The 57671-nt window shown below is 30.5% G+C and carries 55 protein-coding genes, 8 tRNA genes and 2 pseudogenes (1 of these 65 running past the window's edge); 49 read left to right on the plus strand and 16 right to left on the minus strand.

Translation table 11 applies throughout. The annotated features are described in order from the left end of the window. The 7 genes and pseudogenes from KAR67_RS09865 to KAR67_RS01335 all read left to right on the plus strand — a co-directional run. Positions 1 to 90: pseudogene (locus KAR67_RS09865) on the plus strand (tRNA 2-selenouridine synthase); the annotation flags it as partial. Between the two features lie 506 nt (positions 91 to 596). Beyond that, the gene (locus tag KAR67_RS09540; RefSeq protein WP_225982069.1) at positions 597 to 782 is read left to right on the plus strand and encodes a hypothetical protein; all 186 of its coding nucleotides are present in this window, start codon (positions 597 to 599) and stop codon (positions 780 to 782) included. A 177-nt stretch (positions 783 to 959) separates the two neighbouring features. Then, positions 960 to 1124, plus strand: a complete 165-nt coding sequence (locus tag KAR67_RS09545; protein WP_223212464.1) for a hypothetical protein — start codon at positions 960 to 962, stop codon at positions 1122 to 1124. 357 nt (positions 1125 to 1481) lie between these two features. Then, entirely contained in the window at positions 1482 to 2414 is a 933-nt protein-coding gene (locus tag KAR67_RS01320; protein WP_131235521.1) for a hypothetical protein, read from the plus strand. Between the two features lie 11 nt (positions 2415 to 2425). Beyond that, entirely contained in the window at positions 2426 to 3223 is a 798-nt protein-coding gene (locus tag KAR67_RS01325) for a hypothetical protein (RefSeq protein ID WP_131235502.1), read from the plus strand. Then, positions 3213 to 3950: a hypothetical protein gene (locus tag KAR67_RS01330; RefSeq protein WP_002803398.1), complete on the plus strand. Its 738-nt coding sequence runs from the start codon at positions 3213 to 3215 to the stop codon at positions 3948 to 3950. Before KAR67_RS01325 ends, KAR67_RS01330 begins: the two co-directional genes overlap by 11 nt. 41 nt (positions 3951 to 3991) lie before the next feature. Then, a pseudogene (locus KAR67_RS01335) lies at positions 3992 to 5282 on the plus strand (hypothetical protein). Between the two features lie 4 nt (positions 5283 to 5286). Here the strand turns inward: KAR67_RS01335 and KAR67_RS09805 are convergent. Beyond that, positions 5287 to 5409 (minus strand): hypothetical protein, encoded by a 123-nt coding sequence (locus tag KAR67_RS09805; protein ID WP_002776829.1) that lies wholly within the window; start codon positions 5407 to 5409, stop codon positions 5287 to 5289. A gap of 148 nt (positions 5410 to 5557) precedes the next feature. Here KAR67_RS09805 and KAR67_RS01340 point away from each other — a divergent pair, with 148 nt between their 5' ends. Then, positions 5558 to 5932 (plus strand): YbgC/FadM family acyl-CoA thioesterase, encoded by a 375-nt coding sequence (locus tag KAR67_RS01340; protein ID WP_002776830.1) that lies wholly within the window; start codon positions 5558 to 5560, stop codon positions 5930 to 5932. Here the strand turns inward: KAR67_RS01340 and KAR67_RS01345 are convergent. From KAR67_RS01345 to KAR67_RS01355, 3 genes are read right to left on the minus strand one after another with little or no spacing between them, the layout of a single operon-like run. Beyond that, the gene (locus KAR67_RS01345) at positions 5924 to 7120 is read right to left on the minus strand and encodes a hypothetical protein (RefSeq protein ID WP_002776831.1); all 1197 of its coding nucleotides are present in this window, start codon (positions 7118 to 7120) and stop codon (positions 5924 to 5926) included. The genes KAR67_RS01340 and KAR67_RS01345 overlap by 9 nt on opposite strands. Beyond that, on the minus strand, positions 7117 to 7725 hold the full coding sequence (locus KAR67_RS01350) for a uracil-DNA glycosylase family protein (RefSeq protein WP_002776832.1): 609 nt from the start codon (positions 7723 to 7725) through the stop codon (positions 7117 to 7119). Before KAR67_RS01350 ends, KAR67_RS01345 begins: the two co-directional genes overlap by 4 nt. Further along, on the minus strand, positions 7722 to 8201 hold the full coding sequence (locus tag KAR67_RS01355) for a GNAT family N-acetyltransferase (RefSeq protein ID WP_002809968.1): 480 nt from the start codon (positions 8199 to 8201) through the stop codon (positions 7722 to 7724). Before KAR67_RS01355 ends, KAR67_RS01350 begins: the two co-directional genes overlap by 4 nt. A 138-nt stretch (positions 8202 to 8339) precedes the next feature. On the opposite strand from KAR67_RS01355, the gene rpmH reads away from it, so the two are divergent. The 14 genes from rpmH (at position 8340) to KAR67_RS01425 (ending at position 22480) form a co-directional block, all read left to right on the plus strand. Further along, positions 8340 to 8474 carry a 50S ribosomal protein L34 gene (gene rpmH / locus KAR67_RS01360; RefSeq protein ID WP_002776864.1) on the plus strand — a complete coding sequence of 45 codons (135 nt, stop codon included), beginning with the start codon at positions 8340 to 8342 and terminating at the stop codon, positions 8472 to 8474. Beyond that, complete coding sequence (gene rnpA / locus KAR67_RS01365; RefSeq protein ID WP_002776865.1) at positions 8471 to 8797, plus strand: ribonuclease P protein component; 327 nt, start codon at positions 8471 to 8473, stop codon at positions 8795 to 8797. Before rpmH ends, rnpA begins: the two co-directional genes overlap by 4 nt. Further along, complete coding sequence (gene yidD / locus KAR67_RS01370; RefSeq protein WP_072212086.1) at positions 8794 to 9138, plus strand: membrane protein insertion efficiency factor YidD; 345 nt, start codon at positions 8794 to 8796, stop codon at positions 9136 to 9138. Before rnpA ends, yidD begins: the two co-directional genes overlap by 4 nt. Further along, positions 9135 to 10730, plus strand: a complete 1596-nt coding sequence (gene yidC, locus KAR67_RS01375) for a membrane protein insertase YidC (RefSeq protein ID WP_002776868.1) — start codon at positions 9135 to 9137, stop codon at positions 10728 to 10730. The genes yidD and yidC overlap by 4 nt, the downstream gene beginning before the upstream one ends. Before the next feature lie 4 nt (positions 10731 to 10734). Continuing rightward, positions 10735 to 11586 (plus strand): Jag N-terminal domain-containing protein, encoded by an 852-nt coding sequence (locus KAR67_RS01380; protein ID WP_002788570.1) that lies wholly within the window; start codon positions 10735 to 10737, stop codon positions 11584 to 11586. After that, a complete protein-coding gene (mnmE, locus tag KAR67_RS01385) occupies positions 11579 to 12907 on the plus strand; it encodes a tRNA uridine-5-carboxymethylaminomethyl(34) synthesis GTPase MnmE (RefSeq protein ID WP_052778954.1) in 1329 nt (442 codons plus the stop codon). The genes KAR67_RS01380 and mnmE overlap by 8 nt, the downstream gene beginning before the upstream one ends. 10 nt (positions 12908 to 12917) lie before the next feature. Then, positions 12918 to 15104, plus strand: coding sequence for a phosphoribosylformylglycinamidine synthase subunit PurL (purL, locus tag KAR67_RS01390; protein ID WP_002788572.1), 2187 nt, complete (start codon positions 12918 to 12920; stop codon positions 15102 to 15104). Next, on the plus strand, positions 15101 to 15871 hold the full coding sequence (locus tag KAR67_RS01395) for a DnaJ family molecular chaperone (RefSeq protein ID WP_131235501.1): 771 nt from the start codon (positions 15101 to 15103) through the stop codon (positions 15869 to 15871). Before purL ends, KAR67_RS01395 begins: the two co-directional genes overlap by 4 nt. A gap of 115 nt (positions 15872 to 15986) precedes the next feature. After that, positions 15987 to 17519, plus strand: a complete 1533-nt coding sequence (gene purH, locus KAR67_RS01400) for a bifunctional phosphoribosylaminoimidazolecarboxamide formyltransferase/IMP cyclohydrolase (protein ID WP_002805852.1) — start codon at positions 15987 to 15989, stop codon at positions 17517 to 17519. Between the two features lie 94 nt (positions 17520 to 17613). Beyond that, positions 17614 to 19206 carry a methyl-accepting chemotaxis protein gene (locus KAR67_RS01405; protein WP_002793730.1) on the plus strand — a complete coding sequence of 531 codons (1593 nt, stop codon included), beginning with the start codon at positions 17614 to 17616 and terminating at the stop codon, positions 19204 to 19206. Between the two features lie 9 nt (positions 19207 to 19215). Further along, positions 19216 to 19653 (plus strand): META domain-containing protein, encoded by a 438-nt coding sequence (locus KAR67_RS01410; RefSeq protein WP_002776884.1) that lies wholly within the window; start codon positions 19216 to 19218, stop codon positions 19651 to 19653. A 96-nt stretch (positions 19654 to 19749) separates the two neighbouring features. Then, positions 19750 to 20727 (plus strand): agmatine deiminase family protein, encoded by a 978-nt coding sequence (locus KAR67_RS01415; protein ID WP_002776887.1) that lies wholly within the window; start codon positions 19750 to 19752, stop codon positions 20725 to 20727. Then, on the plus strand, positions 20724 to 21611 hold the full coding sequence (locus KAR67_RS01420; RefSeq protein ID WP_052780865.1) for a cation diffusion facilitator family transporter: 888 nt from the start codon (positions 20724 to 20726) through the stop codon (positions 21609 to 21611). Before KAR67_RS01415 ends, KAR67_RS01420 begins: the two co-directional genes overlap by 4 nt. Next, complete coding sequence (locus tag KAR67_RS01425; protein ID WP_002782288.1) at positions 21608 to 22480, plus strand: N-carbamoylputrescine amidohydrolase; 873 nt, start codon at positions 21608 to 21610, stop codon at positions 22478 to 22480. The genes KAR67_RS01420 and KAR67_RS01425 overlap by 4 nt, the downstream gene beginning before the upstream one ends. A gap of 36 nt (positions 22481 to 22516) precedes the next feature. Here the strand turns inward: KAR67_RS01425 and KAR67_RS01430 are convergent, their stop codons facing one another. After that, on the minus strand, positions 22517 to 23881 hold the full coding sequence (locus tag KAR67_RS01430) for an SH3 domain-containing C40 family peptidase (protein WP_038846029.1): 1365 nt from the start codon (positions 23879 to 23881) through the stop codon (positions 22517 to 22519). 48 nt (positions 23882 to 23929) lie between these two features. Here KAR67_RS01430 and KAR67_RS01435 point away from each other — a divergent pair, with 48 nt between their 5' ends. Both KAR67_RS01435 and KAR67_RS01440 read left to right on the plus strand, forming a co-directional pair. Continuing rightward, on the plus strand, positions 23930 to 25273 hold the full coding sequence (locus KAR67_RS01435; RefSeq protein WP_002786184.1) for a DEAD/DEAH box helicase: 1344 nt from the start codon (positions 23930 to 23932) through the stop codon (positions 25271 to 25273). 10 nt (positions 25274 to 25283) lie between these two features. Continuing rightward, positions 25284 to 25982, plus strand: a complete 699-nt coding sequence (locus KAR67_RS01440) for a flagellar basal body-associated FliL family protein (RefSeq protein ID WP_002842851.1) — start codon at positions 25284 to 25286, stop codon at positions 25980 to 25982. Positions 25983 to 25984: 2 nt separating this feature from the next. Here KAR67_RS01440 and lolA read toward each other — a convergent pair whose 3' ends face one another. Beyond that, positions 25985 to 26494, minus strand: coding sequence for a LolA-like outer membrane lipoprotein chaperone (lolA, locus tag KAR67_RS01445; RefSeq protein WP_002799757.1), 510 nt, complete (start codon positions 26492 to 26494; stop codon positions 25985 to 25987). Positions 26495 to 26602: 108 nt separating this feature from the next. Between lolA and secA the strand changes: the two genes are divergently transcribed. The 3 genes from secA to KAR67_RS01460 are packed head-to-tail and all read left to right on the plus strand — an operon-like array spanning position 26603 to position 31521. Next, on the plus strand, positions 26603 to 29191 hold the full coding sequence (gene secA / locus KAR67_RS01450; protein WP_162284538.1) for a preprotein translocase subunit SecA: 2589 nt from the start codon (positions 26603 to 26605) through the stop codon (positions 29189 to 29191). Next, positions 29188 to 30393, plus strand: coding sequence for an ABC transporter permease (locus KAR67_RS01455; protein WP_002823121.1), 1206 nt, complete (start codon positions 29188 to 29190; stop codon positions 30391 to 30393). Before secA ends, KAR67_RS01455 begins: the two co-directional genes overlap by 4 nt. 9 nt (positions 30394 to 30402) lie before the next feature. Further along, positions 30403 to 31521 (plus strand): inner membrane CreD family protein, encoded by a 1119-nt coding sequence (locus KAR67_RS01460; RefSeq protein WP_002776912.1) that lies wholly within the window; start codon positions 30403 to 30405, stop codon positions 31519 to 31521. 8 nt (positions 31522 to 31529) lie between these two features. Here the strand turns inward: KAR67_RS01460 and KAR67_RS01465 are convergent, their stop codons facing one another. Then, positions 31530 to 31907, minus strand: coding sequence for a hypothetical protein (locus tag KAR67_RS01465; protein WP_002776914.1), 378 nt, complete (start codon positions 31905 to 31907; stop codon positions 31530 to 31532). A gap of 123 nt (positions 31908 to 32030) precedes the next feature. Here KAR67_RS01465 and KAR67_RS01470 point away from each other — a divergent pair, with 123 nt between their 5' ends. The 8 genes from KAR67_RS01470 to KAR67_RS01505 all read left to right on the plus strand — a co-directional run bounded on the left by KAR67_RS01470 (position 32031) and on the right by KAR67_RS01505 (position 33489). After that, positions 32031 to 32816: an amino acid ABC transporter permease gene (locus KAR67_RS01470; RefSeq protein ID WP_002776916.1), complete on the plus strand. Its 786-nt coding sequence runs from the start codon at positions 32031 to 32033 to the stop codon at positions 32814 to 32816. 61 nt (positions 32817 to 32877) lie between these two features. Further along, positions 32878 to 32953, plus strand: a tRNA-Lys gene (locus KAR67_RS01475). Between the two features lie 12 nt (positions 32954 to 32965). Next, a tRNA-Val gene (locus KAR67_RS01480) sits at positions 32966 to 33041 on the plus strand. 21 nt (positions 33042 to 33062) lie between these two features. After that, a tRNA-Asp gene (locus KAR67_RS01485) sits at positions 33063 to 33139 on the plus strand. 3 nt (positions 33140 to 33142) lie between these two features. Continuing rightward, positions 33143 to 33218, plus strand: a tRNA-Lys gene (locus KAR67_RS01490). 13 nt (positions 33219 to 33231) lie between these two features. Next, positions 33232 to 33307, plus strand: a tRNA-Arg gene (locus KAR67_RS01495). Positions 33308 to 33315: 8 nt separating this feature from the next. Beyond that, positions 33316 to 33391: transfer RNA gene (locus KAR67_RS01500), tRNA-Val, on the plus strand. Between the two features lie 21 nt (positions 33392 to 33412). Beyond that, positions 33413 to 33489, plus strand: a tRNA-Asp gene (locus KAR67_RS01505). 3 nt (positions 33490 to 33492) lie between these two features. Here the strand turns inward: KAR67_RS01505 and KAR67_RS01510 are convergent. Beyond that, on the minus strand, positions 33493 to 34767 hold the full coding sequence (locus tag KAR67_RS01510) for an aminotransferase class V-fold PLP-dependent enzyme (RefSeq protein ID WP_072222716.1): 1275 nt from the start codon (positions 34765 to 34767) through the stop codon (positions 33493 to 33495). 34 nt (positions 34768 to 34801) lie between these two features. Between KAR67_RS01510 and KAR67_RS01515 the strand changes: the two genes are divergently transcribed. After that, complete coding sequence (locus tag KAR67_RS01515) at positions 34802 to 35686, plus strand: DUF234 domain-containing protein (RefSeq protein WP_025443318.1); 885 nt, start codon at positions 34802 to 34804, stop codon at positions 35684 to 35686. After that, a complete protein-coding gene (locus tag KAR67_RS01520) occupies positions 35683 to 36702 on the plus strand; it encodes a HAMP domain-containing sensor histidine kinase (RefSeq protein WP_002784756.1) in 1020 nt (339 codons plus the stop codon). Before KAR67_RS01515 ends, KAR67_RS01520 begins: the two co-directional genes overlap by 4 nt. A 136-nt stretch (positions 36703 to 36838) precedes the next feature. On the opposite strand, the gene KAR67_RS09550 is transcribed toward KAR67_RS01520, so the two are convergent. From KAR67_RS09550 to KAR67_RS01535, 3 genes are all read right to left on the minus strand, one after another. Next, positions 36839 to 37279 (minus strand): hypothetical protein, encoded by a 441-nt coding sequence (locus KAR67_RS09550; protein ID WP_032685540.1) that lies wholly within the window; start codon positions 37277 to 37279, stop codon positions 36839 to 36841. An 8-nt stretch (positions 37280 to 37287) separates the two neighbouring features. Beyond that, entirely contained in the window at positions 37288 to 37698 is a 411-nt protein-coding gene (locus KAR67_RS01530; RefSeq protein WP_223208471.1) for a hypothetical protein, read from the minus strand. Positions 37699 to 38204: 506 nt separating this feature from the next. Beyond that, a tRNA-Leu gene (locus KAR67_RS01535) sits at positions 38205 to 38291 on the minus strand. A gap of 249 nt (positions 38292 to 38540) precedes the next feature. Here KAR67_RS01535 and flgL point away from each other — a divergent pair. After that, positions 38541 to 40793: a flagellar hook-associated protein FlgL gene (flgL, locus tag KAR67_RS01540; RefSeq protein ID WP_162284537.1), complete on the plus strand. Its 2253-nt coding sequence runs from the start codon at positions 38541 to 38543 to the stop codon at positions 40791 to 40793. 110 nt (positions 40794 to 40903) lie between these two features. Continuing rightward, the gene (locus KAR67_RS01545) at positions 40904 to 43873 is read left to right on the plus strand and encodes a DNA translocase FtsK (protein ID WP_002781369.1); all 2970 of its coding nucleotides are present in this window, start codon (positions 40904 to 40906) and stop codon (positions 43871 to 43873) included. 70 nt (positions 43874 to 43943) lie between these two features. Here KAR67_RS01545 and rpsO read toward each other — a convergent pair whose 3' ends face one another. Beyond that, positions 43944 to 44216 carry a 30S ribosomal protein S15 gene (gene rpsO / locus KAR67_RS01550; RefSeq protein WP_002781371.1) on the minus strand — a complete coding sequence of 91 codons (273 nt, stop codon included), beginning with the start codon at positions 44214 to 44216 and terminating at the stop codon, positions 43944 to 43946. Between the two features lie 165 nt (positions 44217 to 44381). On the opposite strand from rpsO, the gene KAR67_RS01555 reads away from it, so the two are divergent. From KAR67_RS01555 to KAR67_RS01575, 5 genes are read left to right on the plus strand one after another with little or no spacing between them, the layout of a single operon-like run. Further along, positions 44382 to 44792 (plus strand): RrF2 family transcriptional regulator, encoded by a 411-nt coding sequence (locus KAR67_RS01555; RefSeq protein WP_131235499.1) that lies wholly within the window; start codon positions 44382 to 44384, stop codon positions 44790 to 44792. Continuing rightward, positions 44779 to 46956 carry a flagellar biosynthesis protein FlhA gene (flhA, locus tag KAR67_RS01560; RefSeq protein WP_002792410.1) on the plus strand — a complete coding sequence of 726 codons (2178 nt, stop codon included), beginning with the start codon at positions 44779 to 44781 and terminating at the stop codon, positions 46954 to 46956. Before KAR67_RS01555 ends, flhA begins: the two co-directional genes overlap by 14 nt. A gap of 8 nt (positions 46957 to 46964) precedes the next feature. After that, positions 46965 to 48017 carry a DHH family phosphoesterase gene (locus tag KAR67_RS01565; RefSeq protein ID WP_002776928.1) on the plus strand — a complete coding sequence of 351 codons (1053 nt, stop codon included), beginning with the start codon at positions 46965 to 46967 and terminating at the stop codon, positions 48015 to 48017. Next, complete coding sequence (locus tag KAR67_RS01570) at positions 47998 to 48240, plus strand: hypothetical protein (protein WP_002776930.1); 243 nt, start codon at positions 47998 to 48000, stop codon at positions 48238 to 48240. Before KAR67_RS01565 ends, KAR67_RS01570 begins: the two co-directional genes overlap by 20 nt. Continuing rightward, the gene (locus KAR67_RS01575; RefSeq protein ID WP_002776932.1) at positions 48237 to 48869 is read left to right on the plus strand and encodes a hypothetical protein; all 633 of its coding nucleotides are present in this window, start codon (positions 48237 to 48239) and stop codon (positions 48867 to 48869) included. Before KAR67_RS01570 ends, KAR67_RS01575 begins: the two co-directional genes overlap by 4 nt. Here KAR67_RS01575 and KAR67_RS01580 read toward each other — a convergent pair. From KAR67_RS01580 to dsbI, 3 genes are all read right to left on the minus strand, one after another. Continuing rightward, positions 48857 to 48997, minus strand: coding sequence for a hypothetical protein (locus KAR67_RS01580; protein ID WP_002781373.1), 141 nt, complete (start codon positions 48995 to 48997; stop codon positions 48857 to 48859). The two genes, KAR67_RS01575 and KAR67_RS01580, sit on opposite strands and share 13 nt — an antisense overlap. 124 nt (positions 48998 to 49121) lie before the next feature. Beyond that, complete coding sequence (locus KAR67_RS01585; RefSeq protein ID WP_002781375.1) at positions 49122 to 49760, minus strand: thiol:disulfide interchange protein DsbA/DsbL; 639 nt, start codon at positions 49758 to 49760, stop codon at positions 49122 to 49124. Positions 49761 to 49848: 88 nt separating this feature from the next. Then, positions 49849 to 50544: a protein-disulfide oxidoreductase DsbI gene (dsbI, locus tag KAR67_RS01590; RefSeq protein ID WP_002784738.1), complete on the minus strand. Its 696-nt coding sequence runs from the start codon at positions 50542 to 50544 to the stop codon at positions 49849 to 49851. Positions 50545 to 51169: 625 nt separating this feature from the next. Here dsbI and KAR67_RS01595 point away from each other — a divergent pair. The 3 genes from KAR67_RS01595 to KAR67_RS01605 are packed head-to-tail and all read left to right on the plus strand — an operon-like array spanning position 51170 to position 54577. Then, positions 51170 to 52234, plus strand: coding sequence for a tyrosine-type recombinase/integrase (locus KAR67_RS01595; protein WP_002776952.1), 1065 nt, complete (start codon positions 51170 to 51172; stop codon positions 52232 to 52234). Then, entirely contained in the window at positions 52224 to 54002 is a 1779-nt protein-coding gene (locus tag KAR67_RS01600) for a bifunctional anthranilate synthase component I family protein/aminotransferase class IV (protein ID WP_002784736.1), read from the plus strand. The genes KAR67_RS01595 and KAR67_RS01600 overlap by 11 nt, the downstream gene beginning before the upstream one ends. Continuing rightward, a complete protein-coding gene (locus KAR67_RS01605) occupies positions 53999 to 54577 on the plus strand; it encodes an aminodeoxychorismate/anthranilate synthase component II (protein ID WP_002776954.1) in 579 nt (192 codons plus the stop codon). The genes KAR67_RS01600 and KAR67_RS01605 overlap by 4 nt, the downstream gene beginning before the upstream one ends. Here the strand turns inward: KAR67_RS01605 and KAR67_RS01610 are convergent. Further along, entirely contained in the window at positions 54574 to 55434 is an 861-nt protein-coding gene (locus KAR67_RS01610; RefSeq protein ID WP_192801049.1) for a DMT family transporter, read from the minus strand. The genes KAR67_RS01605 and KAR67_RS01610 overlap by 4 nt on opposite strands. Positions 55435 to 55628: 194 nt before the next feature. Between KAR67_RS01610 and murA the strand changes: the two genes are divergently transcribed. Beyond that, entirely contained in the window at positions 55629 to 56885 is a 1257-nt protein-coding gene (gene murA, locus KAR67_RS01615; RefSeq protein ID WP_002776956.1) for a UDP-N-acetylglucosamine 1-carboxyvinyltransferase, read from the plus strand. Next, positions 56882 to 57671, plus strand: the 5' portion of a protein-coding gene (locus KAR67_RS01620; protein ID WP_002776957.1) for a molybdopterin molybdotransferase MoeA. The gene runs 377 nt beyond the window's last position; the window shows 790 of its 1167 coding nt (coding positions 1-790); the start codon lies at positions 56882 to 56884; the stop codon falls past the right edge of the window. The genes murA and KAR67_RS01620 overlap by 4 nt, the downstream gene beginning before the upstream one ends.

A 57671-nucleotide genomic window follows, 5' to 3' on the forward strand; every position in this document is an offset into this window, starting at 1 on the left:
CGTAAAAGTGCAGGCGGAGGATCTTTTCATTATTTTACCAATGGTAAATTTATAAAAAGTGATGAAAAATATACAGGACAAAGTTACTGATGAATCCTAAAGAACTTATCTCTCAAATCAAAGACTAAAAATATAAACTATAAAGGATAAAAATATATGAAAAAACAAGCTCTATTATTTTAATGATAAAGAAAAAGTTATACTGCTGAATATAACTTATAAACTATATCTTAATTTTAATAAAATAGAGAGTCTAAGGAGATAACCCATGACATACATATTACTTCTTATTATAATTTCTACTATTCTTTCTTATCTTATATTAAAATTTATTTATAAAATCATCTTTAAATCTACAAAAAGCGTTTCAAGGTTTTTAGTCTTTCTTGGAAGCATAGGCTTAATTATAATGCCTTAGGTATATATACAGGAAAAAACGATCGCTCCATAAAACCTCTTGTTAATACTCTCTATTTTTATTCTTATCTTTTAGAATTAGATGCTAACTATAACAAAGTTAAAGATAAAAGCCTTAGTGAGTGTATAGAGTATCTTAATCATTTTATGAAAAATATTAAATTTATACAGAAACTTTTGTGTTAAAAAATAATGCTACTAATAAAAATAGCTCTTTTGGGTTCAATAAAAACCATCCAGAAAAGATTAACCACTTTGAGTATTCTCTTTCATTAATAGTCACTATAATGCAAGAAACCAATGGTATTTTAGAAGAGCTTGGAGATAGTTATTATACAAGTTATAAAGTTCCTATTATTAGTTAAACAGAAATTATAGATTTTATTTTAAAGGTGTAAGAAAAAGAAAAATATATTTTAATTCTTGATAAAAATGATTTTAATAAATACAGAAAAGATTGTTCCTTTATTAACAATCAAGAAAATTTAGCCCATAAAATTGCCATTGGGGAATTTAGAATTTTCATTGCAGTTTATAAAGATATGAAATGTCTTGAAAATATTAACAATATAACAAAAATATATGGATATAATTCAAAAGTTTATAGGCTAAAAGATCAAATTTGGGATGAGCGGTATTTAGGTGGAGTTTGTAAAATATCGCAAGCTTTATATTTTAGTGGAAAAGCCAAAATAGGTATTATTTAGGAAAATTATGATAGGTAGAGACTTTTTATATTCTATTCATAAAGATAAAAAAGTATTTATTTATTTTGTGAAAATAAAAGCATCATTGATTGTCAAAGCATTTATGAAGAACTTTATAAATTAGAAGCAACGACAGATTTTACTTTTGAAGAACTCCAAAGCTATCAAGCTTATATCTTCCTAAACTCCACCCTCCTTACAGGCTCCACCGAACTTCCTAATAATCCTTTTTACTTTGGAGAATTAGATCAAGATAATCTTATAAAACAAGATATACCCGGTTATTATTTTTCTCCTAAAGATGAAGGCAGTGGTTTAGGAAGACTTAGTATCTTTTATAAAAATGATGAACTTTGCTTGCTTAATTATTCTATTGTAGAAAATTCTTTAAATATCAAATTAGAATGCTTAAGCAAACAAAGCTTAGAATACAAAGATTTAATTTCAAACACTCTAAAAGAACAAAAAACCACACAAGTAGATAAAAAACAAAGCATAGCCAAACTTCACGCTCTTTTAGAAAATCAAAACCTAGAATGTATCCATGGAGGCAAAGTCATACTTAAATCAAACAAAGGAAAATCCTTTAAAAGTGATGGTATCCCTATAATGCTAGAAAGTGATTTATTAAACTCTAGTATAGTAGCTTGTCCTCACACTATAGCTAATGTAAGTTATCCTTGTACTAAGGTAGTGGATATTAAAGGCTCCTTATCTCAAAAGAAAGTAAATGGAGAATACGCTATATTACAAGAACTCATCTCAGCTTGTAAAACAGATAAAGGCTTTGCTTTAAAAGTAAGCTTTACCCCTACTAAGTTTAAATTTGATCACAGCTTTGATCCTGAGGAGGGCTTAGGAGAACAAAGCAAAAATCAAATAGAGTTAAAAGAAGCTAGATTAAGAATGTATTATAAAGAGCACAAATATCAAAAAGACAATCTTTTCACTAATTTATATCTAAACGATACCCTATATCAAAACGAACAAGGTTTAGATAAATTAGAATTATCTAAAAATGATTTATTCAATCTAAATGATATTAATGTACTAAATACTCTTAAACAAGACTTTAGTAAAGATTATGAATTTAAAGAGTGTGAGATTAGACTTGGTATGCATTTGTTAAAATTAATCTTTGTTATCCCCAAAAACATTGCCAAAGTTTATAAAAGTGCTTATAAAGAATTTAAAAACAAAGATCTAGGAGTAGGGTATTTTACACAGCTACATGAATATGATAAAGATTATAGAGAAAATGAAAACATCATCCATCATAGAGTTTTTTAGCTCCTGCTAAAATGCAAAAGATTGGTTTTGAAATTGCAAAAGGTTTAGATGAGTGGCTTGATAATGAAAATGTGTGTCGCTTTAATGTTTATACTAAGGATTATTTTAACGCAAATGATAAAGATATGCTTATAAGTGATAATATAAAAGATGATACAAATACCACACAAGCTCACACCAATGAAAACTATAACAATACTCAAGAAATCATCCCTGATAATGTTATAAGAATACAAACACAAGATGGTAGTGGAGAGTTTATTGAGATAATATTTGATGAATTTAAAGAATGGGAAAAATCATCAAGCGGAGCTATAAAGCCTTTATTTACCCCATTAGAAGGTATAGTGGAAGATATTTCAAATTCACTTGAAAATGTCAGCATTATCGGTGATGCCTTAGCAATGCTTGGTGCAGTGAAAAATCCTAAAAATGCAAAAAATATTATTAAGAAAAAATCCAAATATGCCACTAAACAAGAAGTGATAGAGGTGTTAAAAAATAAATACAATCTTAAGACTTCTAAAGAATTAGGACTTGGTAGAAGCAAGAATATTTTCTGGGTTAAGGATAATAAACAAATAAAAGAAATTTGGGAAGAGATTACAGATGGGGCAGACATATTAAAAGATATAAATCAAGATAAACTTGGAGGTACTATAAAAATGAGAAAATTAGATGATCAAACTATTATACAATATAAAAAAGCTTCTAAAAGTGGAGGTGAGACCATAGAGGTAATTTCTAATAAACCAAGAGGAAATCTTAGAACAATACATATAGAAAATGGGGTGAAAAATGAAGTATAATTATATCAAATGGAATAAAGAAGAAAAATGTGCTATATTTTTTCCTGATATAGATTATAGCTTATGGAAGAAAACACAATTAAAAGAAAATGCCTACAATAATCCCTCTTTAATTATATCTTCTTGCCTGATAACAAAAATGGATATTTTAGAGTTATTTGAGTATTATATTTTATTTATTTGTGGAAAAAGCATGGGCGTATCAAGATGGGAATGTAATAATTTAATTTTATTGGGTACTTGTAACATTGACAATCTTAGCAACCCTTTCTCTTTAAATACACCCAAACCTACCTATATAAGTGAATATATAAACATCTTAGGACAACTATTCTTAGCAGGATATATAGACTTTGGTTCTTATTGCGATGAAGAAGATAGAAATAAAATAGACTATCCCTCAAACTTATCTTATTATAAAGAAGATAAATACCAAGCTTGGATATATTTTAGAGATAATTTCTTTTATCAAGACAAATTTATTAGAGATTTGGACGATCCTGAAACATTAGACGAGGGTGGATATAGTCTTATTTTAAATGATGTTTCTTGGGATACACCACAATATTGGTCACAATACAATATCTGGGTAGCAACAACCCCCAAAGGCACAAAATACTTTAATGAAATTTTAGCTCCTAAATTTTACAACAAATACAAAGATTTAGAAGTAGAGATTGATGATAAGGGTAATATTATAAGATGGATAGGAAAAATTAATAGATGAGTTTATTTGGATTTTACATTGGATTTTACGAAGGATAAATAATGAGCGAAACTTATGAGATTTATACACCCGATGGATTAACATTAGATGTGGAAAAAGATACCAATAAAATACTATTTAAAGAAAATATTAAACCCACAGGCAATTATACCGAAGAATATTCCAAAGCGGTTTTTAAATCTTATTATATTATGAAAAACTCCCCCTACAAAGACTATCAACCCAAGTATCTAGATCCTAACTTTTATACAGGTAAAGCTTCTACTTTACTTGAATTTACAGAATGGCAAAGCATATATTTAAAAGATCCTATCAAAGGAAGCATAGCTCCTTGGACTAAAGCAGAAAAAGCTTATTATAAATCTTTAAAAACTAAAAGAGAAAGATATAAATATCTAATTATAAGAAGTGGTATAAGAAGTACAGTTATAGATATACCCTATGATGCTTATGCTAATGTAGATGAAAAAGGATATTTAATCAATGAAGAATACGCCTATATTTATGATGAAGTTAACAATAATAAAGAAACCTTAAAATCTTCTCTTTTTAGACAAGAATGGGGTATAGCAGCAGGAATACTAGGAAAACCTGAATATTTTGTGCGTTCTAAAAATCATGGCTTTAATGCCAGAATGATACAATGTTTTATTTTATATATTCAACTCACAGGTGGAGGATATGAAGAATTAGGTATAAAAAGAGGAATTTATAATTATGCTGATAATCTTTTAGAAATAGGTATAGGTATGGCAGGGATACATAAAAAAAAATCCTTTAAGGGCTAAATTGGTAAAAGAATTAGCTAAAACTATACAGCCTAATGAATTTGGTATGCTACCTTTTATAGATGAGATTATGGGAGCAGATTGGGTGATTGATTTAAATAAATATGATTTTGCCTATGATGAAGAAGGCAGAATCATTTGGGCTTTATATAATGATATTGAAAAAGGTAAATTAAAAGATCCAAGAGATGTGGATTCTACTCCTGAAAGTAGAAATGAATTTGATGATGCTATGGATGGATATAGAAATGGGATGAAAACTAATTTTGATGTAGATATTAGAAACGAAAGAGATGAAAGATCTGCTAAACTGACTATGGATACCCTAATATTAAGTGCCAAACTCGCAGCCCTCACTCCTCCTCAAGGCTATCCTAATGCCCCTTATTATTTTACGCCTGAAAGATTGGAATGGATTTATAAAAGAGGATATTTAGACAAACTCCTTGATCCAAGAATCCCTGCTATTTATAGATATAATTTCCCAAAGGAGCTTAGAGCTAAGATACTAAAATTTGGTGAAGAAAATGGCATTAAAGATTAAAAAATCACTCAAAATCTTTAATATACTTTTCCAATGCTTTTAGGGTAAGATTCTCAAAAAGAATCTTATCTTCTTTAATATTGTTTTGTATGGCAGCTTCAAGATATCTTAAAAAGTAAAACTGCATTTTAATTTTAATTTTTATAATAATGTAAAGCTTGATTACTTTTTAAATATGGATAAAATTTCATTTAGATATGTTTAAAATTAGAAAAATTTAACATATTTTTTGATACATTAGTTTTTGATTGAATTTTTGACAAAAGGATTCTAAAATGAAAATACGCATATATTATGAAGATACAGATGCTGGAGGAGTAGTGTATCATAGTAATTATTTAAAATTTTGTGAAAGAGCAAGAAGTGAAATTTTTTTTGCTAAAAATGCACCGATTTTTGATGCTAATAAGGGACATTTTTTATTAACAAAAGCAAATTGTTTTTTTATAAAGTCAGCTAAACTTGGTGATATTATAGAGGTTAAAACAAAGCTTTTAAAAATAAAAAATGCTTCAGTTGATATTGCGCAAGAGATTTATAGAGATGAGATTTTGCTTTTTAAGGTTGAACTTACCCTTGCGTATATTCAAAATGAGAAGCCTGCTAAGATAGATGCGGGAATTAAAAAGCTTTTTGAAGAATTATTTTAATTCTTCAAAACTAGCTTTAGATCCTTTCATGAGGCGAACTTTATATAAAATTTGAGAATTTTGAATTTTTTCATCAAAAAGGCTATCGCTTTTGGTATTTAAAAATTGAGTGTAAAAATAATCTGTTCCTATGCTCGTAGCATATGCTATCCAGTTGTAATCTATGCTTTGATTAAAAATTTCGTTTAGATATGATAGATTATCATCGTGATTATCAATAGAATTTGCAAGAATAAAATTTTTACGGTCCCCTTCTTGAGTAAGACTTAGAAATGTAGAATTATAATTGATTTGAGTTGATAAGAGCACAAAAGGTTGGATGTTATATACGCGTAATTGAGAGCTTATAAGTGCTGTTTTGATTAAAGGAGTGTTGAGAAATATTGAAGCATTATTTAAACTGCCTTGCGAGCGTAAGAGTCTATAAAAATCAAGTTTTTCTCCCTCAACACGATAAAATCTTGTATTTGCATTTTGTTCAAGTACGCGAGAATTTAAATTACTCGAAAGCATAGATCCATCGCTAAAGGCTGCTATATCGGAATTTGCCTTGTTTAAAAGTGCTAACACTTGAGCATCATAATCTATGCTTCCAAAGATTATATTTTTGTTTAAATTTGAAAAAGAAACATTATTTTTATGAAGAGTAGGGATGAAAATTTTCATATCTCCTGAATAATCTTTTAATTGATTCACGCCTTTAAGTGTTAGTGCAGCAATAGCGTATTGATAGCCTTGAGCTTGAACTTGCTCGAGTGTTGAACGAATTTTATCATTGTCTTCTGTGCCGGTTAAAAAAACTTTAACTTTAATTTCGGCCCTTTGGCTTAAAAGATAGGCAATGCTTGAGTTGATTATGGTATTAGAATAACTTTTTATAGTTTTTTCAGGTATGATGATGGCAAGCTTTACAGAAGTGATTTTTTGTAAATTTTTGTCAAAATCCGTAATAGAATTTAAAAGTTTGGCATAAATATTTGATAAAAATTGATCATGTTGATCAACAAATTCGCTCAAAAAACTAAGATAAAGCCTTGCTTCTAAAAGTTCTAGTAGGCAGTTTGAGTCACATTCTTGTGTGCTTATTTTTGGATAAAAATTTTCAGCAGGTTTAACATCGACTAATTTTTGCTCCTTGGCAAAAACAAAGCCAAAGCATAAACATAAGATTAAAAATATTTTCTTCATAAAAATCCTTTAATTTTTTTTAGATCTTGTATAAAAATTTTTTCACAGCTTGGATTTTTTTCTATAAATTCAAGCTCAAAACTTGCCATTATAAAGAAATTTTTATAAGCAAAGATTTCTCCTCTAAGAGCGTTAAAGTCTGAAAAACCCAAGCTTTTAAAAGGATACTCACCTAAACAAAGAATCATTTTAGGCTGGACAAGTTCTAACTCATTCCAAAAAAATGGCAAGCAAGATTGTAGCGAAAAATCATCAAATTTTCCATTAGAAAAACATTTAAAAAGATAAGAAAAATAAAATTCTTTCTCGCAAAGTCCTAAAATTTCTTTGAGATAAAATTTTAATCTTTCTCCTTTTTTTGAATTTAACAAAACTCCTTTTTCATTTTCATTTTTATGCGCTAGTGTATCAACGATCATAAGAGAGGCATTTTTTATCTCGTTTTCCATAAGCGTAAAGCAGCGTGATTTGGAAAAATGACACAGAGTACATTCTTGAATGTTTTTTCTTAAATCTTTAAAATTTTCTATTTTTGAATGGAGTTTTAAATTTTCATCCGTAAAATCATAACCCATGGCCTTTAGATAATGTAAAGTTCTTATCATAGCTCACAAAGTTTTTCTAAATTTTCTCCACTTAAACGATAGTTACGCCATTGTTTTAAATGCTGCGCTTTCAAACCCTCATAAAAATTTATACCTAAAATATTTTCATTTAAACACACCCAATCAAGTCTTTTTAAATTCTCTTTTTTGCATATTTGTCCCAAAAATTTAAAAACTGCTCGCCCATAGCCTTTCTTGCGAAAAATTTTTCTTATGTAAATATCTTCTAAATAAATTCCACCATTTCCCAAAAAGGATGAAAAAGTATAAAAATAAATCATATATCCTATGATATTTTCATCTTCTTTAAGTAAAAATGCTCGGGCAAATTGATTATCAAATAAAGAAGTTTCAAGTTTTTCTTTTGAACATTGTAAAGAATCTTCCATCTCTTCGTATTGCGCAAATTCTTTAATCATTTCAAGCAAAATATCCAATTCTTCACGCTTGAGTGTTGTAATTTCAAATTTTGGCATTTTTTAAATATTCCTTTGTTGATTTGATTTTGCAAATTTATCAAAATAAAATAAAAAATACTCTTAATTAAAAGCAATTTATAAGTAAGATTAAGATAAAATACAAGCTTATTTTATATTTTTTTAAGGAAAATTGAAATGAAAAGAACTTATCAGCCACATGGTACCCCAAGAAAACGCACTCATGGTTTTCGCGTTCGTATGAAGACTAAAAATGGTCGCAAGGTGATCAACGCAAGACGCGCTAAAGGTAGAAAAAGACTCGCTGTGTGAAAACTTTTGGTAAATTCAGCGAAAACGAAGAATTTTCAGCCGTATATAAAACAGGTAAAAAGTGGTATTGCGATGGCATTATCATCTTTTATCTTAAAAATGATGAGCAAAAAATGGCAGTTGTTGCTAGTAAAAAAGTTGGAAAAGCAGTGATTAGAAATCGCTCAAAACGTATTTTAAGAGCTTTATTTACTCAATTTGAAAACAAACTTCAAAATGGAAAATATATTTTTGTTGCCAAAAGTGAAATCACTCAATTTCCTTTTTCTAGATTAGAAAAAAATCTAAAATGGGGATTAAAAAAACTAGAATGTTTAAAATAGTATGTTTAAAAACTCTTCGCTTTTATCAAAAATTTTTAAGCCCTTTAAAACCCCCTGTTTGTAGATATTATCCCACATGTTCAGAATACGCCTTTTGGCAATTTCAAAAAAGAAATTGTATTCTTGCATTTTTTTCAAGTTTTTTTAGAATTTTAAAATGCAATCCTTTTTTTAAAGGGGGATTTGACTATCCAAAAATTACTAAAAATATTACTTCTTGTAATCTATGTTTTAAGCCTATTTTTTTGGCGCAAAAACAGCTTTATTTTTTATATATACCCCACCATCAGGATAAAAGTTTTTATCTTGTTAAAATTATCTTTCAAAGGACAAATAAGTGAATAATTCGAATAATATTTTTCAGCAAAAACGCATTCTTTTAGCTGTAGTTATTTCTTTTTTATTTTTTGTTGTGTATGATTATTTTTTTATACCTAAGCAACAAATAAAATTAGAGCAAAACATTACTACTACACAAGCTGATTCTCAAAACGCAACCAATATCAATGCTCCACAACAAAATCCACAAGCGAATTTAAATGTAGCTGCAACTAGCAATACAATACCTCAAGATAAAATCATTGCCGATATTAAAAGCGAGCATTTTGAAGCGCAGATTGACTCTTTAGGCAGAATTGTAAATTTTTATCTTCAAGATAAAAAATACCAAAATGAAAAAGGCGAAGCTATCAATCTTATAAGCAAAGGAAATTTGCCTTATCCTTTAGAGATGCGTTTTAGCGATCCTGCTATCAATACGCAAGCCTTTAGCGTGCCTTATGCTGCGGATATGAGTGAAGTTTTTATCGATGAAAATGGCAGTAAGACACTAAAACTTACCCAACAGCTTTCAGATTTAATTGTTGAAAAGAAAATCACTTTTTATTCTAAGGGTAATTACGATATTGAAGTTAAATTAAGTAAAAATATAAATTATTTCATAAGTCCAGGTTATCGTCCAAGCATAGCAGTAGATAGCTATACAGTTCATGGAGCTTTGGTTATGGATGATCAAGAAACCATCCATACTTATGAAGATGGCGATATGGACAAGGATGAGAATATTAAAAATGCTTGGATGACTTCGGCTTTTGATAGATATTATGCTGCCTTCTTTTATAATTTTGAAAAACCTTTAAATGTAACTATCAGTAAAGATGCTCAAAATAATCCTTTGGTATTTGCGATGAGTGATAATGAATTTAAAGCCGGTGGTTATATGGGCCCTAAAGAACATGTGATTTTAAGATCTATAGATCCGCGTCTTGAAGCTGTTGTAGAGTATGGTTGGTTTACTTTTATAGCTAAGCCTATGTTTGAATTTTTAAATTTTTTACATAATCATATAGGAAATTGGGGTTGGGCTATTGTTATAATGGTTTTAATTATTCGTATAATTTTATTCCCATTAACCTATAAATCTATGATTTCCATGAATAAACTTAAAGACTTAGCACCTAAAATGAAAGAATTAAGAGAGCGCTATAAAGGCGATCCTCAAAAAATGAATATGCATATGATGGAGCTTTATAAAAAACATGGTGCAAATCCTATGAGCGGATGTTTGCCTATACTTTTACAAATTCCTATTTTCTTTGCTATTTATCGCGTATTACTCAATGCTATAGAGCTAAAAGCTGCCCCTTGGGCGTTTTGGATACACGACTTATCAGTAATGGATCCTTATTTTATTTTACCTATTTTAATGGGTGTAACAATGTTTATACAGCAATTAATCACCCCTATGACCATACAAGATCCTATGCAAGCAAAAATTATGAAATTCTTGCCTATCATTTTTACCTTTTTCTTTATTACTTTTCCAGCGGGTCTTACTCTTTATTGGTTTGTTAATAATCTTTGTTCTTTGGTACAACAATGGGTAATCAATAAAATGTTTGCAAAAGAACATCATAAAAAACAAGCGGAGTGAAAAAATGAGAGTTGAAGCAAAAGATCTTCAAAGTGCATTAACAGAAGCTTCAAAAAGCCTTGAATGCTCGGTTATAGATTTAGAATATGAAATCATTCAGTATTCCAAAAATGGATTTTTAGGCTTTTGGCGCAAAAATGCTATCATCGAAGCTAGAGCTAAAAAACAGCCTTATAGTAAAAAAAATTCTAGAAAAGATTTTAATGCGTCCAAAAATGATGTTCATAGAAATTATGAAAAACCTTACCGCAAATTCGATGATAGAAGTAAAATAGACAATAAAAAAGAATTTGAAGTAGAGGCTAGAGAAGTTAAACCTAAAGAGAAATATGTTGTCAAAAGCGATGGAATTTTTGATAGCTTTCACAAAGAAAGCGGAGGAACTCGCAATAAGGAAGATATTTTAGATGAAATTCGCATACAGCTAGAGAATTTATTAAAAGCAACTTGTTTTAATATCTCTTTAGTGGAGTTAAGAATGTATGATGAAGAAAGCGTTTTTATCCGTTTAGATGGTGATGATGCAGCCTTGCTAATTGGTAAAGAGGCTCATCGTTACAAGGCTATTTCTTATCTTTTGCATAATTGGATCAACCTCAAATACAATCTTTTAGTTCGTCTTGAAATTGCACAATTTTTAGAAAATCAAATTCAAGGAATGCAAATTTATCTTCAAGGTGTAATTGAAAAAGTTAAAATCAATGGAAGAGGTCAGACAAAACCTTTAGACGGAGTTTTGATTAAAATTGCTTTAGAAAAATTAAGGGCTGAATTTCCAAATAAATATGTAGGTATCAAACAAAACAACGATCAAAGATATGTTGTAATTAACGATTTTTTTAAAAAAGATGAATGATACTATAGTAGCTATTGCAACTGCCCATGGAGTGGGTTCTATCTCGATTATAAGATTAAGCGGGGAAAGAGCGCTTGAAATTGCTTTAAAATTAAGCAAAAAAAATGAACTTTGCCCCCGCTATGCAACTTTTACAAAGCTTTTTAATCAAAAAAATGAATTCCTTGATGAAGCCATAGTGATCTATTTTAAAGCCCCTTTTAGTTTTACAGGTGAAGATATAGTTGAATTTCAAGTGCATGGTGGTTTTAGTGTAAGTGAAATTTTGCTTGAAGAGTTGATAAGCTTAGGAGCAAGACTAGCAGAACCTGGAGAATTCAGTAAAAGAGCTTGTTTAAGGGGTAAAATGAGTCCCTTAAAGGCTTTAAATATACAGGATTTAATCTTAGCAAAATCTGCAAATGCAGCAAAGATTATCGCAAGAAATATGCAAGGAAGCTTGGGAGAACTTCTTGATAAAATTCGCACAGATTTGGTAAAAACTTTAGCTTTTGTGGAAACGAGTATTGATTATGCTGATGATGATTTGCCTTCTGATTTACTAGAACAAATTAGCACAATGTGTGAAGAAAATTCTAAAATTCTAAAAGAAATTTATACACTTTCAGAAAGTAAAAAAGGATTGATAGAGGGTTTTAAAATCGCTATTGTGGGTAAGCCTAATGTTGGAAAATCTTCTCTTTTAAATGCCTTGCTTTCTTATAAAAGAGCTATTGTTTCTGATATAGCTGGAACGACTCGTGATACCATAGAAGAGAGTTTTAAACTAGGTACGCATCTATTGCGTATTATTGATACTGCAGGAATTCGAGAAAGTAAAGATGAGATTGAGCAAATCGGTATAGAGCTTAGTAAAAAGAGCATTGAAGATGCAGATATTATCTTAGCTATTTTTGATAATTCAAGAAAAAAAGATGAAGAGGATGAAAATATTTTTAAGCTTTTAAGTCAAAACGATAAAAAGATTTTTTATCTTTTAAATAAAAGTGATTTAAAAACTCAATTTGATAAACCTTGTGATATTGATTTTATAGAACTTAGTGTTCAAAACGATATTCAAATTTTAAAAGAAAAGCTTGAAAAATATTTAAATTCGCTAGATAGTGATGGATTTTTAGTTAGTTCTATCGCTCTTATTAATGCTTGTAAAATTTCAAGCGAAGCGATTTTAAGGGCTAAAGAATTACTCAGTGAAAATTCTTTAGAGTTGTTTGCCTTTGAGTTAAATTTAGCCATTGGCGAACTTGCAAAATTTACTAAAGATTTCGATAGAAATGAAATTTTAGATGAAATGTTTGGTAATTTTTGTTTAGGAAAATGAAAGGATACAAATGGACAAAGAAACAATAAAAGCACATAAAATCAGCGATGAGGAATATGAACAAATATTAGAAATTTTAGGGCGTGAGCCAAATTTACTTGAACTAGGTGTCATTTCTGCGATGTGGAGCGAGCATTGTTCTTATAAATCCAGTAAAAAATATCTCAATGGTTTTCCAACCAAAGCTCCTTGGGTGATTCAAGGGCCAGGTGAAAATGCAGGGGTTATCGATATAGGTCAAGGCATGGCAGCCGTTTTTAAAGTAGAAAGTCACAATCATCCTAGTTTTATAGAGCCTTTTGCGGGTGCGGCTACAGGAGTAGGGGGAATTTTGCGTGATGTTTTCACCATGGGTGCAAGAGTGGTTGCAGGGCTGAATTCTTTAAAATTTGGCGATATCCATGATGGGAAATGTGGCAAACATCAAAAATACCTTGTTAAAGGGGTTGTAAGTGGAATTTCTCATTATGGAAATTGCATGGGAGTGCCAACTATAGGTGGAGAATGTGCTTTTGATGAGTGTTTTAATGGAAATATTTTAGTCAATGCTTTTGCTTTGGGTATTTGTAAAAGTGAAGATATCTTCTATGCTAAGGCCGAAGGCATAGGAAATCCTGTGATTTATGTAGGCTCTAAAACGGGCCGAGATGGGTTAGGTGGAGCTGTAATGGCAAGTGATAGCTTCAATGAAGAAAGTAAAAGTTTAAGACCTACTGTTCAAATTGGCGATCCTTTCAGTGAAAAACTTTTAATGGAAGCTTGCTTGGAGCTTTTTAAAACAGATTATATTGTAGGTATTCAAGATATGGGTGCAGCAGGACTTACTTCAAGCTCTTTTGAAATGGCAGGAAGAAGTGGTAGCGGTATGAAGCTTTATCTTGATCAAACTCCTATGCGAGAAAGCGGTATGACGCCTTATGAATTAATGCTGAGTGAGTCTCAAGAAAGAATGTTAATTTGTGCTAAAAAAGGCTATGAAGATAAGGTTATAGAAATCTTTAAAAAATGGAATTTGGATGCTGTGGTTATGGGCGAAGTAACTGATACTGGAAAAATGGAGCTTTTTTGGCATGATGAGCTTGTAGGGCTTATACCTATTGATCCTTTGAGTGAAAAAGCGCCGATTTTGGATCGTCCTGTGAGTGAACCAAAGTATTTAAATGAAATTAAAGATTATAACTTCACGCTTAAAATGTCTCAACAAGAGCTTTTTGAAAAAATGCTAAAAAATGAAAACATTAACAACAAAGCCTTTATTTATGATCAGTTTGATTCTAGTGTGCAAACAAATACTATAAAAGCAGATGGAGCTTTAGGTGCGAGTGTGATACGCATCAAAGAAAATGGTGCAAGTGTAGCAATGGCTATAGAGTGTAATTCGCGTTTAAATTATGTAAATCCTAAAACTGGAGCCGCTTTAGCAGTAGCTTCAGCAGGAAGAAAAGTTGCTTGCACGGGGGCTAAGCCTTTGGCAATAAGTGATTGTTTAAATTATGGAAATCCGCAAAATCCTGAAGTGATGTGGCAATTTGCACAGGGTTGCGAAGGCATTAAAGAAGCTTGTAAAGAGTTAAATACCCCAGTAGTAAGCGGCAATGTTTCACTTTATAATGAAACTGAAGGTGTTAGCATATTTCCAAGTCCAACTATAGTTAATGTGGGCGTTTTAGAAGATGCAAATAAAACCCTAAAAGCAAATTTTGAAAAAGAAAATACTATCGTTTATCTTTTAGGTGAAAGTTTTGGAGAATTTGCGGCTTCAATGGCTATGAAAATACAGGATAAAAAGGTAGCAGGTAGTCTCAAAGAGCTTGATTATAAGGCTGAACTTGCACTTTGGAATTTGCTTTATAAAGCCAATCAAAATTCTTTACTTGAGTGTGCCAATAGCGTAGGAATAGGGGGTATTGCTATGACTTTAGCAAAAATGTTTGCTATTTCTAGTATGGGTGCAAATTTAAATAGTGGCTTTAGTGATGAAAAAATGATTTTTGATGAAAGTGCTAGTCGTGCTATCGTAGGCCTTGATAAAGAAAATGAAGAAGCATTTTTAAAACTAGCACATGAATTGGGTGTAAAAGCTACAAAACTAGGTTTTAGCACTAAAGAGCAAAGTTTTAAACTTGATAGTATAAATTTAAGCAAAGACGAACTTAATAAACTTTATTTTGATAGCTTTAAAGAGCAAATTCAATGATATTTGTTTTAATTATTTTAACTATCTTAGTGTTTTATTGGTATTATAAAACTTGGGGAAAGCAAGATTTTTTAAATTCAGCCACGCGAGGAGCCAAAGGTTTTGCTAAAGGCTTTGCTCGCGGAGTTATGGAAGAGAGGATAGATGAATTTAAAAGGTGTATAAATTACTATGTCATCGCACTTTTGGCAAAGATAGCAAAAAGTGATGGTAGGGTAAGCGAAAATGAAGCAGAAATGATCAGTCAAATTTTAGATGCAAACGCCAAAGACGAAAGAGAAAGGGCTTTTTTAAAAGCAAGCTTTAATGAGCATAAAGAAAATATCCACGATGCTTTTTATGTGGCAAAGGATTTTTTAAAAGAAGTTCCTTTACCGAAAAATGAACGCTTTAATGTGCTTCGCGTACTTGTGTTTATGGCCTTGGTTGATGCAGATTTTAGTGCAAAAAAGCGTGAAATTTTAGAGCAGATTGCAAAAGCTTTTGATATTGCAAAAAGTGAGCTTGATAATTTTATTGCGAGTATTTCAAATTTAAAAAGTACTAAAAAAGAACTAAGCCTTGATGAGGCTTATCGTATTTTAGAGCTTTCAAATAATGCGGATTTAAACGCGGTAAAAAAACAATATAGAGCTTTAGCTAAAAAATATCACCCTGATATTTTAAATGCAAACAATGTCAGCGAAGAAGAGCTTAAAAAAGGTGTAGAAAAATTTCAAAAAATCAACGAAGCTTATGAAAAAATTAAAAAGCATTTAGAAAAATGATTTTAAAAGAAAAATATTTTCCTTTAAGAATCTTATCTAAGAATGAGTGGACTTTATCTAGTATAAATTAAATTTATAAAAATATTTCAAACGAAATTTAAAAAAAGGAGTGAATATGAGAGCGTTATTAAGTGTGAGCGATAAAGAAGGTATAGTAGAATTTGGAAAAGAACTTGAAAATCTAGGTTTTGAGCTACTTTCAACGGGCGGTACTTTTAAGCTTTTAAAAGAAAATGGAGTAAAGGTTGTAGAAGTAAGTGAATTTACAAAAAGTCCTGAGCTTTTTGAAGGGCGCGTAAAAACTTTGCATCCAAAAATTCACGGCGGAATTTTACATAAAAGAAGCAATGAAAGTCATATCAAGCAAGCAAAAGAAAATGGAATTTTAGGCATTGATTTAGTTTGTGTAAATTTATATCCTTTTAAAAAAACCACTATAATGAGCGATGATTTTGATGAAATTATAGAAAATATCGATATAGGCGGCCCTGCGATGATAAGAAGTGCGGCTAAAAATTATAAAGATGTGATGGTGCTTTGCGATCCGCTTGATTATGAAAAGACGATTGAAGCTTTAAAAAAGGGTGAAAATGATGAGAAATTTCGCCTAAATTTGATGATAAAAGCTTATGAGCATACGGCAAATTATGATGCTTATATTGCAAATTATATGAATGAAAGATTTAATAGGGGGTTTGGAGCGAGTAAATTCATAATAGGTCAAAAAGTTTTTGATACAAAATATGGCGAAAATCCACATCAAAAAGGAGCTTTGTATGAATTTGATGCCTTTTTTAGTACCAATTTTAAGGCTCTAAAAGGCGAGGCAAGTTTTAACAATCTTACTGATATTAATGCAGCTTTAAATTTAGCAAGTAGTTTTGATAAGGCTCCTGCTATTGCTATCGTAAAACATGGCAATCCTTGCGGTTTTGCGATAAAAGAAAATTTAGTACAAAGCTATATACATGCTTTAAAATGCGATAGTATAAGTGCTTATGGAGGAGTGGTTGCTGTAAATGGAACCCTTGATGAGGCTTTAGCAAATAAGATCAATGAAATTTATGTAGAAGTGATTATCGCAGCAAATGTAGATGAAAAAGCTTTGGCTGTATTTGAGGGTAAAAAGCGTATTAAAATCTTTACTCAAGAAAGTCCTTATTTGATTAGAAGTTTTGATAGCTATGATTTTAAACATATTGATGGGGGCTTTGTATATCAAAATAGCGATGAAGTGGGTGAAGACGAGCTTAAAAATGCCAAGCTTGTAAGCCAAAGAGAAGCAAGTCAAGTAGAAATTCAAGATCTTGAGATTGCTATGAAAGTTGCAGCTCTTACAAAATCAAACAATGTTGTTTATGTAAAAAATGGCGCTATGGTAGCCATAGGAATGGGTATGACAAGTAGAATCGATGCAGCAAAGGCAGCGATCGCTAAAGCTAAAGAAATGGGGCTTGATTTGCAAGGTTGCGTTTTAGCTAGTGAAGCCTTTTTTCCTTTCAGAGATAGCATAGACGAAGCAAGTAAAGTAGGGGTTAAAGCCATAGTAGAACCAGGTGGAAGCATAAGAGATGATGAAGTGATACAAGCAGCAAATGAGTATGGTATAGCGCTTTATTTTACAGGAGTGAGACATTTTTTACATTAATTGAGTGTGTTAAAATAAGATATAATTTATATTATTTAAATAATTTTAAACAAAAATAAAGTAAAATAAAATAAATTTTTAAAGAAAGAAAAAAATGTTTAGAACTATAGGTTTTAAAGTTTCTGCGGCGATTTTTGTTGTTTTGGTGTTGAGTTTTATTGCTATGCAATTGATTTTAAATTTAGACTTTAAAAATACCGCAGATAAGATGAGTAAATCTAATTTAAATACCGTTAGTTCTTCTGTCTTTCAAACCATGAGAATGGCTATGAATTTAGGTGATCCTGAAAAAATTCAAGAAGCTATTGAAGATGCTAAAACGATAGAAGGTATTAGTGATATTAAAATTTACCCTTCGAAAGAAACCATAGAACTTTTTGAGATTAAAAACCCTAAAATTTCACAAGAAAAGCTCATTATAGATCAATTTACACAGCCTAATTTAATTTCTTTAGAGCAAAAGCTTGATAATATTAATCACCTAAGGCTTATTCGTCCTTTGATCGCAGATGAGAGTTGTATAGCTTGTCATGCCAATGCAAATTTGGGTAGTGTTTTGGGTGTTATGGATGTATATCATTCTTTAGAAAACATAGAAAAAGATATTGCAAAAACGAGTAGATCTTATATAGTGATTTTTACTATAGCTTTAATTTTTACGCTTGTAGTGGTACTTTTTGTGCTTAAAATGGTTGTAGGAAATCCTATTATGGAACTTTTAAGCCATGCCAAAGAATTAGCACAAGGAAGTGGGAATTTAAGAGCTAGGATAAGGGTTAAAGGGCGTGATGAAATCGCTAAAGCATGCGAGTATATTAACCAATTTATAGAGAAAACTCAAAAAACAGTAAGCAGTGCAAGTCTTAACTCCAAAAATGTAGAAAAACAAAGCATACTTTTAAATTCTAATGCTATAGAGCTTAATGAAATTTCAACTTCTAGTCATCAAAAGATAGATTCTAGTTTTAAGCTAGGCGTTGATATAGGGGCGGATTTGGATGAAATATCTAATCTTTCTAGCGATGCAAATAAAGCAAATGATAAATCTTATCAGCTCTTAGATCAGATGATACACTCACTTCTTGAAATTGATAAAAAAGTAAGTGATTTAGTGCAAAATGAAAACAACTTGGCACTAAAAATTGAAAATATGGTCAAATATGCACAAAATATACAAAAAGCTACACAAATGATGGGCGAAATAGCAGACAAAACCAATCTTTTATCTTTAAATGCAGGTATAGAATCTGCTAGAGCGGGTAGTTATGGTAAAGGTTTTTCTGTCATTGCTGAAGATATTAGAGCTTTGGCTAATAATAGTGAGGAATTTTTACACAATGTAGAGCTTATAATCAAAGAACTCCTAGAGAGCATACAAGAGGTTACTAAGGAACTTAAGGAAAATTCTCATAGTATTTTTTCACTCAATGAAAATACCCATTTGCTTGCAAGTAGTGCAAACGAAGTAAAACTTTGCAATCAAAATTCTAAAAATCTTGTGACCCAATGCACTCAGAGGATTAAAATTTCGCAAGAAAATATTCAAAATTTACTTATACATATGCGAGAAAATGTTGAAGCAAGCGGTAAAAATGAGGAAATCTCTAAAATTCTACTTCAAGTGGCAGATGAGTTAAAAATAGTGTGTCATAATTTAGAAAGTGAATTGAGTCAATTTCAAATTTAAAGGAAAAATATGAAAAAAACTTTGCAAATTGTTTTAGCTGCAGCTTTTTTTGCTGGTTGTGCTAGCACTTCTGTAAATTCAAAGTCAACTTCTAAAATCAGCAATGAATTTATGCAAAATCAGCTTTTTGAAATAGATAAAATCGTAGTTAATGGTAAAACCTTTGATCCTAAAAATGCTGAAGAAAACCCAAATATCAGTTTTGAAAATAATAAATTTTATGGTTATGCAGGATGTAATCGTTTCTTTGGTTCTTATCAAAGTAATGAAAATACTTTAGAAATTCAAGGAGATCGTGTCGCTTCAACTCAAATGCTTTGCCATCCTTTGGATGTTATGGAATTTGAAAATGCTTTTCTTTCAAATTTTAAAGGAAGTTTTACAATTTCAAATAAAAATGGCAAATTAATCCTTAACAATGGCGAGATGGAAATATTCTTTAAATAACATGCCACACTCCTTAGTTAGGAGTGTTTTTCTTCGACTTGACAAAAAACTAAAAAATGATACAATTATAATTTTATTATCAAAAAAGGTAGTTAAATGATAAAATCAATTCCCGAATGGAGTGAGCAAGAATATTTAATGCTTTCTTTACCTCATGAAAAGAGCGATTGGAAGCCTTATTTAGGAGAGATTATACAGGCTTATAAGGATTTTGTTAAAGCAGCAAGTGAATTTCAAAAGGTTTTACTTATCGCTCCTAGTAAAAGCGACTTTGCTCCATTTGAAAATATAGCAAATGTAGAATTTTTTGTATGTGATACTAATGATACATGGATACGCGATTTTGGTGCTATTGATATTTTAGAAGACAATCGTTTAAAAGCTCTTGATTTTACTTTTAATGCTTGGGGAAATAAATTTCAAAGCGAACTAGATAATGAAGTAAATTCTAAACTTTTTAAAGAAAAATTTAATGAAAAGCTTACAAAAATCGATTTTATTTTAGAGGGTGGAAGTATTGATTTTAATGGCGAAGGCGTAATGCTTACAAGCTCCAATTGTCTTTTAAATGAAAACAGAAATTCTCATTTAGACAAAAGCCAAATTGAAGCAAAATTAAAAGAAATTTTTGGCTTAAAACAAATTATTTGGCTAGAAAATGGTTTTATAAAAGGTGATGATACAGATCATCATATCGATACTTTAGCAAGATTTATCGATAAAAATACTATAGCGCATTCTATTTGCGAAGATGAAAAAGATGAGCATTATATACCCTTGCAAAAGATGAAAAAAGAACTTGAAGCCACAGGGTTTAATTTAGTAGAGCTACCCTTGCCAAAGCCTTTGTATTATGAAGAAAGAAGACTTGGAGCCACTTATGCAAATTTTGTTTTTGTAAATGATGCCTTGATTATGCCTTTTTATAAGGATGAAAATGATGAAATCATAAGGCAAAGATTGGCTAAGGCTTTACCTAAACGCAAGATTATAGGCGTAGATGCAAGAGTGTTTTTACGCCAAAATGGCTCTTTACACTGCTCTTGTCAAAACCGCTTCAAGGGTCTAAGATGAATTTACAAAAAAAGGCAACGCTTATAGCAAGTTTATGCGCTATAGTATTGGCTTTGATTAAATTTGTAGTGGGTATAATAAGCGGTTCAGTAGCTGTACTTTCAAGTGCGATTGATTCTTTGATGGACTTTGCAATATCGGCTTTTAACTTTTTAGCCTTAAAAAAAAGTTCTCAAAAAGCAAACGAAAATTATAATTTTGGTTTTTCTAAAATCGAAGCTTTAATGGGACTTTTAGAAGGTGTTTTCATCGTATCAGTAGGGATTTTTATTTTTTATGAAAGTATTTTAAAAATTTATTATAAAGAAGAAATTATTAATTTAAATGCAAGTATTTATGTAATGATTTTTGCTTTAATACTTACTTTTCTACTTGTACTTTTTTTAAATCATGTAGTTAAAAAAACTAAAAGCTTAATTATAGAAAGTGATGCTTTACATTATAAAACAGATTGCTTGACTAATGCTTTTACTTTAGCAGCTTTAGTTTTGATTTATTTTACAAATTTGCATATTATTGATGCGATTTTTGGCATAGTCGTGAGTCTTTATACTGCATTTTCTGCTTTTAAAATTATTAAAAAAGCTTTAGCTTTTTTAATGGATGAGGCTTTGCCTAAGGAGCAGGTTAATCAAATTTGCGCTTTAATATCTAGTAATCCTGAAGTGATTTCTTATCATGAGTTAAAAACGCGTAAAACTCCAAATTGCAATTATTTAAGCGTTCATTTGGTGTTTTGTCCTATAATTTCGCTTTTAAGCGCACATAAAGTTTCAGATGAGATAGAAAATGGTGTGCGTGAAATGTTTAATGGGGAAAAATGGGATATACAAATTCACCTAGATCCTTATGATGATGAAGAACAAGAAAGGCAAAGACAATGAAAATTGCACTAATTCAACAAAAATTTCATTTTACTAAAGAAAAAACCATAGAAAAAACTTGCGAATTTATCGAACAAGCCGCCAAGCAAGGAGCCGAGCTTGTTTGCTTAGGAGAGCTTCATCAAAGCGAGTATTTTTGCCAAAGTGAAAATGTAGATTTTTTTGATTTGGCAAATGATTATGAAAAAGATGTGCAGTTTTGGTCGAGTATAGCAAAGAAGCACGGTGTAGTTTTACTTACTTCACTTTTTGAAAAAAGAAGCGCGGGGCTTTATCATAATACTGCTGTAGTTTTTGAAAAAGACGGAAGTATAGCAGGAAAATATCGCAAGATGCATATACCTGATGATCCTTGTTTTTATGAAAAATTCTATTTTACCCCAGGTGATTTGGGTTTTGAGCCTATAAATACAAGTTTAGGAAAGCTTGGAGTGCTTGTTTGTTGGGATCAGTGGTATCCTGAAGCAGCTAGACTTATGGCTTTAAAAGGAGCTCAAATTCTGATTTATCCTACTGCTATTGGTTGGTTTGACAAGGATGAAAAAGAAGAAAAACAAAGGCAACTTGGCGCTTGGCTAGGGGTTCAAAAAGGACATGCTATTGCTAATGGTTTATATACTATAGCAGTCAATAGAGTGGGTTTTGAAGAGGATAAAAGTGGTGTAGAAGAGGGGATAAGATTTTGGGGAAATTCTTTTGTTTTTGGACCACAAGGTGAAGAAATTTGTATTTTAGATAGTGAAAATGAATGCATAAAGCTTGTCGATATTGACTTACAAAGAAGTGAAAATGTGCGTCGTTGGTGGCCTTTTTTACGCGATAGACGCATAGAGTATTTTGGTGATTTATCGAAAAGATTTATTGATTAAAAATTTAAAAAGCTCTTTAATAAGGGCTTTTTAAAATTAGTCCGTTTTGTTTTTTAGCTTTTCTAAATAATTTGTAATTTGTTCTTTTTCTTCTTTACTCAAATAAATAAAACTTACCTCTTTAAGTCTTGAAAGCAATAAATTTTCTTTTGAAATTTCATCTTTTCCAATTTCTAAGCTAGTAATAACGCTCGAGCTTATAAGCAGTCTTTGGGTTTCGTCTTTTCTTAATCCCCATATATTGTGCACAGCGACATTTTTATCTGAAATTTTTCCTGCATAAAGCATTATGTGACCAGGCAAATAGAGTAAATTTAAATAAGCTTTTCCAAAACGATCTAAGAAATCTTTTTTTTGAGAATTATCAAGAGTGTTTATATCAAAATGCGTAAAAGAATTTTTTTGCGCAGCTGAATTTCTTGGCAAATAAAGCCCAAAAGCTGAAAAGACATCACGAGTAAGTAAAGAGCAATCTCTTTCAAAATTATAACCACCCCAGCCATAAGGCAAATTTAAAACTTCAGAAATTTGATTTTTTAAATTTTCATCATTGAAGCTTAGAGGAAAATTACTTGCATTATCTTTAGATATCTTGTATTTTTTAGGGCCTATTTTTCCGTAAAAATAATTCTTATCTTCCTTATAATAAGGATAAAGCGCTCCGATTCTGCTTTCAAAGAAAAAATTTCCATCCTCATCTAAAATAGCTAGTTTTTCTTTTAGGGGTGTAAGAAAGTTAAGCTTTTCATAAATTTGCGCTCTATTGTTAGAGAAAAATTCCAAATCTTTGCTTTCTATAAAACCCACCCCTGCTTCGCTTAATACAAAAGCATAACGCTTATCCTTGCTAAAATGCGAAACTAAAATAGGAGTACCCGCATTTAAAATACTATCGCTTGCATAATCAAAAGGAATTCCTTCATTTTCAAGAAAAGGATTTTTTAAAATCGCTCTTTGCGTAGGGATATTTTTAATAAGGGTGTTTTGTATTACTAAAGCTTTTTTATCAAACTTGCCTAGCTCTTTAGTGTTTGCATTATCTATAGTTTTTTCAAACCATGATAAAGGAATTACTTGCTTGTTAAAGAAATAATAAGTATTTTTAGGATTTGTATATAAAGAAAATGACCAAAAAAGATTTTGATTTTTTAAAGTTTTAAAAGAGCTGTGCCATGGGCTAAAAAAAAGTTGTTTGTATTTTTGAGAATCAAAATTTATATTTTGATTCATTTTGGATAAAATGCTGATATTTTGATCAAATTCGAGTTTTGCATAGTGTGAGTCTTGCTGATCTTTAAAATTTAAAATAGTTTGAGATGGGGTTGGACTTAATTTTGTTTCTTTTATAGAACAAGCGGTAAAAAATAGTGCTGTAAGACAAGGATATAGCCAAATTTTCATAATCAACCTTTTACAAAAAGTAGTTATAATTAAAGCCAAGGAAATATAATGCTTGATAAACTAGAGAAATTTTTAGTCTATGATAATGTTTTTTTAAGTGGTGGCGCAGGCGTTGGGAAAAGTTTTTTAACCAATGAACTCATACGCTCTTACAAAAGACAAGGCAAGGTCGTTATAGCTCTTGGTTCTAGCGCACTTTCAGCATTTAATATAGCAGGGGCAACCTTGCATAGTTTTTTTTGTTTGGGTTATTGTCAAGATATGGATACGCTTAGCGTTTTTGATCGCAATCAAAAACAAAGAGAGAAGATTTTAAAGTTAAAAGAAAATCTTAAAAAAATTGATTTAATCATCATCGATGAAATTTCTATGGTAAGTGCTGATATTTTTGAGATGATAGGTTTTAGATTGAAAAATTCGCAATTTGATGGTAAAATTTTAGTTGTGGGTGATTTTTTTCAATTACCGCCCGTGATTAAAGAGAAAAAAGAAAATCTTTTTTTAAATTCTACCTATGCTTTTTCTTCCTTTTTTTGGAAAGAATTAAAATTTAAAAATATCAAATTAACTCAACCAAAAAGAACGCATAATTTAGAATTTTATGGAAATTTATCCTTGATTAGGCAAGGATTTTTAGATGATAAAATTTTAAATTTTTTTGAAAATTTATGTATCAATACAAAAGAATTAGAAGAATTAGATGATGATTATACCTTGCTTTGTAGTATAAATAAAAAGGTAAATGCTGTCAATGATGATAGATTAAGCAAGCTTGAAAGTCCGCTTGTTTGTTTTAAGGCTGAAATTTGCAAAGAATCTAAAGATATAGATGAGCACAAAATTCAAACTTGGATAAAAAGTTTAAATATTTTAGACGAGCTTAAACTCAAAATAGGCGCACGCGTTATTTTTTGTGTGAATAATTGGGATAAGGGATATTATAATGGCGAGCAAGGCATCATCGAAAGTATCACTTATGAAGAGGATAAGACTTATATTGGTATCATGAAAAACAATGGTATTAAAATTATGCTTGAACCCTATGTATTTTTTATGGAAGAGCTTGAGCAAAATAATAATGAAATGTTTATCAATGTACTTGCAAGCGTAAGTCAATTTCCTATTAAACTAGCTTATGCTATTACCATACATAAATCACAGGGTATGAGTATAGAAAAATTAGTATGCGATATTGATCATATTTTTGAAAACGGACAACTTTATGTGGCTTTATCGCGTGCTATAAATCCTGCTACTCTTAAAATTTATTTTACAAAAAGAATAAATTTTAAAGCCTATTTTGCTAGTATTTTAAAATTTGATATAAGTGTGAGAGAATTTTATCAAAATAATGATTTTTTAGATCTTGAATTGGAAAATAATATCATTTAAAAGGATGAGAATGAAAAAAATATTTTTACTTGCTTTTTTATCTTTAAGCCTTAATGCACAAAGTTTAGAGCTTGATAAAATAAGAACAGATTTATACTCAAAAAGCGGAGCAAATGTACTTAAAAAAATTGAAATTTCTTTAGAATTTGAAGGCGAGAAAATAAAAGAAAATGAAAACAAGCTTACAGATGCGGTAAATACCGTGATTTCTGGATTTTTTTATGAAGATATTTTTACAGAGCTTGGAAAAAATAATTTTAAAAAAACTTTAGAAAAATTTATAGATAAAAAATACAAAATTAAAATCAACGAGATTTATATCTTATCTCTAAGCGGAGTAGAAAAATTTGATTTAGAAGAATTTAAGCGTTTCTTGGCAAGTACTGAAGCTAAGGAAAAAAATGTAGGTAGCGAAGTTAAAAAAGCTCTTGATAATTTAGAACTTCCTCAAACTCCCACGGTTCCAAATATTTCCAATATAGAAACTCCACAAATAGATCAACTTTTTCAAGATGATAATACACAAAATCAATATGACAATGGAGAAATCGATATCAATACTCTTAATATCCCTAAAATGACTTCAGATATAGAAGAGAAGATAAAGCGAGATTTGATTGCAAATCCACCGCAAATTTTTAAAGAAAATAATAGCTCTGAAGAAAAAGGCTTTGAGTTGAATTTGGATACAAATTCAACAATGCCTTAATCTTAGCGAACCATATCGTAATAATTAGGAAATTTGGGTTTAAAAACTTCAGGATTGATAGTAGGATTTTTGATTTGATGGTTTAGAGTGATTAAAATATCGTTTTCAAATTCATCCTTATAAGCAATACTTTGAATTTCATTATCTTTGAGCGTGATAGTATAATTTATATTTTCATATTTTGCGATCAGTTGATTGTCATTTAAATGCTTTGCTTTTTTAAAAATTTCATTAAGGTTAGGGATGTTATCAAGATGTGAAAAAACAACTTGTTCTAAATCATGTTCTACTAAGATGATTTGATTTTTATTGATATATATTTCTTTTTTGCTTGGAGTGTCATAGCTCCAATAAGCTTGTTCTTGACTTAAGATAAAATGTCCTGAGTATGAAAGGGTTGAATCTTTTGATTTTACTGATTGCGTGAAATTGCTAGAATAGGTGTTAAAATTAAGATCAATAGCTAAAATATGACTTAAAAAAAAGAAAAATAAACAAAATATTTTTTTCATATACTTACCTTCTAAATTTATTTTGGAATTTTTACAACATTCTAGCTAATTTTAATTAAATAATCGTTATAATCATAGCTTGAAAAAAATATCAAAAGAGGTTTAAAAATGTTTTTAAATACCTTAAAAGCCGTATTTGGGACAAAAAATGATCGTGAGGTAAAAAAATATCTTAAACGAGTAGCACAAATAAATACTCTTGAGAGTAAATATCAAAATTTAAGTGATGATGAATTAAAGGCTGAATTTGGAAAATTTAAAGAGCAAATTCTAAGCGGAGAAAAAAAAGAAAGTGATATTTTAAATGATGTTTTTGCCATAGTTAGAGAAGTGGGAAAAAGAACTTTAAATATGCGCCATTTTGATGTGCAATTAATCGGCGGTATGGTTTTGCACGATGGAAAAATCGCAGAAATGAAAACAGGGGAGGGTAAAACTCTTGTAGCAACTCTACCTGTTGTGCTAAATGCCATGAGTGGAAAAGGCGTGCATGTGGTTACAGTCAATGATTATTTGGCTAAAAGAGATGCGGAACAAATGAGTGCGATTTATAATTTTTTAGGCTTTAGCGTAGGCGTGATTCTTTCATCTCAAAATAGTGATTTAGAACATAAAAAAGCCTATGATTGTGATATTACTTATGGGACAAATAATGAATTTGGTTTTGATTATTTGCGTGATAATATGAAATTTTCAAAGGCCGAAAAGGTACAAAGAGAACATCATTTTGTTATTGTGGATGAAGTAGATAGTATTTTAATCGATGAAGCAAGAACCCCGCTTATCATCAGTGGCCCTACAAATCGTACTTTAGACGGTTATATCAAGGCAAATGAAGTAGCCAAGCAAATGCAAAGAGGTGAGGCGGTTTTACCTCCTGCTAAACCTGAGGGTGATTTTATAGTGGATGAAAAAAATCGTAATATCTTAATCACAGAAGCAGGAATTGCCAAAGCTGAAAAATTATTTGGTGTGGAAAATTTATACAGTCTTGATAATGCTATCTTGGCTCATCAGCTTGATCAAGCTTTAAAGGCACACAATCTTTTTGAAAAAGATGTGCATTATGTTCTAAGAAATAACGAAGTAATCATCGTTGATGAATTTACGGGTCGTTTAAGCGAGGGTCGCCGATTTAGCGAAGGACTTCATCAAGCTTTAGAGGCTAAGGAAAATGTAAAAATTCAAGAAGAAAGTCAGACTTTAGCTGATATTACATTTCAAAACTATTTTAGAATGTATGAAAAATTAGCCGGTATGACAGGAACGGCACAAACAGAAGCAACTGAATTTTCCCAAATTTACAGCTTAGATGTTGTTTCTATACCTACAAATATTCCTATTAAAAGACAGGATAAGGATGATTTGATTTATAAAACTCAAAATGAAAAATTTAAAGCTGTAATTGAAGAAATCAAAAAGGCAAATGCTAAAGGTCAACCCGTACTTGTAGGGACTGCAAGCATTGAAAGAAGTGAAGTTTTTCACAATATGCTTGTAAAAGAAAAAATTCCTCATCATGTTTTAAATGCTAAAAATCACGAGCAAGAAGCTTTAATTATCCAAGATGCGGGTAAAAAAGGTGCAGTGACTATCGCTACAAATATGGCAGGTCGTGGTGTGGATATAAAAATCGATGATGAGATAAGAGCTTTGGGCGGACTTTATATCATTGGTACAGAAAGACATGAAAGCCGCAGGATTGATAACCAACTTCGTGGTCGTGCTGGAAGACAGGGCGATCCAGGTATTAGCCGTTTTTATTTGAGTTTGGAAGATAATCTTTTAAGAATTTTTGGTGGAGATCGTATCAAAAATATTATGGAGCGCTTGGGAATACAAGAGGGCGAGCATATAGAATCAAGGATTGTAACAAGAGCAGTTGAAAATGCGCAAAAAAAGGTTGAAAACTTGCATTTTGAAAGTAGAAAACATTTGCTTGAGTATGATGATGTGGCCAATGAACAAAGAAAGACCATCTATCGTTACCGCAATGAACTTTTAGATGAAGAATATGATATCAAAACCAAAATTTCACAAAATATTGCAGAATATAGTGCTTATATCATGAATGATTTTATGATTGAAGAAAGTGGAACAGAATTAAATTTTGAAAATTTAAAAGCTAAAATTTTGGATGAATGTTCCATTGAACTTAAACAAAGTGATTTTGAAAATCTTAGCTTGATTGAAATGCAAGAAAAACTAAGCGAAATACTAGAAAAATCATACGATGAAAAAATGTCAAAATTGGATTCTAAACAGCTTCATCACATAGAGCGCATTTTATATTTGCAAGTTTTAGACAATGCTTGGCGTGAGCATTTATATCAAATGGATATTTTAAAAACAGGTATAGGACTTCGCGGATATAATCAAAAAGATCCTTTAGTAGAATACAAAAAAGAAAGTTATAATCTTTTTTTAGAGCTTGTTAATCGTATCAAATTTGATAGCATCAAATTGCTTTTTAGTGTGAAATTTAACCAAGAAGAAGCACAAAATTTAGAAGAAAAAGCAAATCAAGAAAATGAAGCTTTATTTGAAAAATCAGTAGAAATGGGTGCTAGTGAGGATAATTTAGGCGAAGCTGAATTTAAAAAAGTTCCACGCAATGCTCCTTGTCCTTGTGGAAGCGGTAAAAAATTTAAAGAATGTCATGGAAAAAGTGGGCCTAAACAAGGAATTTTAGCTTGAAAAAAAGCGTTTTAAAATATCTACTTTTTAAATACTTAAGATTTGATAAAGAGCAACCCTTTATCAATCTCTCTATGCTTTTAGCTTTTCTAGGAGTTTGTGTAGGACTTTGTGTTTTACTTGTGGCAATGGCTATCATGAATGGCTTTGATAAAGAATTTGAAAAGCGTTTTTTTGTGATGAATTATCCTATTACCATAGTGCCAAAATTTTATTCTCCTATGAATGATGATTTGGTAACAGAGCTTAAAAGAGAATTTCCTCATTTGCTTTTTAGTCCGTATATTAGCACTCAAGTTGTAGCAAAAGCAGACAATCGCTTTGAAGGAGGTGTCCTTTTTGGCGTGAATTTCAACGATGAAGTTAAGATCAATGAAGTGGTAGCTAAAGCTTTAAAAGATAAGAATTTAAGCGGCTTTGATATACTTGTGGGTTCGGTGCTTGCAGATGAACTTAATTTACATAAAAACGACAAACTTTCACTTATCTTTTCAAATCTTAGCCCCAGTGGATTTTCTTTGGTTCCACAAGCTAAACGCTTTGATGTGAAAGCGCGTTTCACTTCAGGGCTTATATTTTATGATAAAGCTTATATGTATACGGATGTAAACGCACTTCGAAAAGTACTTGGTATTAGCAATCAACAAAGTTATGATGGCGTACATGTTTATAGCGAAAATGCATTTAAGGATGTAGAAAAACTTAAATCCTACCTAAAGAGTGATTATGCTGTTGTAGGCTGGTGGGAACAAAATCAAAACTTCTTTTCTGCTCTTAAGCTTGAAAAAAGAGCGCTTTTTATTGTTTTGATGCTTATTATCTTGGTGGCAAGCTTAAATATAGTGAGTTCTTTACTGATGATAGTAATGAATCGTCGCACCGAAATCGCACTTTTACTTGCTTTAGGTGCTAGTAAATTAGAAGTTAAGAAAAGCTTTTTTGCCTTAGGCATGCTAATAGGTGGTGGCGGTATGATCATAGGAATCATACTCGCATTTTTTGCTTTGTGGCTTTTAGGAAATTTTGATATTGTCACCTTGCCCGCAGATGTTTATGGTACGAGCAAATTACCGCTTGATTTATCTGTGATGGATTTTTCTTTAACCTTGGTGGGTGCTTTGATAATCATTGCTTTATCTTCTTATTATCCTGCTAAAAAAGCAACACAAATCAATGTTTTAGATACTTTAAGAAACGAATAGGGAAAAAAGATGGAGCAAAAATTTGACGAAAATAAATTCATGCAAGAGTATGCTAGAAATCAAAGATTAAAATCTCTTACTTTAAAAGGTGTTTTGATTTTTATTATAAGCATAGTTTTACTTATTCCTTTATTGATGTTAAAAACCTTAGTAGAAGATAGAAAATATAATGCACAAAATGTTATTTCATTGATGGGAAAAGCTTGGGGTAGTGATGAGTTTTATACGCCAAGTTTAAATGAAAAAATTTTGCCTAATAAATTAGAGCTTTGGGTGGATTTAAAATATCAAGAACGCATTAAGGGTATTTATAAAATTCCGCTTTATACTGCTTTCGTGGATTTTAATGCAAGTTTTAATATGGAAAATTTAAGCAATTTTGATGAAAATTCTATCCAATTTTCAAATGGAAATTTAAAAGATTTACAATTTAATATCTTAAAAGATGTTTTATGGGTAAGTGGAACTTTACAATTAAAAGGTTATGGCTCTTTTGATGCTAATATGCAAGCTAAAGAAAATATCATACATATAAACTCAAATGCTACAAACCCTTCCTTTGAATATGCTTTGCCAAATGATTATTCTATCGATAAAAAGGGTTTTAGTGCTTTTTATGAATTTCAAAATAGCATCTCAAATGATAGGGTGGAGAAAAGAAGATTGAGTGTTGAGTTTTATCAAGGGGTGGATGAGTATCGCTTGATCGATCGTATGATAAAATATGGGTATTTGTTTATTATTTTAACTTTCTTGGTGTTGTTTTTATGCGAGCTTGCTTCAAAGAAAAATGTTATTTTACTTCAATACGCGATTTTAGGAGCAAGTTTGATAGTATTTTACCTTATGCTTTTAAGTTTTAGCGAGCGCATAGGATTTAATTTTGCTTATCTTTTTTCAAGCTTGGCTATAATTATACCTTTATCACTTTACACTTTAAGCATCATGGGGCAAAAGCGTTTTGCTATAGTAATGGCTACGATTTTATTTATTTTATATTTATGTTTGTTTATTATGTTAAAGCAAGATGAATATGCATTATTGATAGGAACCTTTATAGCTATGTTTGGAATTTATGCAGCTATGTATTTTACTAGAAATTTAAATAAAGATTATCATCAAGGATGATTTTTTTCTTAATGATAATCTTGTATTAGACTTTTTAAAATCACTCCATCAAGTCTTAATTCATAAGCTTTTTCAAGCTTATGTAAATTTTCTACTAGGAGTAAAATTTTGCTATCAAAGAGATAAAATTCCGCTACTTCAGAAGCAAAACGAGCTAAATTTTCATCATCAAAAAGTAAAAATTTAGCCCCTAAAGCATTGCTTAGAAAAATTTCATTTTTATCTTGTATCAAAACAGCAAAATCCAAATTTTCATTTTTTGCATTTTGGATGATTTCTTCATTATACAAAAAGCAAGAAATTTGATCTTTTTTTAGTTTTTTGCTTTCATCAATAAAGCAAAAATTTGAATTTTGTGTTAATAAATAGTGTCCTAAAATCAGCATTTTAGTTTCCTTATTTTGTTTTTATAATCATAGTTAAGTTTAACTTATAAAAAATTTTAAAATTAGAGCTTAATTAAATTTAATTAGACTTTGGCTAAAATATCTACAATAAAAGGAGAAAACTTGTCTTTATTTATACAAAAATGTAAAAATTTTAAATTTCAAGCACCACTTTCTAAAAAAACGATATTTTTTAATTCTTTGGTTTTAATTTTTATTTTAAGCTTATTTTTTTATTTTAGCTTTAGTGTGAGTGCTTATCATTTCAATTTTGTTTCTTTACTAGAATATAAAAATAAAATTATCTATGGTTTTTTTCAAACCCTATCTGTTAGTTTTTTTGCTTTAATATGCAGTATATTTTTGGGGATTGTAATTTGCTTTTTTTCTTTAAGTAAGATTATTATTTTGAGATTTTTTGCTACTTTATATGTGGAGCTTATACGAGGAACCCCCTTGCTTGTGCAAGTGCTTTTAGTTTTTTATATCATTGCAAATAGCTTAGGATTTGATGATCGCTACATCGTAGGGATATTTATCCTTTCCATGTTTTCAGCAGCTTATTTATCTGAAATTTTTAGAGCAGGGATTTTAAGTGTACCTATCATTCAAATAGAAAGCGCTAGGGCTTTAGGACTTAGCGAAAGGCAAATTTTTTTATACATCATTTTTCCTCAAGCTATTAAAAATATTTTAGCTCCTATTAGTGGGCAACTTGCTAACCTTATCAAAGACAGTTCTTTATTAAGCGTGATTGCACTTAATGAGCTTACTCAAAGTATACAAGAAGTGAATTCATATATCTTTGCAACCTTGGAAGGATATATCGTTTTAGCTTTTGCATATCTTATCTTAACCTTACCTATAGGTGTATTTTCACGCTATTTAGAAAGAAAATATCAAAAATAAGCTAAATTTCCTTGACAAATCGATATATATTTTGGCATAATCACATTTTCATTTAAAAAATGTCTCGTTAGCTCAGCCGGTAGAGCATCTCCCTTTTAAGGAGGGGGCCGTTGGTTCGAATCCAACACGGGACACCATTTATTTTTTAAGGTCGCTTAGCTCAGTTGGTAGAGCGCCACCCTTACAAGGTGGATGTCATAAGTTCGAGTCTTATAGCGACCACCATTAAATTATTACTTCTTAGGTGCAGCGGTAGTTCAGCTGGTTAGAATGCCGCCCTGTCACGGCGGAGGTCGCGGGTTCGAGCCCCGTCCGCTGCGCCATATGTCTCGTTAGCTCAGCCGGTAGAGCATCTCCCTTTTAAGGAGGGGGCCGTTGGTTCGAATCCAACACGGGACACCACTTATCGGGTTTAGACCCTTTCGTCTAGTGGCCCAGGACAACACTCTCTCTGTGTGGAAACAGAGGTTCAAATCCTCTAGGGGTCGCCAAAAATTAAGGTCGCTTAGCTCAGTTGGTAGAGCGCCACCCTTACAAGGTGGATGTCATAAGTTCGAGTCTTATAGTGACCACCATTCAATTATTACTTCTTAGGTGCAGCGGTAGTTCAGCTGGTTAGAATGCCGCCCTGTCACGGCGGAGGTCGCGGGTTCGAGCCCCGTCCGCTGCGCCATCTTTAAAATTTTAATTTAGCGATACTTTTTTGCAGTGCTTCAAAGAAATAATCAATATCTTCTTTTTCATGAGTATAATGCAAACTAATTCTTAGCCAACCCGGTTTAGTTTTTAATTCCTCATTGTCCTTTAAGCCCAATAAATCATGCCCATAAGGACCAGCGCAAGCACATCCCGCACGTGTTTCTATGTGGTATTTTTTACTCAGTTCATAGGCTAAGTCAAAAGGAGAAATATTTTTAATATTAAAAGCAAAGATAGGTAAGCGAGTTTTTATATTATTAGCATATAGGATTAAATGAGGTATTGTTTTTAGTTTTTCAAAGAAGTATTCTTTTAAAATTTCTTCTTTTTTTTCTATTTCTTCTATGCCTATTTCATCCTTTATTTTAAAAGCTAAGCTCGCACGAATGAGTTGTAAAATTCCAGGAGTCCCTCCTTCTTCTAAAGCCTCTTCATTGCAAAGATAGCATTGAGAGGTACGCGAAACATAGCCTACAGTCCCTCCTGCGGCAAAACTAGGTTTACTTCCGCAAAGTTCTTTTTTAATTGCTAAAAGACCAGAACCTCCTATGCCGCCGATTAATTTATGAGAGCTTATAAATAAAGCATCATAATACTTGCAGGCTATATTTTTATAAGGGATAAAGCTTGACGCATCAAAAGCGACTATGCCTTTAAATTTACGCACTAACTTAGAAATGCGTTTATAATCACTTAATATACCTGTAACATTTGAAGCGAGGGAAAAACTAGCAATGATTTTTCTGTGTTGATTTTCTTTTAAAACTTTTTCTAAGATTTCAAAGTCTATATTTCCTTTTTTATCTAGGGGAATTCTTATGCATTCACACAAACCTTCGCGAAAAGAAAGCTCGTTAGAATGATGTTCGTAAGGCCCTACGATAACTAAGGGTAGGGTGTTTTTATCCACTTTATCAAAATACTTTTCTTTGATAAGTGGCGGGATGTAAATTCCAAGCAATTCTTGAAATTTTTTAATGGCGCTGCTAGAGCCTGATCCGCAAGCAATAAGTGCAAATTCATCGCTTAAATCAAGGCTTGTTTTGATATCTTTGCGTGCTTGTTCATAAATTTGTTGAGTTTTAAAAGAGTTTAAAGAGCTATCAGAATGAGTATTGGCATAGCTTGGTAGTATTTTAGCAATTTCTTTTTCCACGCATTTTAGCGCTAAAGCACTAGCTGTAAAGTCAAAATGCAAGGTGCCTTTTTTTAAAATTATTTCTTTTTTTAAATCTGAAATTTGCAAGCACAATCCTTTAAAAATTTGCTAAAATTATACTATAAAAATACTTTTAAAAAGGAAAAATATAAATTTTAATCACTTTGCAAAATTTTGCAATACTTCAGCTTTAGCTAAAATTTTTGATTTTTATAGTGTTTTTGAGGGTTTTGAGAGTTTAGATAGTTTAAATTTTGAAGAAGATGTGTTTGAGAATATAGAATATCTTTTATTGAAAAATTACTTACATATTAAAGATTATTTTAAGCTTGATGAAACCGCTTCTTATGCTCTTAGCTTACTGGCTAAAAACAATCGTAAGCGTTTTTCTATCAATAGAAAAATTCAGCATTTTAAAGCTTTATCAACTTTAAAATATCTTTTAAGAGCGGGGATTATAAAACTTGAGCATAGCAAAGAAGCAAAAAGGATAAAAGATAAACGACAAAAACTTAAAAAAGAATTGAGATCTTATGTGATACAAGATAAAATTATCTTTGCCAATCACTTCACCCGTTTCTTTTTTTATTTTTTAAAGCCCAATGAAAAGTTGATTTTACAAAATCATTATGAAGAAGTTTTGGGATTGATTAAAGAGAAATTTGAGCTTTATCAAAGTTTTTGTTTTGAACAGCTCTCTAGGGAATTACTTGAGAAAAAATTTCAAGTGAGTGGGGTGCAAAGTTATTGGGATAAAAATTTAGAACTTGATCTTTATTATAAGGATGATGAGATAAGTTTTATCGGTGAAGTTAAATTTAAAAATAAAAAAATTTGTAGAAATATTTTAAATCTTTTAGAATCAAAAGCAAAATCTTTAAAGTTAGAACCAAATAATTATATTATCATTTCAAAAAATGGTTTTAGTAAAGAATTTTATAAAATTTGCAAGCAAGATTTACTTTTGCTAGATTTAAATGATTTTAAAATTTTATTAGAGGAAGATAAATGAATGAAAATATTTTAAAAAGTCTTGATTCAAGTGAAAAAGAAACCTTACAAAAAGGCTTACAAAGCCTTATAGAGCAAACTTATATCGTAGAAAATGAATATAAAATTTTAAATGAAAATTACAATTCTTTGCGTGCTATGGTAGATGAGATTATCGAGGTTTTGCCTAGTGCGCTTTGGATTTTAGATAAAGAAAAAAATATTATTTTGCAAAATCAAGAAGCCTTGAAAAAACCTAAATTGCTTGATATTATCAGTCTTGAAAAAAATCGTGATGAGCTTGAATTTGAGAATAGATTTTATGCGGTTAAAATTATCGCTCATAATGAAAAAACCATAGTTTCAGCTACGGATATTAGCGATGAAAAGCGTAATGAAAGACTTGCTAGTATGGGAAGTGTGGCGGCGCATTTAGCACATGAGATAAGAAATCCTATAGGATCTATATCCTTGCTTGCTTCTACACTTTTTTCTCGTAGCGAACTTAAAAACAAACATATCGTACTTGAAATTCAAAAGGCTATTGCTAGGGTAGAGCGTATCGTAAATTCTACTTTACTTTTTACTAAAGGTGTGCACATCAATGCAAATGAGTTTAATCTTTTAGAATTAACAGAAGAGTGCGAAAGTGCCATAAATTCTTACAACTACTCATCTCAAATTGATTTTGAAATTAAGTTTTTAGATATGAAAATTTATGGAGATAAAGCACTTTTGTCTTTGGTTTTGCAAAATTTAATTTATAATGCCATAGATGCGATTGAAGAAAGCGAGTGTGAAAATCCTAAAATCAAAATTCAAGCAAGCTGTGATGAGCAAAATTTATACATTAGAGTTTATGATAATGGTTGTGAAATTAAAGATGAAAATGCAGTTTTTGAAGCTTTTAAGACAACTAAACTTAAAGGCAATGGATTAGGCTTATCACTTTCTAAAGAAATCATTAATACTCATAAAGGAGAATTAAAATTTGAGATTTGGCCTAAAAATTTTTATTTTGTTTTACCTTTGCATTGATAATAATTAAATCTTATAAAATTTTTAATTTTTTAATTGTTAAAATTTGAAATTAAATATCAAAGATAGCTTTAAGTATACAAAATAGCAAGTCAATAAGCCAAAACTGCATACTAAAGCTTAATTCATATCGCTTTTAGTTTGTATTTTTACTTTGTCTGACAATTCTTTCACATAATTCTTTATATCCTGGGATAACTTTTTCTTCTTTTTTGCTGATTAGGTTTGAGGTAGGATTTTTTGTTACTTTTTTGGGTTTTCCTATGGTTTGATATTCTAATTCTCTTATTTTTAGAGCTTCTTGTTTGACTCCTAAAGCATCTTGGTTTAATATAAGAAAATCTCTGATGATTGTTTTATATATATCCATCATTCCGCGTTTAAAGTGAGGGATTGCTCTTTCTAGATTGGTATATCGTGCATCATCTTTTAAAAATACTTCGCATAAATGCGACATGGCATGATGAAATTCATTTAAAACTGGTATGGGGGCGCAAGAGATTTTTACTTCTTTATATGTTATTCCTCCTCTATTTAATCCAAAAAAACCATAGTGCTCTGATGCGCGATTTAGCATTTCTATCGCTATTTTTTTCTATTTTCAAATCCTATATTTTTTCTGAAGGTATTGTATAGATCAATTGAATTATAAAATTCCACAACACACGAGCTTAATATTTGAGAAAGATCTCTATGGTGATTATCCATGCAAATTATTTTTTCTTTATAATGTATTTTCTCTGGTAATCTTTCTTGACAGCGTATAGCATTGATTATTTTTGCTACGATTTTTTGAGTATTGTTTTTATTTAATAAAGCTCTATAATAAAGTAAAAAGCAAAACACAAGTTCATAGTTTCTTCCAGAAATTAAGGATTCTCTATCTATTTGTAAAAATTGAGAATATAAAATATAGTATTCGAAGTCTAATTTTATGCTACTTTTGCCGACTTCTCCTTTTAAAAACTGATCTTCCAATTCAGTAAAAAAAAGCATTTGTTTTTTTATTAAATGCAACATTTGCAGGAAATATCGCTATTCCTTTTGCTTCCATAACCCCCCCCCCTTTTTTTTTAGTTATTGGTAATAGATTTTTATTTGTATCATAATTTTTTTATGAAAAATAATACAAATATTTCAGTTTAAATAAATATGACTTTTTAATTTTTTATTTAAACTTTCTCTATTGCGCGAACTATATCAAATTTTAGTTTAATTTAAGTTTAATTATACATTTTTAATCTTATTTAAGAACATAGGGCTATTTTTATCTTATTTTAAGAGAGTGCGCTTATTATTTTTAAATAATTTATAATTAAATGTTTAACATAATTTAAAGCATATTTGCTTGCATAAAAATATTCTTCATATATTATAATAAATGCTTTAACTGGGAAAAACTAATATTAAATGAATTTTTCAAAACAAATGGAAACAATAAAAATACAAATGATAAATATTTTTATAATAAAATCTTTGAAGTTAGTTAAATTCAAGTGGAATGGTGCCTGAGGTCGGACTCGAACCGACACAAGGTTGCCCTTACCAGATTTTGAGTCTGGCGCGTCTACCAGTTTCACCACTCAGGCTTTGTAAGGTGTAATTATATCTATTTTAGACTAAAAAAGACTTTAAAAATATATAAAATATTTTAAAATTTATTTTTTATTTGCTTAAATGGAGTTTTGTATGAAAAATATCAAAATTTTTTAAGGATAAAATATTATTAAATTTTTATTGATGCCGATATTGTAAAAATAAAATTGGAACAATTATTGCTTGTATTTACAAAGCAATGTTTGAAAAGATTTATTTAAATCAAAACTCCAAGGATGAATATGAGAATTACAAATAAACTCAACTTTACAAATTCTATAAGCACTTCTATGGGCGCTCAAAGCTCTTTGTATCAGATTTCGCAGCAACTTTCATCAGGGATTAAAATCCAAAATTCTTATGAAGATGCAAGTGTTTATATAGATAATACTCGCCTTGAATATGAACTCAAAACTTTAGAGCAAGTTAAACAAGCTACAAACTCAGCTAAAGAAATGACGCAAAATAGCATGAAAGCTTTACAAGATATGGTTAAGCTTCTTGAGGATTTTAAAGTAAAGGTTACTCAAGCAGCAAGCGATAGTAATTCTCAAACTTCAAGAGAGGCTATAGCCAAAGAACTAGAACGCATTAAAGAAAGCATAGTTCAGCTTGCAAATACCAGTGTTAATGGTCAGTATCTTTTTGCAGGTTCTCAAGTTGCAAACAAACCTTTTGATTCTAACGGAAATTATTATGGAGATAAAAATAATATTAATGTAGTAACTGGAGCTGGAACTGAAAGCCCATACAATATACCAGGTTGGGATTTATTTTTTAAAGCAGATGGAGACTATAAAAAACAAATAAGCACTAATGTTAGTTTTACAGATAATCGTTGGGATTTAAATAAAGACCCTGATAAAACTAAATATCTCACAGGAGATTCTAAATGGCAACAACTTATCGGACAAGGTTATGTAAAAGATAATAGCTTAGATGCTGACAAAGACTTTGAGTATGATGATAGCAAACTAGATTTTCCTCCAACAACTCTTTATGTTCAAGGTACAAGACCCGATGGAACAAGTTTTAAAAGTGCTGTACTTGTAAAACCCGAAGATACTTTAGAAGATGTAATGGAAAATATTGGAGCTCTTTATGGTAATACTCCAAATAATAAAGTAGTAGAAGTAAGTATGAATGATAGTGGTCAAATTCAAATTACAGATCTAAAGCAAGGTAATAATAAACTCGATTTTCATGCTGTAGCTTTCACACCACAAGCTGATGATAAGACTGAGCTTACAGGTATTATTGATGCTGCCAAACAAGAAGGTATTTCAATGAATGAAGTTACAAATAGGGTTATGCAAGCTGCTACGGCTGCTCCTAGTAATGGAGATATAACAAAATTAAACAACCCTGTAACTGTAACAATCAACAATCAACAATTCACAATCGATTTAAAACAAACTGATTTTATCAAAAGTAAAATGACAGATACAGATGGAAATGCTGCTAATGGAGCTGATTACGATAATGTGTATTTTGAAAAAAATGGCAATACTGTTTATGGTAATGTTTCTCAAGTTATCAAAGGAAGCAATGCTTATGCCACTGATTCAACCAAACTTAGCGAGGTAATGGCAGGAGATAGCCTAAATGGTACTACTTTAAATTTAAAAGTCAATTCCAAAGGTAGAAATTCTTACGATGTTACTATAAATTTACAAACTTCAACTGTAAGCTATCCTGATCCTAATAATCCAGGTCAAACCATAAGCTTTCCTATTATGCATACTAATCCTGCAACTGGAAATAGTGGGGTTGTTACAGGATCAAATGATATTACTTATGGTCAAATTAATGATATTATAGGTATGTTTGCTGCAGATAAAATTCCTACAACAACCATACAAGCCAATAATGGTCAAATTAATAATGCAGATTATACCCAAATACAACAACTCATGAAAGATTCACAAGCTACTGTTGATGTAAGTATGGATTATAAAGGTCGTATTAGTGTTACTGATAAACTTTCATCAGGAACCAATATAGAAATTTCTCTTAGTGATTCTCAAAGTGGCCAATTTCCAGCACCTCCTTTTACCACAACTTCTACTGTGCAAAATGGTCCAAATTTTAGTTTTAGCGCGAATAATTCTTTAACTATAGATGAGCCAAATGTGGATATTATTAAAGATTTAGATTCAATGATTGATGCTGTTTTAAAAGGCAATATGAGAGCAGACTCCGAAAGTGAAAACCCTAGAAATACAGGTATGCAAGGAGCTTTAGAAAGACTTGATCATTTAGCAGATCATGTTAGCAAGCTTAATACAACTATGGGAGCATATCATAATACTATCGAAGGTGTTAATACACGCACATCCTTTTTAAGCGTTAATGTCCAAAGTATAAAATCAAATGTGATTGATGTAGATTATGGTGAGGCAATGATGAATTTAATGCAAACACAGCTTGCATATCAAGCTTCTCTTAAAGCTAGTACAACAATTTCTCAACTTAGCTTATTAAATTATATGTAAAAAAACTATGCTATAATGGCTTCTTAAAAAATTATTTTCAAGGAAAAATCATCAAAAAAGAAGCCATCTTTACAAGTTCTACTTTTGGTATCTTTTATCTGTGTCTTTGTATGCTAGCTCCAGATATGGGAGTTTGGCTTTATAAGGCAAATTTGTTTTTGTTTGGAGAATTTGCGTATTATTATCCTTTTTTCTTATTTATTTTAAATTATGTTTATTATAAAAGAAATTACAAATTAGCTAATTTTACAAGAAGAGAGCTTTTTGGTATAGGATTTGCCTTTTTCTCGAGTTTGCTTTTATTTGCAGTTTTTTATCCTAATTCAGGCTATATATTAGAGCTTGCTTATGCGATTTTTTCTACTATTTTGGGGCATACTGGGAGCGGAATTTTCGCTCTTTTACTTTTGTTTTTTTCTTTTATTTTATTGTTTCCAAAAACTACAAAAGAGCTTTTTAAAATTGAAATCAATTTTAATATTTTACTCAAAATAGAAAATGCTTTAAAAGTATTATTAATGAGAGTTTTTGGTGGAGAAAATGAAAAAGATGATTTAAGCAAGATAGAGCCTAAAGCACCTATTGTTACTTTAGAAAAGAATACAGCTTTCGTTCAAGAAAAAATTCAACATGAGAACGAAAATTTAAACTTAAATCCAACAGAAGAGCTTGTTAAATATAGCAATATAAACGCAAGCAAAAATTCCATAATCACCGCAAAAGAGAACTTTGAAAAACTCAAAAACCAAATTTTAGACGAAAAAGTAGAGATAGATAAAGAAAGCATAAAAGAAGCTAAAAGTTTCATTTATGAAAACTCGCAACAAGTAAGAAATTTTGCCCAAAAAGCGAGTAGAATGAGTATAAAACTTGATGAAGATTTTAATTTTATTTCAGAAGAAGAGGTAGATATGATCCCAGAACGATTTTTAAAACCTAAAAAGCTTGAGGATATTAAACAAATTGACACAAGCAATAAAAATTTAGATGAGCCAAGCTATAAAAGAAAAAATATTGAAATTTCTATACCTAAGCAAGAAATAAAACCAAAAATTTTTACTAAAGAATTAGAGCTTAGAGAAAATTTAATGAAAGAGGCAAAATTAGAACAAGAATACAAAGCTTATCAAAATGAAATTTTAGAAAATAAAGTTCAAGAAGAAATTAAAGAATTAGAAAAAAAGGATAGTTTAGAGCCCAATTTAAATCATATCATACAAGGAAGTAAATACAATTTTGGTACACCTTTGCAAGAAGTATCAAGCGCAAAAGAAGAAATAAAAACACAAAATGCACCAATTCCTTCTATCTTAGAAAAGACAAATGAGGTTGAAATTATAGACTTTGATGAAAGTGAAATTGAAATCAAAAAAATGGAAAGCATAAATAAAAGCATCCATGATTTTATACCCATAGTTGAAGAATTGGAACATCCTTATATAGAGCCTACTCCTATTGTAAAAATTGAAGAGCTAGAGCCTTTAAATAATCAAATAAATAAACAAATCCCAATTCAAGAGAAAGATGAAATCACAGAGCAAGACAATAGCTTTAGCAAGGAGCAAATTTCACAAGAACCAAGCCAAGAAATCACTAGGCAAAAAGCAATTTTAGCTAAAGAAATCGAGCTTAACAAAGCTTTACTTAGGGAAATAGAGCAGGGCGAAATGGAAAAACCTAAAGATTTTGAGCTTCCACCGCTTGAGTTTCTAACAAACCCTAGTCACAACAAGCAAGAGATTAATGAAAGTGAAATTGATAAAAAAATCTATAATCTACTTGAAAAATTGCGTCGTTTTAAAATAGGGGGCGATGTTATCAGCACTTACATAGGACCTGTTGTAACTACTTTTGAATTTCGTCCGAGTGCAGATGTGAAAGTCAGTCGTATTTTAAATTTGCAAGATGATTTAACCATGGCTTTAATGGCAAAGTCAATCCGTATCCAAGCGCCTATTCCTGGAAAAGATGTAGTGGGTATAGAAGTGCCAAATGATGAAATTCAAACTATTTATTTAAGAGAAATTTTAGAAAGCGAAGTCTTTAAAAACGCAAAAAGTCCTTTAACCATAGCTTTGGGTAAAGATATAGTAGGAAATGCTTTTGTAACTGATCTTAAGAAACTTCCACATTTACTCATTGCAGGAACCACAGGAAGTGGAAAGAGCGTGGGTATAAATTCTATGCTTTTAAGCCTTTTATATCGCAACTCTCCAAAAACTCTACGCTTAATGATGATAGATCCAAAAATGCTTGAATTTAGTATTTATAATGACATCCCTCATCTTTTAACACCAGTAATCACCGATCCAAAAAAAGCAGTTAATGCTCTTTCAAATATGGTTGCAGAAATGGAAAGACGCTATCGTTTAATGGCTGAAGCAAAAACTAAAAACATAGAAAATTATAATGAAAAGATGAAAGAGCTAGGGGAAGAAGAACTTCCTTTTATTGTTGTGATTATCGATGAACTGGCTGATTTGATGATGACTGCAGGTAAGGATGTGGAATTTTATATAGGTCGTTTAGCGCAAATGGCAAGAGCAAGTGGAATTCATTTGATCGTTGCGACACAACGCCCATCGGTAGATGTTGTAACAGGGCTTATCAAGGCCAATTTACCAAGTAGAATTTCTTATAAAGTAGGGCAAAAAATTGACTCTAAAGTTATCTTAGATGCTATGGGGGCTGAAAGTTTGTTAGGTAGGGGGGATTGTTTGTTTACTCCTCCTGGAACAAGCTCTATCGTTCGTTTACATGCTCCATTTGCAAGCGAATTTGAGATAGAAAAAATCGTAGACTTTTTAAAAGATCAACAAAGCGTAGAATACGATGAAAGCTTTTTAAAAGATCAACAAAGTATGGGCGTAACAAGTAGTGAAAGTATGAATAATGGCGAATATGATGAACTTTATGAAGATGCCAAACGCGTTATACTAAGCGATGGAAAAACAAGTATTTCTTATCTGCAAAGAAAGCTTAATATCGGATACAACCGCGCAGCCAATATTATTGATCAGCTTACAGAAAGCGGAGTGCTCAGCGAACCAAACTCTAAAGGACAAAGAGAAATTTTATAAATCTTTGGTAATTTAAAAGATTAAAGAATGATTTGAAGATCAAGCCCTGAAAAAAAGGGCTTGTGAAATTTTATTTATCTCTGAGATTTAATTCTGTAATTAATTTACTATAAGAATTGTAATCTTTTCTTTTTAGATAAGCTAAAAGTCTTTTTCTTTGACCTACAAGTTTTAAAAGTCCTAATCTTGAAGAAAAATCTTTTTTGTAGATTTTTAAATGTTCTGTAAGTTCTGCAATTCTTGCACTTAAAAGTGCTACTTGAACTTCTGTCGAGCCAGTATCGCCCGCTTTTCTAGCGAATTTCGCAACAATTTCTGCTTTTTTAGCCGAATCCAAAGCCATGATAGACCTCCTGATTGGTGATTTTAAAAGCTAAGATTATATCAAATAAAACAAAAAATAAGCTGAATTTTATATTTTTATTTCAATCATCATTTTTTAAGCCATTTTCTAAGGTTTTTTTATTATAATTAAAACTATTTTTTTATTAAATAAAAGGAGAAATCCGTGCTATTTACCAAAGCTAGCGAGTATGCTTTACTTTCTTTGATTTATATCGCTCATAAAGAAAATCCTCAAGATGTTGATTCTTTAGCATTAGAACTTAATATTCCTAAAAGTTTTTTAGCGAAAATTTTACAAACTCTAGCTAAAGACAATTTATTAAAATCCTTCAAAGGCGCTAAAGGTGGTTTTGCTCTTATTAAAGAGCCAAATCAATACAGCATAAAAGAAATTGTCAATAGTGCAGAAAAGAAAGAAGTAAGTGTTTTTGAATGCAGTGGTGGAGTATGCCCTAATAACAAAGAAGAAAATTGTACTCTTATGCCAATGCTTGTAAATTTACAAAACAAAGTAGATGAATTTTTAGACTCCCTTACCCTAGCGGATATTATGAATCATAATGGCAAAAAATAAATTAGTCGATCTTGTTTTTCCTTTTTTGGGGCCTTTAATTGGTCCTGTATTAAGGGCTAAAAGCCTTACTATAGTTGGATTTATAGTATGTATTTTAGCTATTATTATCGTTCCTTTGCCAAGTCCTATTTTGGACTTTTTTTTAGCTTTAAGTATTGCTTTGTCAGTGCTTATTATTTTAATTTCTATTTATATCCCTAAACCAACGGATTTAACCACTTTTCCAACTCTTATCCTCATCATTACGCTTTTTAGACTTTCTTTAAATATAGCCACTACAAGAATGATTCTAAGCGAAGGGCAGAATGGTCCAGCAGCAGTGAGTGAGATCATCGCAGCCTTTGGAGAATTTGTTGTGGGTGGAAATATGGTCATTGGGGTGATTGTATTTTGTATTTTGGTTTTGATCAACTTTATGGTTGTAACCAAAGGTAGTACAAGGGTCTCTGAAGTACAAGCAAGATTTACCCTTGATGCGATGCCAGGAAAACAAATGGCTATCGATGCGGATTTAAATGCAGGACTTATTGATGAGCAAACTGCAAGAGCGAGGCGTCAAGAAATTATCGCTGAAGCCAATTTCTATGGTGCAATGGATGGTTCTTCTAAATTTATCAAAGGGGATGCGGTTGCAGGTATTATTATAACCATTATAAATATTATAGGCGGCTTTTTAATAGGTGCTTTTCAGCACGATATGGCCTTATCTGATGCAGCTTCCACCTATACTATACTTACCATAGGCGATGGTCTTGTATCACAAATTCCAGGACTTATCACTTCTACAGCAACAGCTATTATCATTACCCGCGCAAGTAAGGATGAGGAAAATTTTGCCGAAGGGACATTGACACAGCTTTTAAGCGAATACCGAACGCTTTTAATCGTAGGTTTTGTCCTTTTTATCTTTGCTCTTGTTCCAGGTTTGCCACATTTATCACTAGGTTTTATGGCTTTGGTATTTTTAGGACTTGGTTATCTAACCAAACAGGTAAAAGAGGGTAAAATCGAAGTTAATGCACCTAAAAAAGCAAAAGCAAGTGCGGCCAATGCTGCAAGTGGAGCGGGTGGGGCTGGCGGAGTTACTGCTCCTGCTAAAAAAAGCGAAGAAGAAATTTTAAAAGAAGAAGAGCATAAAATAAACGATATACTCAAGGTTGAAATTTTAGAGCTTGAGCTAGGTTATGGTTTGATAAAACTTGCCGAAAGCGAATTAACCGAAAGAATTCGCTCCATGAGAAGAAGTATTGCCGAAAGCTTGGGCTTTTTAATGCCAAAAATTAGAATTCGAGATAATTTACGACTTAAGCCTAATGAATACAGCTTTAAACTAAAGGGCGTATCTATAGCAAGTGCTGAAATTTATCCTGATAAATATTTGGCTATGGATAGTGGCTTTATCACAGAAGAGATTGAAGGGATTGCTACAAAAGAACCTGCTTTTAACTCTGATGCACTTTGGATAGATGCAAATTTAAAAGATGAAGCAACTTTAAATGGCTATATCGTTATAGATCCAGCAAGTGTGATCTCAACGCATATGAGCGAGCTTATCAAAGCACATGCAAGCGAACTTCTTACACGCCAAGAGGTGCAAAATCTTCTTGATAAGGTTAAAAATGATTATCCAATCATAGTAGAGGGTGCTTTAGGTGTAGCTCCTGTGAGTCTTATTCAAAAAATTCTTAAAGATTTACTCAAGCACAATATACCTATTAAAGACATGCTGACTATTTTAGAATCCATAAGCGATATTGCTGAAGTAAGCAAAAGCTTTGATATGATTATAGAGCATGTAAGGGCGTCTTTGGCTAGAATGATTACTAATATGTATCTTGACGATAAAGGAAATTTAGATATTTTCATTTTAGACTCTGCTAGTTCTGCAGTTTTAATGGAAAATGTGCAATTTAGAGATGGTAGCTACCATCTACCTTTAAGTGTAGCGCAAACAGGAACTTTGGTAGACACTTTAAGAACTGAAGTTGCCGCAGTAGCAAATGGGCGTATCAAGCCTTTTATACTTTGTGTTGAGCCACAACTTAGAAAATTCATTGCTGATATTTGCTATAATTTTAATATCAATATAGTTGTACTCAGTTTTGCAGAAATAGCAGAAAATACAAATTTTAATACCGAAGGTATTATTAGGATAGAACTTTAAGGAAATCAATGAAAATTTATCATCTTTCACATACTGATCTTGATGGCTATGCCTGTCAATATATAGTCAATTTTTATTTTAAAAATGTAAATTTTTATAATTCTAATTATGGTAAAGAGATCAATGAAAATTTTAATGCAATTTTAGCAGATATAGAAAAAGATAATAGTTTTGGGCAGGCTATTATTTTAATCACTGACTTGAATTTAAATTTAAACCAGTGTGAAGAATTTGATAAAATTTGTAAAGAAAAAAATATCAAAATCTTTTTATTAGATCATCATCAAAGCGGTGAAGAGTGTGCTCAAAAATACGCGTGGTATCTACTGGATAATCAAAGATGTGCGACTAAAATCACTTATGATTTTTTCTCTAAAATTTGTAAGCCTGATTTAGAACTTTTAAATTTTGCTCAGGTTGTAAATGCTGTTGATATTTGGCTAAGTGAGGATGCGAATTTTGAGCTTGGAAAAGTTTTTTTGGGTTTGATTGCCAATGCAAAAGAAATCAATCGTGTGATGTTTAAAGAAGCTCAAGTTTTTTATATGTTTTTCTTGCTTGAAAGAGCAAGAAAATTTATAAACCAACCCAATTCACATATTTTACTAGATAATGCTATCCATTTTATTAAAAAAGATTTTTTTGCTAAAAATCATGATGACACTCTTTCTAATCTCATCTCTTATTTTGTAGTAGAAAAGCTTAGCGAGTTAAAAGAAGAATTCAGTATAGAATATGAGGGTCATAAGGGAATTCTTACCTCAAATATAGGCAATACCTCTATCATAGGTAATGAATTTTTAGTTAAAAATCCCGACTATGATTTTTTCATCGATGTAAGCTCTAGAAAAACCTTAAGTTTTCGTGCAAATGGTAAGATTGATGTAAGCTTGATGGCTAAAAAGCTAGTAGGTGGAGGAGGGCATAAAAATGCTAGTGGTGGGCTTTTTGCAGCTTATAAAGATGGAGCAAATTATAACTATATCAAAGCTCAAATCGTTGATTTGATAAAAAGTAAAGAACTTAAAAAAGGAAATTCAGATGCCACAAACACACAATAAAAATTTAAAAAATGAATTAGAAGATCTAAGATATGAATTAAGCATAGTTTTAGAAGCTATGCTTTTATATGCAGGTGTTAAAAGAGAGAAGCTAGAAAGTGCTATAGAAGCTTATATAGATAATATAGACAGTGTCTTGGAAAATTCAAACAAAGAAGGGGTTGATGAAGTTTTAGAAGTGGTAGAATTTTTAAAAAATCAACATTCAGAGCTTTTTCAATGAAAAAAGTATTTCCGATACTTATTAGTCTTTGTTCTTTATCACTTGCTAATGTTTATGAAAAGCTCAATGATTTTGCATATGAAAAAAAGCCTAATAAAGATTTTAAAATTCAAGAAGTTAAATTGGTGCAATTTTTACAAGATGATAAAAATTGCCTTGAGCTTTTGATAGAAGCAGGGCGGGTAAGAATTCTTAAAAGCTATAATGAGTGTCAAAAATTAAGCAAGGATGCTGACTTTCAAAAATTTCTTAATGAAGATTTTTTAAGATTGTATAAAAACAATGGATATTCTATCAATGAAAATTTGCAAGATCTTAAAAAGGCTATGCAAGATATTATGATATATTATAAATTGCGTTTCGCTTTTAGTAAAAATATACAAGATATGAGTAAAAATAAAAATTTAAGCATTTTAAATATAGATGAAAAAGAAGGAGGCACACTTCTTTATAAAATCAACAATCAAGCTTGCGTAGCCATAGAGCTAGCAAGACACAATTCTAGAATGGCTATGAAAGTCTATGGAATGGAAAATTTAGATAAAGAATGCAAATTATTTATACAGGCTCCATCTTTTAAGAATATTTCTTTTACAAAAAATGATTTTAAATGGTATTATTTAGAATAAAAGAAAGTCTTTAATTTTAAAAGTATTTTTTTAAATAAAAGCACTAAAGCAGAGGGTTCTTTTTTACCAAGAGTTTTGAAAACACAATTATCAAGATCTTTTTTTTCTTGAACGCTTAAATTTTTCATTAAAAACAACCTTTAAAAATATTGCGAACTAATTATAACTAAAGAACTTTATTTTTGCATTAAAAGAAAAATTAATATTAAATTTCAATGCATTATCTAGTGTTAGAAAATGCATTGTTTTATTTTATGGCATATTACTAAGTTTTTTGACGATATCTTCTAAAGCTTGCATTGAACTGATGGCGCTAGGATTGATTTGATATTTACCATTTACAACAAAAGCAGGAGTGCCATAAGTCCTAGCTATATCATTTGCTCTTTTAAATTCGTTTAAAATTTCTTTGGCTTTAGGGGTGCTTAAAAAATTCAATACTTCATTTTTATCGACATTCATAGCCTTTAAGCCTATATCATAAAATTCATCCGAGCTTGAAAAATTGTCCTGCTTGTTTATAAAATAAACTACAAAATAAACATCGGCAAGTTTATGTGATAAACTATCACTATAACTAGCATCTTTGCCATTTTGCTCATCTTTAAATTGGGCAAAGGCAAAAAGCTCGTTAAGTTCATTTGCGTATTCTCCATTCATAAGGCTCACAGGATAGAGTTTAAAATGCAAATTTGGAAAAGCCTCTCTAAGTTTTTCTAAGGTGCCAAATTTATGGTGATTGTAACAATGTATACACTTATAGGAAAAAGCCTCCACAACAGAATTTTTAGAATCAGGCAAAGTTTCTGATAGGGTGATAAAATCATCTGCCATCGCAAAAGTGCAAACAAGACTCAAGCTTGTCAAAATTTTTGTCATTTTTTTAAACATGATTGTTTATCCTTAATTTGATATAAAAAGTAATTCTATTTAAAAAGGATAAACAAGTAAAAAATTTAATCTTTAAAATAAGTATTTTTTAACCCAATATCTTAAGCGCTACAACTAAGCTTATAGTAATGATAGTAAAAACAATTTTTCTTTGACTAAAAACATAGCTTACAAACATTATAAAAAGTAAAATAAAAGAGCATAAAAATGCTATAAAACAGCAAGTAGCCATATTCATAAATTTCAAACTAGGGATTAAATACCAGCCATTATTATAAATTCCATTTTTTCCTACAAAAAATTCTTGGAAAGCATTTAAATAAGCAGACTTTGGAACCATGGGAAAATCCATTCCGCATTGTCCTACGGGTTTAAACCAAGAAGGAAACCGTTCGTGTAAAGGCAGATTAAAAGGGTAGAGTGGAATATCGCGACATCCATTAACACCACTGAAAGGGTTTTCCGTGCTAATAGCTTCATGAATGCGATTTAAATTCAACGAATGTTCTAATCCAAGCCAAATTCCATAAAAAGCTAAAGTATAGGCAAGGATTTTAATAATGGTATTTTTAGGATTTATCAGCGCAATGATGCCTCCTAAAGCTATAATTAACATATCTAACCTTATATAAACACATTGTTCACAAGGTCTCATATAAAGATACTCTTGAAATAAAAAATGCGCTATTAAAACAAGGCTTATCATTATAATACTCATAATAAACCAAGGATTACGCATATCTTGCCATTTAGAAAAATAAACAAACCAATATAAATTTTTCACCTTATTTTTTACTCCTTAAATAATACTTACAGACAAGCAATCATTATAAAAGCTTAATAATAAATACATTCTTAAAAATTTTAAAATTTGGAAAATGTTTTGATGTGTAAATTCAAAAGAATAGGGTATTTATTTTTATTTTATAAATTATCATTTATTATATTATTTTGATAAAAATATATAATGATATGTCAATGTATATTATCTTGACTATTTGAAAAAAAGATAAATTATAGTTTTCAAATTACAAAATAAAATAATCATTTTTATACATTAAATTTTATGGATAAGTTATTAAAATACAAAAAGTAAATATGCTTATAATGCCTATAATATAGCTTATATATTGGCATAATACTTTATAGGATTAGAGTATAAATATAAAAGTTTGAAAATTATAGTTTTCAATACAAAATAATTAATTTTATGTATTTTTACCTTTTATCATACAATTATACAAATATTATTAAGAATTATTTAATATATTTTATATAAGGAATTTAAATTTATTTTTTAAAGTTAAAATGAGCTAGAAAAGCTTTTTTTTACTAAGTTGATACTAAAATACCTTTTTTAGTTAAAATTGATTAAAAACAAAAATTATAAGATTTTAGGAAAAGTTTTTATGAAATATCCTTTAGATTGTGAAGAAAATTTTGAAAAGTCTTTTTTATTTTGGCTTGCAAAATATGTTAAATTTAAACTCAACTCTCTTTCCAATAAAGAACTTAAAAATCCAAAAGCCCTAGCAGAGGTTAATTTTGCACTTACAAGGGGCGTTAAAAATATAGAAGAGCTTGATGCCTTGGCTAAAAAAGCAAGAAATGCGGGTTTAAATGGGGTTAATACTTATTTTAATCCCTTAAAAAAAGTTTTTGAATATCTTAATTTTTATAAATTACACTCCTTAAAGCAAATCGATGAAGAGCTTATAGTGGAGGTTTTAGCAAGTATTACTGGAGCTTTATCGGATGCGAGTAAAAAAAACTACCGTATTGCAGTGATTATTTTTTTTGATTTTTTAGATAAACAAAACGAAGAGGATGAAAAGGCGCATATTTTTAATATTGTACTTAAAAATTGGGGAGGTATTACAGGAAGCAAGGGAGCAAAACTGCCTGAATTCATGAACGAAGATGAGTTAAAAAAATTCCTTGAAGCCATAGAAAATTCAGATTTTAAAAACAATACCATACGCAACAAGCTTATTATAAAAATCATCATTTTTACAGGAATTCGTGTAAGTGAGGCTATCAATATCAAACTCAAGGATATTAGCGAAGAAAACGAACTTTACATTATAAGAATTCGCGCCAAAGGAAATAAATACCGCGTTGTGATGATAAAAAAAGAATTAATCGAGCATTTGTTAAAGGATGTAAGAGTTAATTATTTAAGTGAAGATGGCTTACTTTTTGTCAATCGCAATGGAAAAGCTTTAACACAAGCTTATGTAAGTCGTATTGTAGAGCAAATTTTATTTCGCGCAGGAATTCGCAAGCAAAAAAACGGCGCTCATATGCTTCGCCATACTTTTGCTACCCTACTCTATAAAAAACAAAAAGATTTGGTTTTGGTGCAAGAAGCTTTAGGTCATGCAAGTTTAAATACTTCAAGAATTTATACACATTTTGACAATGATAAATTAAAGCTTGCTGCACAAGTAGCAAAGGAATTAAGTGAGCGCTGAAACAAAATTTGCCATTTTTGGTAAATATTTTTATTATGACTTAAAATTTGTTCTTAAAGCCTATAATAAAAAACAAAGTAAAAAATACTTTAAATTTGTGCAAAAACATAAAGATAAATATTATTTTTTAACTCTTGTGGATTATGAATTTTATAAATACTTACAAGATAAAAACTTCACTAGCAAAGAGGCTTATTTGAGCTTTTATGCTTATAAAAAAAGAAAAAAATTCACTGCGATGAAGGTTGATGAAGAAAATTTTATGCCTATTTTTAAAAATCATTTAGATTTTAAAAACTATGAAAAAAACTTTTTGCAAGTAAAATCCGCTATAGCAAAAGGACGAAGCTATCAGGTCAATCTCACCCAAAGTTTTCATTTTGATAGCTTGCTTGATGGATTTTCTTTGTTTAATCTTTTATCCAAAAGACAAGATACTGAATTTAAAGCGTATATTAAAGATGAAGGACGCGAAATTCTTTCCTTTTCTCCTGAATTATTTTTTAAAATCCATAAAAGAAAAATAATCACCCAGCCTATGAAAGGCACAAGTGCAAGATCTAAGGATTTAAATCAAGATAAGAAAAACAAACTTTTTTTGCAAAAAGATGTTAAAAATTTAAGCGAAAATGTAATGATAGTCGATCTTTTAAGAAACGATCTTTCAAAACTTATCGTTAAAAACAGCATGAAAACAAAGCTTTTTAAAATTCAAAGTTACCCTACTTTACATCAAATGACTTCCATTATAAAAGGCAAGCTTAAAAAAGATATTGATTATTTTCAAATTTTCAAAGCTTTATTTCCCTGCGGTTCGATCACAGGAGCTCCTAAACTTGAAACCATAAAACTTATAGAAGAACTTGAAGCAAGAAAACGCGGAATTTATTGCGGTGCTATAGGTTGTATCCATAAAAATAAAAGCAAATTTAGTGTTGCTATACGCACTCTTGAGAAAAAACAAGATTATCAATACAGCGTGGGAAGTGGTTTGGTGTGGGATTCTAAGCTTGAGGAAGAAATTAAAGAATTGGAGTTAAAAACTCAATTTTTAATGCCTAAAAATTTTTATCTTTTTGAAACTATGTATTATAAAAAGGGTAAAATTTTATTTTTTAAAGAACATTTGCAAAGAATTTTAAATTCTGCCTTAAAATTGAATTTTAACACACAAAAACTCATTAAAGATTTTCAAGAAGTGTTAAGCTACAAATCCAATTTAAAAGAATTTAAAAATTTCAATATCCAAGCTTTAAATGAAAAACTTTTTCATAAAAATCATAGCTTTTTTTATCCAAGCATCATTAAAAGTCATCACAAACAGGCTATTTTTAAACTTATCTTGCAAAAAGATGGCAACTATACTATCTTAGAAAATCATATCAAAACAAGTGATAATAATATCTTGCTTTTAAGTGATAAACCCTTAAATTCACAAAGCGATTCTTTATATCATAAAAGTTCTTTAAGACAAATTTATGATCAAAAAGCTTTTTTATGGAAAGAAAATCAATGCTTTGATATAGCTTTTTTTAATGAAAAAAATGAATTATGCGAAGGTTCAAGAAGTAATATCATCATTAAAAAAGATAAAGTCCTTTATACCCCTACCCTACAAAGTGGACTTTTAAATGGAATTTATAGGCAATTTTTGCTTGATTTAGGACTTATAAAAGAAAAAAAACTTTTTAAAGAGGATTTGTTAAATGCAGATGAGATTTATTGTATCAATTCGGTTAGAGGATTGCAAAAAGTGAGTGTAAAATGAAAAAAATTTTACTCATAGATAATTATGATTCTTTCAGCTATACTATAGTTTTTTATCTTAAAGAATTGGGCTATCAATGTAAAATTATAAAAAATGATGAATTTAAAAAAGCTAAAGATTTAGCTCGCTTTGATTTTTCTCATCTTATCATCTCTCCAGGTCCAAATTCTCCTACTGAATCAAAATTAAGTTTAAAAGCAATTCAATACTTTAAAAAAGATAAAAAAATACTAGGAATTTGTTTAGGACATCAGTGTATAGGCGAGATTTTTGGTGGAAAAATCACTCCGATGCCCTACCCTATGCAAGGTAAAATTTCAAGATTGCATCTTAAGAAAAATGCTAAAAAAAGCCTGCTTTTTAAAGGTATTAAAAATAAAAGTAAAATTTGTTTGTATCATTCTTTACATATTAGCAAAATGCCAAAAAGCTGTGAAATTTTGGCTTTAAATGATAAAAATATCATCATGGCAATCAAGCATAAAAAATACGAGATTTATGGGGTGCAATTTCACCCCGAAGCAATTTTAAGCCAAAATGGCAAAAAATTACTTAAAAATTTTATGAAAATTTAACTTTTTTTAGCATTTAAAATCACGCTTAAGATAATTAAAGCAAAGGCAAAAAGATCTAAAAAGCTGTATCTTGTTCCTAAAAATAAAAAGCTCATAAAAGCAGCTGCTACAGGCTCGATACATGCTATCATGCTTGCTCTTAAAGCTCCTATGTATTCAACCCCTTTAAGATATAGACAAAAAGCCCCTATAGTTCCTATAAATATTATACCTGCTTGGGCTAAATACAAATTAAGAGCAAAATCATAATGCGCTAAACCTTCTTTAAATTCAAGTATCCCAAAAAGTATAAAAGAAGCGATTAAACTAGACCAACCCATAACAAAGAAAATTCCATATTTTGCAATGATTTTTCTTGCACCTAAAGAATAAAAAGCAACCCCAAAAGCTCCTAAAATAGCCCAAAAAATTCCCCATAAATTTAGGTTTAAATTGCGTATATCTCCACCACTTGCAAGCAAAAATAGAGCTAGAATTATAAAAATTAAAGCCATACTTTCAAAAATTTTAGGCATTTTTTTATCTTTTAAACATACATAAATCATGATAAGCAAAGGAGCACAGTATTGTATCATAGTAGCAGTACCCGCATCGGTATAAAAAATAGCTTTAAAATATCCATATTGAGTCATCAATAAACCAAAGAAAGCAAAAATCAAAAAGGATAAAAGCTCATCTTTTTTAAATTGAAATATTTTTATTTTCTTTAAGCTATATAAAATAAGCACTATACCTGTACAAAACAATCTATAAAAACTTACCCAATCTACCCCATAATTATTTTTAAACAAATACTCAGCCAAAACTCCACTTATAGCCCAAAAAATTCCACCCAGTAAAACCAGAAAAACACCCATGATATCACCTTGAAAAATAAAATATTTATCATTACTTTTTAAATTTAAAATAATACAATAAAAATCATCAAACTCGGAAAAATTTAAGCTCCAAATAAATCACAAATTTCAAAACGAAAAGCCCAAGCAATAAACTTTTACAAAGTTTAAAAAGGTATAATTAAGCTTTGAAATTTAAAATAAGGTTTATCATAATGACTTATTTAGAAATACAAGGCTCCCAAAAACTTCAAGGTGAAGTTATAATAAGTGGTGCAAAAAATGCCGCTTTACCCCTAATCGCTTCTAGTATACTTGCAAAAAATGAAGTTAAAATAAATAATGTTCCTAATGTTGCAGACATTAAAACACTCATTTCTTTGCTTGAAAATTTAGGCGCAAAAACTGACTTTAAAGAAAATACAGCATATTTAGATACATCAACACTTGATAAAACCGTGGCCAAATATGATATCGTGCGTAAAATGCGCGCTTCTATCCTTACTTTAGGACCCTTGCTTGCTCGTTTTAATCATTGTGAAGTTTCATTGCCTGGAGGATGTGCTATAGGACAAAGACCTATCGATTTACACCTAAGTGCTTTAGAAAAAATGGGTGCAAATATAGAAATAAAACAAGGTTATGTCGTAGCAAGTGGGAATTTAAAAGGAGCTCAAATTCTTTTTGATAAAATTACCGTTACAGGCAGCGAAAATATCATTATGGCAGCAGCTTTAGCTAAGGGAAAAACTAAGCTTGTAAATGTTGCCAAAGAGCCTGAAGTCGTGCAGCTTTGTGAAGTTTTAGCCAAGGCTGGGCTTGATATAAAAGGCATAGGCACAGATGAGCTTGAAATTTATGGCACAGATAAAGAACTTTTGGATTTTAAAGAATTTAGTGTGATTCCTGATAGGATTGAAGCGGGAACTTATTTGTGTGCAGGAGCTATTACAAATTCTAAAATCACACTTAAAAAAGTAAATGCCGAGCATTTAGGAGCGGTTTTAGCAAAACTCCATCAAATGGGTTTTGAAACTTTGGTAGACAATGATAATATCACCTTATTTCCTGCAAAAGAAATCAAAGCTACGGAGATCATGACTAGTGAATATCCTGGTTTTCCAACCGATATGCAAGCACAATTTATGGCTTTAGCCCTAATGGCAAAGGGTACAAGCATCATCGATGAAAGACTTTTTGAAAATCGCTTTATGCATGTAAGCGAGCTTTTAAGAATGGGTGCGGATATTAAATTAAATGGGCATATTGCTACTATAGTGGGTGGTAAAGAATTAAATGCTGCAGATGTTATGGCTACGGATTTGCGTGCTTCTTCGGCTTTGATTTTAGCAGCACTTGTGGCTAAGGGCACAAGTAGAATACATAGAATTTATCATCTTGATCGTGGTTATGAAAAATTAGAAGAAAAATTTAAAGCCTTAGGCGCTAAAATCACAAGGCTTGAAGAATGAAAAACATTTTTCAAACTTTAGCGCATTTACAAGATCAAATTAAGGCTCTTAATGAGTTTGAATTAATCAGTCTTGAAGAAGCTAAAGATAGGGTTTTGGCTAAAGATCTCTATGCTGTAAAAAATTTACCTAGCTTTGATAATGCTGCGCTTGATGGCTATGCTTTTAATTATGCGGATGTAAATCAAGCTTTAGATATAAAAGGTACGATTTTAGCTGGAGATAAAAACACTTATGAGATCTATAAAAATGAGTGTTTTAAGATCATGACAGGTGCAAAAATGCCCAAAAATGCCGATACTATTTTAATGATAGAAGATGAGTGTATAGAAGAAGGCAAGCTTGTCATCAAAAAGCCACCTAAACAATACAACGCTTATCGTTATAAGGGCGAAGAATTAAAAAAAGATGAGCTTTTGCTAAAAAAAGGCACAAGGCTTAATGCTAGACATATCGCTCTGCTCTCCTCTCAAGGGCTTTATAAAATAGAAGTTGTAAGAAAAATTCGTATTGGAATTTTTTCAAGTGGAGATGAGTTAAAAGAACCTTGGCAAGATTGTGATGAGGAAAATATCTATAATGCTAATGCTTTGCCTTTGCTTGCTTTATTTAAAGATTGCGCTACAAGTTATCTTGGTATTATTAAAGATGATTTTAATGCAACTAAAAAAGCTTTAGAAAATGCTAATTTTGATCTTTTAATCACTTCAGGTGGTGCGAGTGTAGGAGAAGCTGATTTTATGGAAAAGGCTTTAAATGAATTAGGCTTTACTCCACTTTTTAAGG

The organism is Campylobacter sp. JH32 (assembly GCF_017846535.1).
Lineage (GTDB): Bacteria > Campylobacterota > Campylobacteria > Campylobacterales > Campylobacteraceae > Campylobacter_D > Campylobacter_D coli.

What these genes read in the sequence shown, in the direction of transcription:
- KAR67_RS09545 (WP_223212464.1), top strand. Translation starts at nt 960, where the DNA reads ATGAAATGTCTTGAAAATATTAACAATATAACAAAAATATATGGATAT.
- KAR67_RS01580 (WP_002781373.1), bottom strand. Translation starts at nt 48,997, where the DNA reads ATGAAAAATTTAAGCGTTCAAGAAAAAAAAGATCTTGATAATTGTGTT.
- KAR67_RS01435 (WP_002786184.1), top strand. Translation starts at nt 23,930, where the DNA reads ATGCTTGATAAACTAGAGAAATTTTTAGTCTATGATAATGTTTTTTTA.
- KAR67_RS01415 (WP_002776887.1), top strand. Translation starts at nt 19,750, where the DNA reads ATGATAAAATCAATTCCCGAATGGAGTGAGCAAGAATATTTAATGCTT.
- KAR67_RS09550 (WP_032685540.1), bottom strand. Translation starts at nt 37,279, where the DNA reads ATGCTAAATCGCGCATCAGAGCACTATGGTTTTTTTGGATTAAATAGA.
- KAR67_RS01610 (WP_192801049.1), bottom strand. Translation starts at nt 55,434, where the DNA reads ATGGGTGTTTTTCTGGTTTTACTGGGTGGAATTTTTTGGGCTATAAGT.
- KAR67_RS01425 (WP_002782288.1), top strand. Translation starts at nt 21,608, where the DNA reads ATGAAAATTGCACTAATTCAACAAAAATTTCATTTTACTAAAGAAAAA.
- KAR67_RS01420 (WP_052780865.1), top strand. Translation starts at nt 20,724, where the DNA reads ATGAATTTACAAAAAAAGGCAACGCTTATAGCAAGTTTATGCGCTATA.
- KAR67_RS01350 (WP_002776832.1), bottom strand. Translation starts at nt 7,725, where the DNA reads ATGATAAGAACTTTACATTATCTAAAGGCCATGGGTTATGATTTTACG.
- KAR67_RS01380 (WP_002788570.1), top strand. Translation starts at nt 10,735, where the DNA reads ATGAGAGTTGAAGCAAAAGATCTTCAAAGTGCATTAACAGAAGCTTCA.
- KAR67_RS01340 (WP_002776830.1), top strand. Translation starts at nt 5,558, where the DNA reads ATGAAAATACGCATATATTATGAAGATACAGATGCTGGAGGAGTAGTG.
- KAR67_RS01530 (WP_223208471.1), bottom strand. Translation starts at nt 37,698, where the DNA reads ATGCTTTTTTTTACTGAATTGGAAGATCAGTTTTTAAAAGGAGAAGTC.
- mnmE (WP_052778954.1), top strand. Translation starts at nt 11,579, where the DNA reads ATGAATGATACTATAGTAGCTATTGCAACTGCCCATGGAGTGGGTTCT.
- secA (WP_162284538.1), top strand. Translation starts at nt 26,603, where the DNA reads ATGTTTTTAAATACCTTAAAAGCCGTATTTGGGACAAAAAATGATCGT.
- KAR67_RS01520 (WP_002784756.1), top strand. Translation starts at nt 35,683, where the DNA reads ATGAATGAAAATATTTTAAAAAGTCTTGATTCAAGTGAAAAAGAAACC.
- KAR67_RS01430 (WP_038846029.1), bottom strand. Translation starts at nt 23,881, where the DNA reads ATGAAAATTTGGCTATATCCTTGTCTTACAGCACTATTTTTTACCGCT.
- KAR67_RS01465 (WP_002776914.1), bottom strand. Translation starts at nt 31,907, where the DNA reads ATGCTGATTTTAGGACACTATTTATTAACACAAAATTCAAATTTTTGC.
- KAR67_RS01395 (WP_131235501.1), top strand. Translation starts at nt 15,101, where the DNA reads ATGATATTTGTTTTAATTATTTTAACTATCTTAGTGTTTTATTGGTAT.
- KAR67_RS01595 (WP_002776952.1), top strand. Translation starts at nt 51,170, where the DNA reads ATGAAATATCCTTTAGATTGTGAAGAAAATTTTGAAAAGTCTTTTTTA.
- rpmH (WP_002776864.1), top strand. Translation starts at nt 8,340, where the DNA reads ATGAAAAGAACTTATCAGCCACATGGTACCCCAAGAAAACGCACTCAT.
- KAR67_RS09805 (WP_002776829.1), bottom strand. Translation starts at nt 5,409, where the DNA reads ATGCAGTTTTACTTTTTAAGATATCTTGAAGCTGCCATACAAAACAAT.
- KAR67_RS01410 (WP_002776884.1), top strand. Translation starts at nt 19,216, where the DNA reads ATGAAAAAAACTTTGCAAATTGTTTTAGCTGCAGCTTTTTTTGCTGGT.
- KAR67_RS01565 (WP_002776928.1), top strand. Translation starts at nt 46,965, where the DNA reads ATGAAAATTTATCATCTTTCACATACTGATCTTGATGGCTATGCCTGT.
- KAR67_RS01355 (WP_002809968.1), bottom strand. Translation starts at nt 8,201, where the DNA reads ATGCCAAAATTTGAAATTACAACACTCAAGCGTGAAGAATTGGATATT.
- flgL (WP_162284537.1), top strand. Translation starts at nt 38,541, where the DNA reads ATGAGAATTACAAATAAACTCAACTTTACAAATTCTATAAGCACTTCT.
- rpsO (WP_002781371.1), bottom strand. Translation starts at nt 44,216, where the DNA reads ATGGCTTTGGATTCGGCTAAAAAAGCAGAAATTGTTGCGAAATTCGCT.
- purL (WP_002788572.1), top strand. Translation starts at nt 12,918, where the DNA reads ATGGACAAAGAAACAATAAAAGCACATAAAATCAGCGATGAGGAATAT.
- flhA (WP_002792410.1), top strand. Translation starts at nt 44,779, where the DNA reads ATGGCAAAAAATAAATTAGTCGATCTTGTTTTTCCTTTTTTGGGGCCT.
- KAR67_RS01325 (WP_131235502.1), top strand. Translation starts at nt 2,426, where the DNA reads ATGCAAAAGATTGGTTTTGAAATTGCAAAAGGTTTAGATGAGTGGCTT.
- KAR67_RS01570 (WP_002776930.1), top strand. Translation starts at nt 47,998, where the DNA reads ATGCCACAAACACACAATAAAAATTTAAAAAATGAATTAGAAGATCTA.
- KAR67_RS01440 (WP_002842851.1), top strand. Translation starts at nt 25,284, where the DNA reads ATGAAAAAAATATTTTTACTTGCTTTTTTATCTTTAAGCCTTAATGCA.
- KAR67_RS01405 (WP_002793730.1), top strand. Translation starts at nt 17,614, where the DNA reads ATGTTTAGAACTATAGGTTTTAAAGTTTCTGCGGCGATTTTTGTTGTT.
- KAR67_RS01345 (WP_002776831.1), bottom strand. Translation starts at nt 7,120, where the DNA reads ATGAAGAAAATATTTTTAATCTTATGTTTATGCTTTGGCTTTGTTTTT.
- murA (WP_002776956.1), top strand. Translation starts at nt 55,629, where the DNA reads ATGACTTATTTAGAAATACAAGGCTCCCAAAAACTTCAAGGTGAAGTT.
- purH (WP_002805852.1), top strand. Translation starts at nt 15,987, where the DNA reads ATGAGAGCGTTATTAAGTGTGAGCGATAAAGAAGGTATAGTAGAATTT.
- KAR67_RS01585 (WP_002781375.1), bottom strand. Translation starts at nt 49,760, where the DNA reads ATGTTTAAAAAAATGACAAAAATTTTGACAAGCTTGAGTCTTGTTTGC.
- lolA (WP_002799757.1), bottom strand. Translation starts at nt 26,494, where the DNA reads ATGAAAAAAATATTTTGTTTATTTTTCTTTTTTTTAAGTCATATTTTA.
- KAR67_RS01460 (WP_002776912.1), top strand. Translation starts at nt 30,403, where the DNA reads ATGGAGCAAAAATTTGACGAAAATAAATTCATGCAAGAGTATGCTAGA.
- KAR67_RS01575 (WP_002776932.1), top strand. Translation starts at nt 48,237, where the DNA reads ATGAAAAAAGTATTTCCGATACTTATTAGTCTTTGTTCTTTATCACTT.
- KAR67_RS01605 (WP_002776954.1), top strand. Translation starts at nt 53,999, where the DNA reads ATGAAAAAAATTTTACTCATAGATAATTATGATTCTTTCAGCTATACT.
- KAR67_RS01330 (WP_002803398.1), top strand. Translation starts at nt 3,213, where the DNA reads ATGAAGTATAATTATATCAAATGGAATAAAGAAGAAAAATGTGCTATA.
- KAR67_RS01545 (WP_002781369.1), top strand. Translation starts at nt 40,904, where the DNA reads ATGCTAGCTCCAGATATGGGAGTTTGGCTTTATAAGGCAAATTTGTTT.